Source organism: Lyngbya sp. CCY1209 (assembly GCF_055795065.1).
In genome coordinates this window covers 1-57,671 of record NZ_JAYFER010000538.1, presented here as the reverse complement: position 1 = coordinate 57,671, position 57,671 = coordinate 1, and the positions used below count along the sequence as shown (strand labels likewise).

The 57,671-nt window shown below is 55.3% G+C and carries 48 protein-coding genes, 2 tRNA genes and 1 riboswitch; of the genes, 32 read left to right on the top strand and 18 right to left on the bottom strand.

The window, feature by feature from the left end:
• Positions 1-36 precede the first annotated feature (36 nt).
• Positions 37-606: a tetratricopeptide repeat protein gene (locus tag AC0QHF_RS18020; protein WP_324705617.1), complete on the bottom strand. Its 570-nt coding sequence runs from the start codon at positions 604-606 to the stop codon at positions 37-39.
• Between the two features lie 313 nt (positions 607-919).
• Here AC0QHF_RS18020 and AC0QHF_RS18015 point away from each other — a divergent pair, with 313 nt between their 5' ends.
• From AC0QHF_RS18015 to hisA, 9 genes are all read left to right on the top strand, one after another.
• A complete protein-coding gene (locus AC0QHF_RS18015) occupies positions 920-2,581 on the top strand; it encodes an efflux RND transporter periplasmic adaptor subunit (RefSeq protein ID WP_324705616.1) in 1,662 nt (553 codons plus the stop codon).
• Between the two features lie 26 nt (positions 2,582-2,607).
• Positions 2,608-3,324, top strand: coding sequence for a uridine kinase family protein (locus tag AC0QHF_RS18010; RefSeq protein WP_324705615.1), 717 nt, complete (start codon positions 2,608-2,610; stop codon positions 3,322-3,324).
• Between the two features lie 22 nt (positions 3,325-3,346).
• Positions 3,347-4,564, top strand: coding sequence for an ABC transporter permease (locus AC0QHF_RS18005; RefSeq protein ID WP_324705614.1), 1,218 nt, complete (start codon positions 3,347-3,349; stop codon positions 4,562-4,564).
• Positions 4,565-4,706: 142 nt separating this feature from the next.
• A complete protein-coding gene (locus AC0QHF_RS18000; RefSeq protein WP_324705613.1) occupies positions 4,707-6,254 on the top strand; it encodes a polysaccharide deacetylase family protein in 1,548 nt (515 codons plus the stop codon).
• Between the two features lie 375 nt (positions 6,255-6,629).
• Positions 6,630-6,932, top strand: a complete 303-nt coding sequence (locus AC0QHF_RS17995) for a hypothetical protein (protein WP_324705612.1) — start codon at positions 6,630-6,632, stop codon at positions 6,930-6,932.
• Between the two features lie 263 nt (positions 6,933-7,195).
• Entirely contained in the window at positions 7,196-7,576 is a 381-nt protein-coding gene (locus AC0QHF_RS17990) for a hypothetical protein (protein ID WP_324705611.1), read from the top strand.
• A gap of 107 nt (positions 7,577-7,683) precedes the next feature.
• A complete protein-coding gene (locus AC0QHF_RS17985; RefSeq protein ID WP_324705610.1) occupies positions 7,684-8,376 on the top strand; it encodes a TIGR02117 family protein in 693 nt (230 codons plus the stop codon).
• A gap of 94 nt (positions 8,377-8,470) precedes the next feature.
• Positions 8,471-11,038 (top strand): PAS domain S-box protein, encoded by a 2,568-nt coding sequence (locus tag AC0QHF_RS17980; RefSeq protein WP_324705609.1) that lies wholly within the window; start codon positions 8,471-8,473, stop codon positions 11,036-11,038.
• 171 nt (positions 11,039-11,209) lie between these two features.
• Positions 11,210-11,983 carry a 1-(5-phosphoribosyl)-5-[(5-phosphoribosylamino)methylideneamino]imidazole-4-carboxamide isomerase gene (gene hisA / locus AC0QHF_RS17975; RefSeq protein ID WP_324705608.1) on the top strand — a complete coding sequence of 258 codons (774 nt, stop codon included), beginning with the start codon at positions 11,210-11,212 and terminating at the stop codon, positions 11,981-11,983.
• Positions 11,984-12,202: 219 nt separating this feature from the next.
• On the opposite strand, the gene AC0QHF_RS17970 is transcribed toward hisA, so the two are convergent.
• Together AC0QHF_RS17970 and AC0QHF_RS17965 are read right to left on the bottom strand one after the other, a co-directional pair.
• Positions 12,203-13,327: a THUMP domain-containing class I SAM-dependent RNA methyltransferase gene (locus AC0QHF_RS17970; RefSeq protein WP_324705607.1), complete on the bottom strand. Its 1,125-nt coding sequence runs from the start codon at positions 13,325-13,327 to the stop codon at positions 12,203-12,205.
• Between the two features lie 538 nt (positions 13,328-13,865).
• Positions 13,866-14,771: an alpha/beta fold hydrolase gene (locus tag AC0QHF_RS17965; protein ID WP_324705606.1), complete on the bottom strand. Its 906-nt coding sequence runs from the start codon at positions 14,769-14,771 to the stop codon at positions 13,866-13,868.
• A gap of 305 nt (positions 14,772-15,076) precedes the next feature.
• Here AC0QHF_RS17965 and AC0QHF_RS17960 point away from each other — a divergent pair, with 305 nt between their 5' ends.
• A complete protein-coding gene (locus AC0QHF_RS17960; RefSeq protein ID WP_324705605.1) occupies positions 15,077-16,252 on the top strand; it encodes a CapA family protein in 1,176 nt (391 codons plus the stop codon).
• Positions 16,253-16,363: 111 nt separating this feature from the next.
• On the top strand, positions 16,364-16,837 hold the full coding sequence (locus AC0QHF_RS17955) for an MEKHLA domain-containing protein (protein WP_324705604.1): 474 nt from the start codon (positions 16,364-16,366) through the stop codon (positions 16,835-16,837).
• A gap of 389 nt (positions 16,838-17,226) precedes the next feature.
• Here the strand turns inward: AC0QHF_RS17955 and AC0QHF_RS17950 are convergent, their stop codons facing one another.
• Entirely contained in the window at positions 17,227-17,736 is a 510-nt protein-coding gene (locus AC0QHF_RS17950; RefSeq protein ID WP_324705603.1) for a hypothetical protein, read from the bottom strand.
• Between the two features lie 54 nt (positions 17,737-17,790).
• Between AC0QHF_RS17950 and AC0QHF_RS17945 the strand changes: the two genes are divergently transcribed.
• The 7 genes from AC0QHF_RS17945 (at position 17,791) to AC0QHF_RS17915 (ending at position 25,149) form a co-directional block, all read left to right on the top strand.
• Entirely contained in the window at positions 17,791-18,708 is a 918-nt protein-coding gene (locus tag AC0QHF_RS17945; RefSeq protein WP_324705602.1) for a histone deacetylase family protein, read from the top strand.
• 213 nt (positions 18,709-18,921) lie between these two features.
• Entirely contained in the window at positions 18,922-19,482 is a 561-nt protein-coding gene (locus AC0QHF_RS17940; RefSeq protein WP_324705601.1) for a DUF4126 domain-containing protein, read from the top strand.
• A 148-nt stretch (positions 19,483-19,630) separates the two neighbouring features.
• Positions 19,631-20,449 carry a cobyrinic acid a,c-diamide synthase gene (locus AC0QHF_RS17935; RefSeq protein WP_324705600.1) on the top strand — a complete coding sequence of 273 codons (819 nt, stop codon included), beginning with the start codon at positions 19,631-19,633 and terminating at the stop codon, positions 20,447-20,449.
• Between the two features lie 153 nt (positions 20,450-20,602).
• The gene (gene gshA, locus AC0QHF_RS17930; protein WP_324705599.1) at positions 20,603-21,739 is read left to right on the top strand and encodes a glutamate--cysteine ligase; all 1,137 of its coding nucleotides are present in this window, start codon (positions 20,603-20,605) and stop codon (positions 21,737-21,739) included.
• Positions 21,740-21,910: 171 nt separating this feature from the next.
• Complete coding sequence (locus AC0QHF_RS17925) at positions 21,911-22,378, top strand: tRNA (cytidine(34)-2'-O)-methyltransferase (protein ID WP_324705634.1); 468 nt, start codon at positions 21,911-21,913, stop codon at positions 22,376-22,378.
• Positions 22,379-23,023: 645 nt separating this feature from the next.
• On the top strand, positions 23,024-24,946 hold the full coding sequence (locus AC0QHF_RS17920; protein WP_375341440.1) for a peptidoglycan DD-metalloendopeptidase family protein: 1,923 nt from the start codon (positions 23,024-23,026) through the stop codon (positions 24,944-24,946).
• Between the two features lie 130 nt (positions 24,947-25,076).
• Positions 25,077-25,149 (top strand) — tRNA-Met (locus tag AC0QHF_RS17915).
• Between the two features lie 337 nt (positions 25,150-25,486).
• On the opposite strand, the gene AC0QHF_RS17910 is transcribed toward AC0QHF_RS17915, so the two are convergent.
• Positions 25,487-25,559, bottom strand: a tRNA-Phe gene (locus AC0QHF_RS17910).
• Between the two features lie 179 nt (positions 25,560-25,738).
• On the opposite strand from AC0QHF_RS17910, the gene AC0QHF_RS17905 reads away from it, so the two are divergent.
• Both AC0QHF_RS17905 and AC0QHF_RS17900 read left to right on the top strand, forming a co-directional pair.
• A complete protein-coding gene (locus AC0QHF_RS17905) occupies positions 25,739-28,168 on the top strand; it encodes a glycosyltransferase family 39 protein (protein ID WP_324705633.1) in 2,430 nt (809 codons plus the stop codon).
• A 54-nt stretch (positions 28,169-28,222) separates the two neighbouring features.
• Positions 28,223-28,627: a ribosomal maturation YjgA family protein gene (locus AC0QHF_RS17900; protein ID WP_324705597.1), complete on the top strand. Its 405-nt coding sequence runs from the start codon at positions 28,223-28,225 to the stop codon at positions 28,625-28,627.
• 133 nt (positions 28,628-28,760) lie between these two features.
• Here AC0QHF_RS17900 and AC0QHF_RS17895 read toward each other — a convergent pair whose 3' ends face one another.
• Complete coding sequence (locus AC0QHF_RS17895; protein WP_324705596.1) at positions 28,761-29,039, bottom strand: SDR family NAD(P)-dependent oxidoreductase; 279 nt, start codon at positions 29,037-29,039, stop codon at positions 28,761-28,763.
• 81 nt (positions 29,040-29,120) lie between these two features.
• Here AC0QHF_RS17895 and AC0QHF_RS17890 point away from each other — a divergent pair, with 81 nt between their 5' ends.
• Positions 29,121-30,044 carry a DMT family transporter gene (locus tag AC0QHF_RS17890; protein WP_324705595.1) on the top strand — a complete coding sequence of 308 codons (924 nt, stop codon included), beginning with the start codon at positions 29,121-29,123 and terminating at the stop codon, positions 30,042-30,044.
• A gap of 61 nt (positions 30,045-30,105) precedes the next feature.
• On the opposite strand, the gene AC0QHF_RS17885 is transcribed toward AC0QHF_RS17890, so the two are convergent.
• Entirely contained in the window at positions 30,106-30,729 is a 624-nt protein-coding gene (locus AC0QHF_RS17885) for a ParA family protein (protein WP_324705594.1), read from the bottom strand.
• Positions 30,730-30,999: 270 nt separating this feature from the next.
• On the opposite strand from AC0QHF_RS17885, the gene AC0QHF_RS17880 reads away from it, so the two are divergent.
• Positions 31,000-31,620 (top strand): Uma2 family endonuclease, encoded by a 621-nt coding sequence (locus tag AC0QHF_RS17880; RefSeq protein ID WP_324705593.1) that lies wholly within the window; start codon positions 31,000-31,002, stop codon positions 31,618-31,620.
• Between the two features lie 65 nt (positions 31,621-31,685).
• Positions 31,686-33,020, top strand: a complete 1,335-nt coding sequence (locus tag AC0QHF_RS17875) for a TIGR03279 family radical SAM protein (RefSeq protein ID WP_324705592.1) — start codon at positions 31,686-31,688, stop codon at positions 33,018-33,020.
• Positions 33,021-33,214: 194 nt separating this feature from the next.
• On the opposite strand, the gene AC0QHF_RS17870 is transcribed toward AC0QHF_RS17875, so the two are convergent.
• A complete protein-coding gene (locus AC0QHF_RS17870) occupies positions 33,215-35,038 on the bottom strand; it encodes an aspartate kinase (RefSeq protein ID WP_324705591.1) in 1,824 nt (607 codons plus the stop codon).
• Between the two features lie 319 nt (positions 35,039-35,357).
• Here AC0QHF_RS17870 and AC0QHF_RS17865 point away from each other — a divergent pair, with 319 nt between their 5' ends.
• Positions 35,358-37,139 (top strand): purple acid phosphatase family protein, encoded by a 1,782-nt coding sequence (locus AC0QHF_RS17865; RefSeq protein WP_324705590.1) that lies wholly within the window; start codon positions 35,358-35,360, stop codon positions 37,137-37,139.
• A gap of 150 nt (positions 37,140-37,289) precedes the next feature.
• On the opposite strand, the gene AC0QHF_RS17860 is transcribed toward AC0QHF_RS17865, so the two are convergent.
• A complete protein-coding gene (locus tag AC0QHF_RS17860; RefSeq protein WP_324705589.1) occupies positions 37,290-38,729 on the bottom strand; it encodes a mechanosensitive ion channel domain-containing protein in 1,440 nt (479 codons plus the stop codon).
• Positions 38,730-38,770: 41 nt separating this feature from the next.
• On the opposite strand from AC0QHF_RS17860, the gene AC0QHF_RS17855 reads away from it, so the two are divergent.
• Together AC0QHF_RS17855 and AC0QHF_RS17850 are read left to right on the top strand one after the other, a co-directional pair.
• On the top strand, positions 38,771-39,748 hold the full coding sequence (locus tag AC0QHF_RS17855; RefSeq protein WP_324705588.1) for an acetamidase/formamidase family protein: 978 nt from the start codon (positions 38,771-38,773) through the stop codon (positions 39,746-39,748).
• Positions 39,745-40,557, top strand: coding sequence for a sulfite exporter TauE/SafE family protein (locus AC0QHF_RS17850; protein ID WP_324705587.1), 813 nt, complete (start codon positions 39,745-39,747; stop codon positions 40,555-40,557). The genes AC0QHF_RS17855 and AC0QHF_RS17850 overlap by 4 nt, the downstream gene beginning before the upstream one ends.
• A gap of 439 nt (positions 40,558-40,996) precedes the next feature.
• Here AC0QHF_RS17850 and AC0QHF_RS17845 read toward each other — a convergent pair whose 3' ends face one another.
• Genes AC0QHF_RS17845 through AC0QHF_RS17835 form a run of 3 tightly spaced genes read right to left on the bottom strand, consistent with a single transcriptional unit; the run spans position 40,997 to position 42,964 of the window.
• Positions 40,997-41,563 carry a hypothetical protein gene (locus AC0QHF_RS17845; protein WP_324705586.1) on the bottom strand — a complete coding sequence of 189 codons (567 nt, stop codon included), beginning with the start codon at positions 41,561-41,563 and terminating at the stop codon, positions 40,997-40,999.
• Entirely contained in the window at positions 41,560-42,699 is a 1,140-nt protein-coding gene (gene ribD / locus AC0QHF_RS17840) for a bifunctional diaminohydroxyphosphoribosylaminopyrimidine deaminase/5-amino-6-(5-phosphoribosylamino)uracil reductase RibD (RefSeq protein ID WP_324705585.1), read from the bottom strand. The genes AC0QHF_RS17845 and ribD overlap by 4 nt, the downstream gene beginning before the upstream one ends.
• Positions 42,700-42,739: 40 nt before the next feature.
• Entirely contained in the window at positions 42,740-42,964 is a 225-nt protein-coding gene (locus AC0QHF_RS17835) for a hypothetical protein (protein ID WP_324705584.1), read from the bottom strand.
• 44 nt (positions 42,965-43,008) lie between these two features.
• Here AC0QHF_RS17835 and AC0QHF_RS17830 point away from each other — a divergent pair, with 44 nt between their 5' ends.
• From AC0QHF_RS17830 to AC0QHF_RS17810, 5 genes are all read left to right on the top strand, one after another.
• Positions 43,009-43,962 carry a (2Fe-2S) ferredoxin domain-containing protein gene (locus AC0QHF_RS17830; RefSeq protein ID WP_324705583.1) on the top strand — a complete coding sequence of 318 codons (954 nt, stop codon included), beginning with the start codon at positions 43,009-43,011 and terminating at the stop codon, positions 43,960-43,962.
• Positions 43,963-44,053: 91 nt separating this feature from the next.
• Positions 44,054-44,198: riboswitch (cobalamin riboswitch) on the top strand.
• Positions 44,199-44,654: 456 nt separating this feature from the next.
• Positions 44,655-45,653, top strand: coding sequence for a hypothetical protein (locus AC0QHF_RS17825; protein WP_324705582.1), 999 nt, complete (start codon positions 44,655-44,657; stop codon positions 45,651-45,653).
• Positions 45,654-45,679: 26 nt separating this feature from the next.
• A complete protein-coding gene (metE, locus tag AC0QHF_RS17820) occupies positions 45,680-47,947 on the top strand; it encodes a 5-methyltetrahydropteroyltriglutamate--homocysteine S-methyltransferase (protein WP_324705581.1) in 2,268 nt (755 codons plus the stop codon).
• 84 nt (positions 47,948-48,031) lie between these two features.
• Positions 48,032-48,505 carry a hypothetical protein gene (locus tag AC0QHF_RS17815; RefSeq protein ID WP_324705580.1) on the top strand — a complete coding sequence of 158 codons (474 nt, stop codon included), beginning with the start codon at positions 48,032-48,034 and terminating at the stop codon, positions 48,503-48,505.
• 14 nt (positions 48,506-48,519) lie between these two features.
• Positions 48,520-48,900 carry a DUF1636 domain-containing protein gene (locus tag AC0QHF_RS17810; RefSeq protein WP_324705579.1) on the top strand — a complete coding sequence of 127 codons (381 nt, stop codon included), beginning with the start codon at positions 48,520-48,522 and terminating at the stop codon, positions 48,898-48,900.
• Here the strand turns inward: AC0QHF_RS17810 and AC0QHF_RS17805 are convergent.
• From AC0QHF_RS17805 to AC0QHF_RS17790, 4 genes are all read right to left on the bottom strand, one after another.
• Entirely contained in the window at positions 48,897-49,133 is a 237-nt protein-coding gene (locus AC0QHF_RS17805) for a hypothetical protein (RefSeq protein ID WP_324705578.1), read from the bottom strand. The genes AC0QHF_RS17810 and AC0QHF_RS17805 overlap by 4 nt on opposite strands.
• Before the next feature lie 122 nt (positions 49,134-49,255).
• Entirely contained in the window at positions 49,256-49,450 is a 195-nt protein-coding gene (locus tag AC0QHF_RS17800) for a hypothetical protein (RefSeq protein WP_324705577.1), read from the bottom strand.
• 143 nt (positions 49,451-49,593) lie between these two features.
• Entirely contained in the window at positions 49,594-52,584 is a 2,991-nt protein-coding gene (locus AC0QHF_RS17795) for a plasmid replication protein, CyRepA1 family (RefSeq protein ID WP_324705576.1), read from the bottom strand.
• A gap of 198 nt (positions 52,585-52,782) precedes the next feature.
• Positions 52,783-54,411 (bottom strand): adenylate/guanylate cyclase domain-containing protein, encoded by a 1,629-nt coding sequence (locus tag AC0QHF_RS17790; protein ID WP_324705575.1) that lies wholly within the window; start codon positions 54,409-54,411, stop codon positions 52,783-52,785.
• A 342-nt stretch (positions 54,412-54,753) separates the two neighbouring features.
• Between AC0QHF_RS17790 and recF the strand changes: the two genes are divergently transcribed.
• The gene (gene recF / locus AC0QHF_RS17785; protein ID WP_324705574.1) at positions 54,754-55,902 is read left to right on the top strand and encodes a DNA replication/repair protein RecF; all 1,149 of its coding nucleotides are present in this window, start codon (positions 54,754-54,756) and stop codon (positions 55,900-55,902) included.
• Between the two features lie 101 nt (positions 55,903-56,003).
• Here recF and AC0QHF_RS17780 read toward each other — a convergent pair whose 3' ends face one another.
• Both AC0QHF_RS17780 and AC0QHF_RS17775 read right to left on the bottom strand, forming a co-directional pair.
• On the bottom strand, positions 56,004-56,189 hold the full coding sequence (locus AC0QHF_RS17780) for a hypothetical protein (protein ID WP_324705573.1): 186 nt from the start codon (positions 56,187-56,189) through the stop codon (positions 56,004-56,006).
• Between the two features lie 419 nt (positions 56,190-56,608).
• Positions 56,609-57,484 carry a lysophospholipid acyltransferase family protein gene (locus tag AC0QHF_RS17775; RefSeq protein ID WP_324705572.1) on the bottom strand — a complete coding sequence of 292 codons (876 nt, stop codon included), beginning with the start codon at positions 57,482-57,484 and terminating at the stop codon, positions 56,609-56,611.
• Positions 57,485-57,671 lie beyond the last annotated feature (187 nt).

Sequence of the window (57,671 nt, the reverse complement as noted above, 5' to 3'; positions counted from 1 at the left end):
TTGGGAGAGGGGCCGGGGGTGAGGGCAAGAAATCTTTTAACTGAATAAATTGCGGATGAATTGCACGAAACGGCGGTACAACTGGCGGAGTTTTTGCCAGGGGGTGAGAGGCGACGGCGGCGGCGTTTCCAATTGTTGGATGGCGACGTCGCACTCTTCGATTTTGTGTTCGAGTTGCAGTTGTTGATACAATTGGCGGGCGTTGCGGTAGGCACCAAGGGCGTCGGGAATACGATCGCATTTGGTGAGGGTTTTGCCGAAGTTATACCAGATTTCGGCTTGTCTCAGTGAGGATTGAATCTCATCGGCGATGGTTAAGGCTTGTTGATAGAAAGAAAGAGCTTGTTGATAGTCTTCTAAACCATCATAGGCTTCGCCCAAATTGTTTAAAGAATAGGCTTCCCCCCGTCTGTCGCCGATGTCCCGAAAGATTTCCAGAGATTGTTCGTAAAAGGCGATCGCTTCCGTGTGGCGTCCGAGGGAATAGTAAGCGTTGCCCAAATTGTTTAAAGAATAGGCTTCCCCCCGTCTGTCGCCGATGTCCCGTGCGATTTCCAGAGATTGTTTGTAAAAGGCGATCGCTTCCGTGTGGCGTCCGAGTCGCACCAGTAGGGTGCGTTAATGAAATTTCAACACCGCCTCAATAGTTGTTTGAATTTTGAATTTTGAATTTTGAATTTTTATGGTGGGTTACGGGGCCGATGAAATGTTGTGGGTTGTTCCGAAAGATTACGGCCGCGCCTAGCCCACCCGACTGGATTGTATCCTCGTTCCGGATCGTTCGGGAATCCGCCGGGGGGTTTGGTGTGTTGTTCGACCCGTTTTCTCGCGATGATTTAGGTAAAATTGATAGATAGCGGACGAGTCAAGTTGTGGCAAAAATCGCGATCGCGTCCGCAACGTGAATGGAGCAATCGATATGTTAACGGGTCCCAAAGGGGAGACGGAATCGCCGAACGGCGCCGTCAAACACGATTTTACAGCCGATACACCGAAACGATCGCCCCTGCGCCGACCGAAAACTTGGGCCGTCGCCGCGATCGCTGCCGGAGTCGTGGCCCTGCCCGTCGTCGGGTATCAGGTCTTCAATCGCAACTCCGGCCAACTCGAAACCGTGGAAACCCTGACGGTTCCGGTGGAGGCGAAGGACCTGACCGTGCGGATCTCGGCCAGTGGCGTGGTGCAGCCCGTGCGGCGGGTCAACCTGAGCCCGAAAACCCAGGGTCGCCTACAGGAATTATACGTCGAACAGGGCGATCGCGTGGCGGCGGGCCAGGTCATCGCCAGGATGGAAAGCAATGAAATCGAAGCCCAACTCCGCCAAGCCGAAGCCCGGTTGCAGCGGGCCGAAGCCAATTTAGATAAATTGCAAGCCGGAAGCCGTCCCGAGGAAATTGCGGCGGCGCGGGCACGGTTGGATCGGATGCGGGCGCGTCTGGACGAGTTGGAAGCCGGAACCCGCCGGGAGGAAGTCGCCGGAGCCCGGGCGCGACTGGAAGAGGCGGAAAGTCGCCTGTCGGACGCCCGAACCGGGAGTTTTCAGAACGAGATCGAACAGGCCCAGGCGCGACTGGAGGCGAATTTGGCCGAGTTGGAATTGGCCGAGGAACGGGTTCGGCGATACGAAAGTTTGAGGGCTCAGGGGGCGATCTCCGAGGATGCCCTGGACCAGTATCGGCGCGATCGCCGTCGCCTGGAAGCCCTGCAGGACGAGGCGGAACAGCGAATCGAACAGTTGCGGGAAAATCGGCGATCGCAGATCGACCAGTTGGAAGCCGCCGTGGAACAGGAACGCCAGAATTTGCGAAAATTGGAAAACGGCACCCGCCCGGAAGCGATCGCCCAGGCCGAGGCGGATGTGGCGGAGGCCCGCAGCCAGTTGGACGAACTGTTGAACGGAACTCGCCCCGAAGATATCGCCGCCGCCGAGGCGGATGTCCGGGAGGCGGAAGGCCAGGTTCGCTTCTATCAGGTGCAGGTGGAAGATAGCAACATCCGCGCCCCGTTCGCCGGCATTATCACCCAGCGCTATGCGGTGGAGGGGGCCTTTGTTACCCCTGCTACTTCGGCATCGGACGCGACGTCGGCGACCTCGACTTCGATTGTCGCCTTGGCGAAGGATTTGGAAGTTTTGGCGAAAATTCCCGAGGCGGATATTTCCCAACTTCGACCCGATCAAAAAGTGGAAATTGTGGCGGATGCGTACCCGGATCAAGTGTTTGAAGGGCGAGTGCATTTGATCGCGCCGGAAGCGGTGAAAGAGCGGGACGTGACCCTGTTCCAAGTCCGCATCGATATCCAGACGGGACAGGATCAATTGCAGTCGGGAATGAACGTGAATTTGCGGTTTGTGGGGGACACCCTCGACAATGCCCTGGTGGTTCCGACGGTGGCGATCGTCACCAATAAAGGAGAGACGGGGGTGCTGCTTCCCGACGAGAACGGGGAACCGGAATTTTACCCCGTGACCCTGGGATCGCAGATCGGAAATGAGATCCAAATTTTGGAGGGAATTACGACGGGCGATCGCGTGTTTATCGAGTTGCCAGAAGGGCAGAGTTTGGAAGAGATCGTCAAATAAATTAACCGATTTCAGCATAACGGAAAATGTCCGATATTCGCGATAGTATCAATTCGATTTTGCCAATCCGCGATCGCACTCCCAAAAGGCGCAGTATTTTGGTCGCCCTCAGCGGCATCGACGGCTGCGGGAAAGGCTACCTCACGGCTAAGATTATCGAGGGTTTGAAGGCGGCGGGGATGAATGCGATCGCCATCCACGGAGACGGCTGGCTGAACCTTCCCGAACGGCGGTTCAATTCTGACAATCCCGGCGAACATTTCTATCAAAATGCTTTCCGTTTCGAGGAGATGTTTTCCCAACTCGTTTTGCCATTGCGCGATGGGCGATCGATCCGCCTTGAAACCGACTTTTTAGAGGAGACGGACACCGCCTATCGCCGACACCTTTATCAATTTAAAAATGTGGATGTGATTGTACTGGAGGCGATTTATCTGATACAGCAAAAATTCATAAATAATTACGACTTTTCAATCTGGATCGACTGCGGTTTTCAAACTGCCCTGAAACGGGCGTTATCCAGAAATCAGGAAGGCTTGTCGGAGCGAGAGATAATCGATGCTTACCGCACCGTATTTTTCCCCGCCCAAATCATCCATTTTCAACGGGACGATCCGAAACGTCTGGCGGGTGCGATCGTCAACAACGATCCGGAAATAACCGAATTTAAAGACTATCCAAAATTGAACGAAAATCTCGTTGTTGGGCTTCAGCCCCACCGGGCGGTAAAGCGCTACAAATAACCCTTGAAAAAAACAACAAATAATGAATATATTTGAAAGCATAAAAATGTCGTCCACAACGCTGCTTGCCAACAAGATGCGAAGCAGCCTGACGATGCTGGGAATCATCATCGGAAATGCCTCCGTCATCGCCATGATCGGCATCGGGGAAGGGGCGCAAAGTTTTGTCAACAATCAGGTTAATTCTCTCGGTCCCAACGTCCTATTTATCGTCCCGGGAAGCCCAGAGGCGCAACGCCAGCCCGTCTATCCGCCCCAAAATTTAATTTGGGAAGATGCGGAAGCGATCGCGGAACAAGTCCCCTCCGTCGAGGCTGTAGCACCCTCCTTGAATGCCAGCGAATTGATGTCTTATCGGAGTAAAAATGCCACCGCTTCTCTGATCGGAACTACCCCCGAATATTTGCGAGTTCGGAACTTCGATGTCGCCCGGGGGCGGTTTATCACCGACTTGGATATCAAACGCAACGAACAGGTTGTCGCCCTGGGTTCTGAAATCGCCGAACAACTGTTCGGAAATGAAGATCCCATCGGCAAACAAGTCCGACTCAAAGACATCACATTACAAGTGATCGGAGTCATGCAGCCGAAGGGATCGACATTCGGCAGCAACCAAGATATGAACGCCTTCGTCCCCATCACCACCGTCGCCAACCGCATCGTCGGACGCACCTCACCCTACGGCTTGCAAGTGACGTTTATTTCCGTTTCGATTCAAAATGAAGATCAGATGCGGGCGGCACAATTTCAAATCGAAAATCTCCTGCGGCTGCGGCACAAAATTACCGACGAAGATGATTTTACTGTCCGCAACCAAAAAGACCTGATGAACACCCTCGGACAAATTACCGGAGCCCTGACATTGATGCTGGCGGCGACGGCTTCGATTTCCTTATTAGTTGGCGGAATTGGCATCATGAATATCATGCTGGTTTCCGTCACCGAAAGAACCCAAGAAATCGGTTTAAGGAAAGCAATTGGTGCGTCCCAAAATGACATTTTAATTCAGTTCATGATCGAAGCGGTGATCCTAGCCGCAGCGGGGGGCGCGATCGGCACCGGATTGGGAATTAGTGGCGTGTTAATTGTGGGGATGCTGACGCCTTTGGAAGCCGGAATTTCGACGGCTGCGATCGCGGTAGCGGTGGGCGTTTCCGGGGGTATCGGATTATTTTTCGGAGTCGTGCCCGCCCGACGCGCCGCCAAACTCGATCCGATCGTTGCCCTCCGCAGCAATTAGGACTTGGGGAAGGATAACGGAAAAACAATTTCGTCCCTCCCCCGATCGCCAGTTGTTACCGAAATTTTCCGGATTCAAACTATATTTGCGCTAAAAATTGTGATATAAACGGTGCGTTCCTTTTAGCGACAAAATTTAGGACGTGAAATCGATACAATTGTTGTCCCGCAGTTTGCTGGGATTGGGGTCTTTACTCTTGCTTTCCGGCTGTGGAAATTGGGGCGATCGCGCCGCAACCTCGAAACAGACCGTTTTCGGAACATCTCAGGAGGCGATCGCCACACCCGTCCAATTTGAACGAAAATCGGTCAACGACGGGGGTGGCTATTTCTGTTCGGACGGCCGGACGGCTTTGGGACCGTTCACCGAAAAAATGGTTCAAAAGTGCCTCGACTGGGGCGGCGGTTCGGCTTGCCGGTCCGATCGCTGGTCCGAGGATTTATTTTTAAACGCCTACGGAACAGGTCGATGTCCCGACGGTGCCCGCTTCAACCGCATCGCGAGTTACTGCGTGGAAGGAAAAAACGCCCTGGGGCCGTTTCCCGAGACGTTGATCGCCGCCTGTCAAAAACGGGGTGGGGGGACTTCCTGCCATTCAAATCGCTGGAATTCGCAGTTTTTATTCGGTCTGATGCGGGATGAAGGGTTAATTGACCTTCCCGAAGGCCGTCCGCCGCAATTCGTGTTGTTGGCTTTTGACGGATCGCGATCGCTCGACGCCTGGAATAAATCGCGGAATTTCGCCAAAGAAATGGAGGCGAAAGGGATACCCCTGCGGTTCACCTATTTTATCAGCGCGGTTTATTTTATCAACGATGGCGATCGCCAACTTTACGACGCTCCAGCCGGCAAGGGAGTCGGACGATCCGCGATCGGCTGGGGAGGGACAACCGAGGAAGTCAAACAGCGGTTAGATCAACTCAATTTTGCCTATCAAGAGGGTCACGAAATCGCCTCCCACGCCGTCGGACACTTCGACGGCAGTCGCTGGAGCGAGGCGGACTGGACGAAAGAATTTGACGCTTTCGATCGCTTGATTTTTGATTCCTACAAAATCAACAATTTGGACGGTTCTCTCGCCTTCGATCGCGCCGCAATTGAAGGCTTTCGCGCACCGGAATTGGGGCGAGGATCGGGATTGTACAAAACCCTGCAAAAGAAGGGATTTCGCTACGATACCAGCCAGGTCGCCCAAGCCGACTACTGGCCCCAAAAGCAAAATGGGGTTTGGAATTTTCCGCTGGCGAGTTTGAGGACGGCAAAAAGTGGCAAAAATGTCCTGTCGATGGACTACAATTTTTATTACGCCCACTCGAAAGCCCGACCCAATTCTGCCAATGCAAAATTCTACGAGGAGGACACCTATCAGACCTACATGAACTATTTCAAGGCCAACGACGAGGGCAATCGCGCCCCCGTCCACATCGGCCACCACTTTTCCGCCTGGAATAACGGGGCCTATTGGAATGCGATGTTCCGGTTCGCGGAGTCGGTTTGCGGACAGCCGGAAGTCCGGTGCATCACCTACGGCGAATTAGCCGATTTTATGGACTTGCTGACGCCCGAACAAATTGCCGCCTATCAAAAGGGAGAGTTTCCGAAAAGATCAGCCGAGGCGGAAGCGAATCCCCAGGCAGTCTCCCCATTTGAGGAACCCCAGAGAGAATCCGCAAATTTCTGTCAGATTTAGGGTAATTATTGCCCTTTGCGGTCGGGGCAATTTGCAATTCGCCCCGACGGTTGGATGCGATGACGGCGATCGCTCCGTAAAATTACGGAGTGATTTTGGGTCATTACCCGATCGCGACCTTCATTTTTCAGTAAATCCACTGTTGACTTCCCGTTTCAGAGCAGAAAAAATTAAAGGTAGGGGAATCGGTGTCGCACATATAGAGGAACGTTTTGGCGAGAGGAGTTTTTGTTGTTTCTGATACATCTTGAATCCGGGTGCAAATGGACTGAAGTGACGGCCTTTTGATTGGAGATGCATAAACCGGCGGACTCTCCCCTAAAGACAAATCGAGCAATCGAGTGTGCGTGCTTTCTAGATTTACAGAGTGTCCTCATGAATATGTCTTCTTTGGAAACCGTATGGTTTGAGTATCAGAATCTGGATCTTCTCGTCATCCAGGAACTTGATCGCCAACTGGCGACCCTACCCAAAGCGACCGTCAGTTCCATCGACAGAAATCAAGCCCTGGCTCGAGTCCAACAATTTTTGCCACCGGGGTGCGACACGGCTCTGAAAGAAGGCTACAAGGAACAAACCCGACAAGTGGGCCGGATGCTGCAAGAACTGATCGCCGACGCCGTTTCCCTGTCGCTGATCCGGTTGGTGTGTGCAGCTCCGCGAGTTGCCGCCAGTTGAGACGGTGTGGCCGTCGCCCGGACGGTTCGGAGCGGCGTTGAAAATCCCGAACCCTCCCGACGACGGGCTCTCAAGGGTTGCCGAAAGCCGATGGCCAGATCTCGACCTCGGGGCGACCGGGAAATCCTTCTGAACGGGGTTTCCGGGGGAATTCGAGTCGGCGAAAATGGCAATTTGCCGGATCGGATACATTCCAAAATTTCAAAACGGTGCTAACATGAGTAACCAATCTTTCCAAAGCACTCATATTACCACCGATAACCATGAAACAATTTGCAGCACTGGCATCTGTTCTGGCGATCGCCGGCGGAACCGTTTTCAGCACCGCCCCCGCCGCCGCCGGCCCCTGTCTGTTCAGCAGCAAAAACAAGGGAGTTGACTTCACTTCTACGACCTCCGAGGGCTCGTTCTGGAGTCAAATCAAACCCCTCAAATCCGATCTCCGCATCGCCCGGTTCGGCGCCGGTGCGGCCGGGTTGGCAGTGGCGGGCGGCGTGTTTTATGCCCGCCGTCGCACGGTTGGCGGTGGGGAGCATCCGGAAGCCCCCGGCGGCGACTTCGACCTCGGGGATGAAGCGGCGGTCGAAACTGCACCCGTGGAAGCAGAAGCTTCAGAAGAACGGGAAGCGATCGCGATCAAATAATCTCAATTTAACCCAATCATAGCATTCGACAATTGGGGCGTGAAAAATTCGCGCCCCTTTTCTTGTATATTCAAAACACAGGGGTGCGGCTCAAATTTTCCGAACCAATGAAATCTAAATTACTCTGGATACTACGTTGGGGGGGGATCGGCTTTCTTTCTCTATTCGTCGCCTTGTTGGGGGGGGCGCTGCTGCCCCGGCCGTGGCGGAGCGCGGATCAAAACGACTGCGCGATCGCCATTTACCTGAGTGCCAACCCATTTCACACCGATATTTTTGTGCCGGTCAAAACGTCGGTTTTCGATTGGAATCAGTTTCTCAATTTGGCGGAAATCGGGCGCAATCCCGACGCCGATTATCGATATCTCGCCCTGGGGTGGGGCGATCGCCAGGTGTACCTACAAGCCCCGACCCTGGCGGACTTGAAGCCGACCGTCGCCCTGCGGGCGTTGCTGAGTCCCACGGCTTCGGTGATGCGGGTGCAGGGATACGAAACCCTGCCCGACCGGGCCGAATCCAACTGCATCAAAATCAGTCGAAAAAATTATTTACAATTGGTCAAAATTCTGAAAAATTCCTTCGCGACGGATGCCGGTGGAGAACCGATCAAAATCCGCCCGGGCTACGGAGTAAGGGACAGTTTTTATGAAGCGGAAGATCGGTATTCGATCGCCCGAAATTGCAATACTTGGACGGCGGAGGCGCTGCGGTCGGCGCAAGTGCGGACGCCGATGTGGCCCACCCTCCCCGCCTCCATTTTGTGGCAGGCGAGAAGTAGCTGCGAGTGCGACAGAGTATAATTAATCAACTCAATTTCCCGGAGTCGGCGGGAAGGCGGAACGGTGTCGAGGGTGGTTTGGAGTGAGAGCAAAATATCGAACGAGCGAGGATGGAATGGTTGAAGCTGAAAGCGGGTCAAAATTTAATCGATATGCGATCGGGACCCAGAATTCATCGAGGGTCGGTTCCGAACCCTACGATTTGCGATCGGAAGAACCGATCGCATCCCTCCAACGGGAATTGCAAGAATTGCGCCATTCTGTCGCGTCGCTGCAACGGGAAAACCAAAACCTGAGAACGCAATTATCCCACCGGGAAAACTCGTCCCCGGAAGACTCCCACCGCCTGCTAGAGTTGGTGATGGATCACGTCCCCCAGGCGATTTTTTGGAAAGATTGCAACTCAGTCTATCTGGGATGCAACCGCCTGTTCGCCCTCGCCGCGGGAGTGCACCACCCTCGGGAAATCGTGGGAAAAACCGACGACGATTTATCCTGGACGAAGGAAGAAGCCGAAGAATACCGGGCCGGCGATCGCCAGGTGATCGCCAGCCAACGCCCCAAACTCCGCGTCCGGGGCACGCGACACCTGCCGACGGGGGAAGTGCGGATCGTCGAAACCAGCAAAATCCCCCTCCACGACCGCCACGGCAACGTGGTGGGGGTACTCGGACTGTTCGAGGACATCGGCGACCGCCTGCAGACGGCGGAATTGCTGCAACAGCGGCTCGCGGCGATCGAAGGCAGCAGCGACGGCATTGCCATTCAAAATCACCAGCAGGAATTCACCTATGTGAACCGCGCCTATCTGAAAATGTTCGGCTATTCCGAACCCGGGGAACTGCTGGGGAAAACCTGGCGGGAACTCTACGAACCGGAGGAGATCGAACGCATGGAGCGGGACATCGTTCCCCAGATCCAAGCCGAACGTCAGTGGCAGGGGGAAGTCCAGAGCCGACGCCGGGACGGTACGTCCTTCATGCAAGAGGTGTCCCTGACGCTGACGGAGGCGGGGATGGTGTGCATCTGCCGCGACGTGACGGAACGCAAGCAGATCGAAGCCACGTTGATGCTGTACAAGCAGGCGGTCGAATGTTCCAGCGACGCCATCGGCATCGCCGACGCCCAAGGCCATCACTTTTATCAAAATCCGGCATTTTCGCGGATGTTCGATTGCGAAACGGCGGAAGAATTCAACGAATTTGGAGGCATACCCGCCACCTTCATCGACCCCACCATCGTACCCGAAATCTTTGCCGCCCTCAACCGGGGAGAGAGTTGGATCGGCGAAGTCGAACAGCGCTCCAAAAACGATCGCCGCCAACAAATTCTCCTGCGGGCCAATGCCATTAAAGACGGTGAGGGCAACGTGATCGGGGCGATCGCATCTCACACCGACATCACTGATCGCAAACAAGCCGAAGCGGCCCTGCAGCGCACCACCCAGGCCCTCAAGGAAGCCCAAGAATTAGCCCATATCGGTAATTGGGAATACGATGCCTGCAACAACACGATTATCTGGTCCGACGAGGTCTTCCGGATTTTCAACCGCGATCGCGATTGGGGTCCCCCCGGCATCCCCGAATCCCTGGAATATTACCACCCCGACGACCGCGATCGGATTCAGACCGCCCTCGGGAAGACGGTCACGGATGGAACCCCGGCGGAGGTGGAGGCGCGACTTTCCTGCGACCCCCCCCGCCACGTCCACATCAAGGTGAAAGCGGTACGGGACGGGGGCGGTCCGGTCGTCGGACTGTTCGGGACGATCATGGACGTCACCGAACTCAAACGGGCCGAAACTCACCTGCAACAAAAAACCCGAGAACTCGAGAGCACCCTGCAAGAACTCAAACGCGCCCAAACGCAATTAATTCAGAGCGAGAAAATGTCCGGCCTGGGGCAACTCGTTGCCGGAGTCGCCCACGAAGTCAACAACCCTGTCGGGTTTATTTTGGGGAATGTCGCCCACCTGCGGGGATATGTCGGCGACCTGCTGTTGTTGATCGAAACCTATCAGAAACACAACGCACAATCGCCGGAAATCGAGAAATTGATCGAGGAAATCGACCTGGATTTCTTGACCTACGACCTGCCCCAATTGATGAATTCCGTCGAGACGGGGGCGAGACGCATCCAAGCTATCGTCCAGTCCTTGAAGAATTTTTCCCGCCTGAACGAGGCGGAAATGAAAGAGGCGGACATCCACCAAGGACTCGACAGCAGCCTGACGATTCTCAACGGCCGCCTGCAACTGTCCCCCGGCGGCCCGGAAATTGCGATCGCCAAAAATTACGGCGATCTGCCCAAAATCGAATGCTATCCGGGACAGCTCAACCAGGTGTTTTTTAACATCATCAGCAACGCGATCGACGCCTTACAATGTTTGGGGGACGAAGGGACTCACCAACCCCCGCAAATTACGATTACCACGGCGATCGCGGACGACAATCGGGCGGTGATCCGCATCGCGGACAACGGAGAAGGGATGACTCAAGAGGTGCGATCGCGCATTTTCGACCCCTTTTTCACCACCAAACCGGTGGGGATGGGAACCGGATTGGGATTGTCCGTCAGCTACCAAATTATCGTCGATCGCCACAAGGGAGAGTTGGACTGCACCTCCGAGAAGGGCAAGGGTTCGGAGTTTCGGATCGAAATTCCCATCCGGCAAAGTCGTTGAAGGGTGGGAGTCGGGAGTCGGGAGTCGGGAGTCGGGAATTTTAGATTTTAGATTTTAGATTTTAGATTTTAGATTCTCCCCTGCCCCCCCTGCCTCCTCCGCCTCCTCCGCCTCCGGTCGCCTCCTCCGCGTAGCGCTATAATTGCTGTCGTTTATCTGCCCGAATTATCCATGAACGTAATACCCGCGATCGACCTGTTGGAGGGGCGCTGCGTGCGTCTGTACCAGGGAGACTACGATCGCTCCGAGACTTTCAACGAAGATCCCGTCGCCGTGGCCCGCGAGTGGGTCGCCCAGGGTGCCACCCGCCTCCACTTGGTCGATCTCGACGGGGCCAAGCGGGGGGAACCCACCAACCACGAGGCGATCGGCGCGATCGCCCGGGCCGTGGAGGTTCCGGTGCAGGTGGGGGGCGGACTGCGATCGCGCGAAACCGTCGCCGCCCTGTTCGATTTGGGCGTGGAACGGGCCATTTTGGGGACGGTGGCCGTGGAAAATCCCCAATTAGTCGCCGAATTGTGCCGGGAGTTTCCCGGACGCATCGCCGTGGGTATCGACGCCCGCAACGGCAAAGTTGCCACCAAGGGATGGCTGGAAACCTCCGAGGTGGAAGCCACCGATCTCGCCCACCGGATGGCACAGTTGGGCGTCGCGGCCATTATCTACACCGACATCCACCGGGACGGGACCCTGCAAGGCCCCAACAAAGACGCCCTGCGAGAAGTGGCGGAAATCGTCTCAATTCCGATAATCGCTTCGGGCGGCGTCAGTTCCATTACCGATTTGTTGGGGTTATTGGCATTGGAACCCCTCGGCGTTACGGGTGTAATTGTCGGTCGGGCACTGTACACTGGAGACGTGATTTTAAAAGAGGCAATTCAGGCGATCGGCCAGGGACGTTGGCAAGACGTTCCCCCGGATTTTGGCAATTCCACATTCGCTTGATCGCGGTTAAATTTTATCTTCAAAAATCCCCTTAGAAAGGGAGACTGGGAAAGGGAAATTCTCCCCCCTTACCAAGGGGGGCTGGGGGGGATGAGGGGGGGCGGGTAAATAACCGGATCTGATATCAATCGTCAAAAATCCCCTTAGAAAGGGAGACTGGGAAAGGGAAATTCTCCCCCCTTTCAAAGGGGGGCTGGGGGGGATGGGGGCTGGGGGGGGTCAATATAATTCATATTTCAATAGCGTACAAGGCAGCGCCCCATTGTACAGAGGAATGCGTTTCGACGTCCTCAAACCGATCCGCTTCGAGAGTTCCTTATTTCCCGTAAAAATATATGCCGTCCAGCCCTTAAACCGCTGCTTGAGAAGATCCCCCAAAAGCTGATATAATTCCCCCAACTCCTCGACATTTCCCAACCGTTCGCCGTAGGGGGGGTTGCAAACAATGATCCCTCCATCCGCCGGGGGTTCCACCTCCGACAATTCCGATCGCACCAACTGCAGGCGATCGCCCACCCCGCACTGTCGGGCGTTATACTCGGCTTGGGCGAGTACCTCCGGATCTCGATCGCACCCCACAATTGAAACCCCCAATTCTTCGCGTCGGCTATCCTCCGCATCCCGGCGGATCTGTTGCCACAGCGACGCATCGAAATCCGGCCATTTCATGAACCCGAAGCTGTCCCGAAACAGTCCGGGGGCGACGTTCAACGCCTTCAAACTCGCCTCCAAAGGCAACGTTCCCGAACCGCACAAGGGGTCCAAAAACGGGCGATCGCAGTCCCACTCCGCAAACTCCAACAACGCCGCCGCCAAACTTTCCTTCAGGGGGGCTTTCCCGACGGCGGGGCGGTATCCCCGGCGGTGGAGACTGGTCCCGGAACTGTCGAGGCTGAGAATGCCCCGATCGCGGTGGATATGGAGGTTAATTTGCAAGTCCGGATCGCTGAGATCTACTGTTGATCGTCGCCCAAATTGTCGCCGCTGCCGGTCCACGATCGCATTTTTGACCTGCAAGGCGGTAAAGTGGGTATGGTTGAGCTTCGTATTGCTTCCCGTGCAGTGAACGGCCAAAGTTTGGTCGGGGTGAAGGTACTGTTCCCAATCAATTTTCTGCACTTCTCGATAGAGGCGATCGGCATCCGGACAGGGGAATTTGGCGATCGGAACCAGGACGCGAAAAATCGTTCTCGCCCACAAATTAACCCGATAAAGTAGGGCGCGATCGCCGCTAAAATTGACCCCGGCAAACTCCGCTTCAACCCCGGCCGCCCCCAGCCGTTTTAACTCCTTTGCCGCCATCGGTTCCAACCCGCGAGCCACGGTTGCAAAATACTCAGACATTTGACTAAACTTCCGGGCTCGAACCGGACAACTTCTCGGTGCAAAAATTCCGGCCCAATTGTAAAATAAACATTAAATTAATCGTTTTTTGTCCTTTTCTGTGCAATTGAACTCGCCCCGGGGCGATCGTCGCGCCCAAACCGAAACGTCCCAAATCCATCAATTTGAGTTTATGGAAGTTGCAACAACTAAAGCGGCCAGAACATCTGACCGCCAGATATCATCCTCACACCACACACAGGAATGACACGTATTAAACAGAGACATTATTTTCCTTTTTTTCAGAAAGGACACCGACGACTGGCCGTGTTTCGTCTCGGTGCCCTCGCTGGTTCGCTCCTCACACGCTAGTAACTCTAGCCAACCCCCCATCAGTTTGTCAACACTTTTGAAGAAAAAAATTCTTCCGATCGCCGAAAACCCTTAAAAATCCAGTGATATTTAACCCTCTCCACACACCGACGAATGAGACATTTGCTCGGGTCCATTTCCGGGGCGATCGGGGGGTGAGACCCACCTCTGAGTCACCGTCCGCGCCTCACACCGACGTGTCAATCGTTCTCAACCAATTCAAAATCAGCGGGTTCACCACGGTTGGCCGTTCGTCGTGGGGACAGTGGCCCGTTTTGGGAATGGAAACAAACTCGACGGGGGCGCCGGTTGCCGCCAAATCCCGATAAATCTGGGCGCCCTTGATGGGAGTCCAGGGGTCATCCTCTCCCCAGATTACTAATAAAGGACGCTCCAGGCGGGGCAGAAGTTCCGACGGATGGGGGCCGGCCGGGGCCGTCAAAATCGACGCGAACACCTGCTGCGCTCCCGCGTCGTTGGAAGGTTCGTAGAGCAAATCGACCAATTCATCCGTCACCGCCTCCCGGTTGCCGTAAACTTGGCGCAGGGTGTTGCGGATGCGACGTTTCTGGCGGACTTGGTTGAACACGAACGGTCCGATCGCCGGAGAGCTCACCAACTTGGTAAAGGTCCCCATAATCACCCGCAGGGGAAAATTCAACTCCTCCGGACGGTGGTTGAGTCCCCCGGCACAATTCAACAAAACCGCCCCACGGCAGATCTCCGGGTGGTCCACCGCCACCATCAGACTCAGCAGGGCCCCGATGGAGTTGCCGACAAAGACCGCCGGTTCGCCGATGTGTTCGGCCCAGAAGTCCCGCAGCAGTTCTTCCCACAGGTCCAAACTGTAATCGACGGCGGGTTTTTCAGAGGCCCCGAACCCCAGCAAATCCAGGGCAAACACCCGGTATCCCCCCTCGGCCAAAACGGGGATATTGTGCCGCCAGTGGCCGATGGAGGCGCCGAAGCCGTGGATCAAAATCAGGGGCCGGCCGGTTCCCCGGACGGTGTAGCGGATCGCGCGATCGCGCCACGTCCAGGACTCGAACTCGAAATCGCGGGAAATACTCGGAGAGGATTGGGTCGCCGTCATCTTAATGAACTTTTGTAAACTATCTTTTACGATCATATAGCGCTTTGCGGGAAGAAACCGGGTTTCTACCGGCCACTCGGGGGGGAAATTGCAGTTTCTCTGAGAAACCCGATTTCTAGAGTTATCGGTGGGGAGGAAGAAACCGGGTTTCTACCCGGCACTCGGGTTGAGATTCGAGATCTTCTGAGAAACCCGGTTTCTAGAGCGATCGGTGGGGGGGAAGAAACCGGGTTTCTACCCGGCACTCGGGTTGAGATTCGAGATCTTCTGAGAAACCCGGTTTCTAGATCAGTCAAGGTAAGAAAATGGATAAAAACGATAAATTCAGAAAACTGAGGATATTTTTAAATGTTGTATTGGGGGCGATCGTCGCCTTCGGCAGTCCGGCGAAATCGGCCGCAGAAGCGGTGCCGCTCGATCGCACTTCGGCGCCGGAATTTTTGGACGTGCGGGGGGTGGGCGATACGGGGATGGCGGTTTCCCACCAGCAACCTTTGCCATTGACTGAAATGCTGCCGGCGAATTACTATCCGGAAGGGGTGGAAGCGGATTTTGGCAAGGCGTTGGATCGCTTCGATCCGACGGGGAAATCCTATCGCGGCGACCTCTCGTTTATCAACTGGGAAACGACGGTGGGAACCGAATGCAGCGAATTCTGGAAACCGAAGCAGGAAAATGTCTATGCGTTCGTCTCCCATCCCGACAATTTGTTAGCGGCTTATCGGCGGGGATTCAATTTAATTGGTTTGGCGAATAATCACATCCGCGATTGTATCGTCGGCGAGGGGATGGACGGGGCGCTGATGTCGGCGCGGCATTTGGAACGGTTGGGATTGCGGTTGAAAATTCGCTGGGCTTGGCACGGTGTGGGGTCTGAAAAAAACGCCTACATCAAAACGATAAAAGTCGGGAAGCGGCGGGTGCGGGTGGCGTTCGCGAGTTGGTATGTGGGGGGCGGGGATTGCACCTACGTCGCCTGTATTTCCGACAGAGAAACGGTGATGCGATCGCTCCGGGATGCCGATGCGGATCTGCGGATTCTTTCCATCCACAGTTGGAACGAAGAAACCCAGAAAATACTGGTCGAAACGGGGCGACAATTTATCCGCGAGTTTGAGGGCGATATCGTCTTCGGACACGGCTCCCACAAGTGGGAGGCGGTGCAAATTGTGGAGTCCCTTTCGGGAAAGCGGGGGGTGCTGTTCGAGAGTTTGGGGAATTTCATCCACCCCTATTTGAAACCCAGGCCGGAACAGGCGATCGCGCGGGTTTTGTTCGATTTAAAGACATTGCAACTGCGACAAATCCAGGTGATTCCCATCGCCTTGGACGGGGTTCATGCCTCTTTCGAGGGTGCGATCGCGCCGACTCAGTTGCCGGCGAATTTCACCTGGACAGTGGTGGATAGTGCCACCTGGCAAAGCGGTGTCGGCGAGGCAGTTCGCGGCGGATATGCGAATATTCAACAGTTGAAATATTGACCGCGATCGTACTCTTTCGCTATGCTATAGTAAAATCAGGGCGCCAGCCTTGCGCCCCGACAACGCCCCGGACTCTACACTCTTTTTCTCATCGCTATCTATTGATTTAATATGAACGAAATTCAGCCCTGGAAACAAGAAAGCGTCATCCTCAACAGCAAACTCATTATCGACAACTTCCAACACTGGATGGGGAAACCCTTACTGGAAATAACCGGAACGCCGGAAGAAATGGCGAAGGCATTATTTGAAGCCCCCCATCCCGTCTTTTGTCACGGCACGGAAGCCGACCCCATTTATAATTACGGGAACCGGAAAGCGATGGAATTGTGGGAAGTGAGTTGGGAAGAATTGACCCAAATGCCCTCCCGATATTCCGCCCCGCCGATGGATCAAGAAGAACGCTTGCAACTCCTCAAAACAGTCACAGAAAATGGATATATCAAACAAGGGAAAGGCATCCGCATTTCGCGGACGGGGCAGCGGTTTCTCATTTCCGATTTTATCGTCTGGAATCTGTTTGGCGATCGCGAAAACTATTGCGGACAAGCTGCCACATTCTCCCAATGGGAAAAAATCGATTAAATTAAAAAATATAACGGTAAAAAATTTTGTGAAATACGAACAATGTCTCCGTGTCCTCCGTGCCTCTGTGGTGAAATCTTCCAACTGTTATCCAATCCGATTGAATGATCGGAACAAAACGGGTTGGATATCAAAACCGCTTGGGAATCAATTCCCCGAGGGCGCAAGCCAGGGGTCCCAACCCGATCAAATCATCGGTCGATGATTGGGGAGGTTGAGGAGGGGATAACCGGATTTGATATGATCCGGCCAACTCAAACGGTAAAAGCTGTTGCACTTTCCGTTGACTTTTGCCCCCCACCATAGCCAGTGTCAAGTTGGCGAGGTGAATTAGCAAATGATAAAGTCCCCCTTTTTAAGGGGGATTTAGGGGGATCATCGGTCTCTCATCACAGCAACTTTTCTTTCAACTGCTGCAACTTTTCGGGGGAAAGCGTTATCTTAATATCCACCAATTGCTCCTTATCCCGGAACAACAACAGCAGACCATTCTTGCCCACCGCCATATGGGGATCGTGAATTTCCACCGTCTCGTACCGCACCTCCGGGATGGTAACTCGAACCACCACTTGCTGTTGAGATTGGGGGTAAATATAAAGCTGCTGGTGGCGGGTGTCGAGTTCCAACTTGGCGGGGGTCATGTTGCGTTCGTCGGTACTGTCCGGCTTGTACCAATAGAGCGTAATTCCCCGCATTTCCGGGTTGACGATCGCGAAGGTTTCGTCGAACTTCTGGGGTTCCCAATTTAACTGGTGGGGGTTGGCATCTTGGGGCAACAACCGCTGCTGCCAGTCCACCTTAATTCCCTTGAGATTGCCCCACCACTCCCGGATCGCCTCCAGGTTGTCGGCATTGTCCGGGTTGTTGCTACCATACTGCCAAACCGTTGTTTGATCCATGTTGACTCCCTCGCGTTTTCCCATTAACTTCTAATTTAACTTCACGGCTGCCCGATGGATTTACCGATTATTTTTCATCCCGATTACGTCGCCCCCCTCCCCCCCGGCCACCGTTTCCCGATGCAAAAGTTCGGGTTACTCTGCGAGATGTTACTCCGGGAACGAGTCATCGTGCGATCGCAACTTCACCAACCGGAACTCCCCCCCGACGAGTGGATCGAACTCGTCCACCACCCCGATTATGTCCAGGCCTACTGCGGGGGAACCCTGGACCCGAAGGCCCAGCGGCGCATCGGCCTCCCCTGGACTCCGGCGTTGGCGAACCGGACCCGCATCGCGGTGGGGGGGGCGATCTTGACGGCGAAATTGGCCCTGTCAAAGGGGTTGGCCTGCAACACGGCGGGGGGCACCCACCACGCCTTCCCGGGGTACGGGTCGGGATTTTGCATTTTCAACGATATCGCGATCGCGGCGAAGGTGGTGCGGCATCTGGGGCTGGCCGAAAAAATCCTGATCGTCGATCTCGACGTCCACCAGGGGGACGCGACGGCGGTGATTTTCCAAGACGAGCCCAACGTGTTCACCTTCGACCTGCACTGTCAGGGGAACTTCCCCGCCAGAAAACAGAGCGGCGATCGCGACGTCCCCCTGCCCGTGGGGATGGAAGACGACGAATATTTGCAAACCCTGGCCGAATATTTACCGGATTTGCTTGCGGAATTCCGCCCCGACCTGGTGATCTATGATGCAGGGGTCGATCCCCACATCGACGACCGCCTGGGAAAACTCGCCCTCACCGACTCGGGGTTGTGGCGCCGGGAAATGCAGGTGTTATCAACGTGCGTCGGCATGGGGTATCCCGTGGCCGGAATCATCGGCGGCGGCTACTGCGACGACATGGAATCCCTGGTTTACCGCCACTCTCTCCTGCACCGCGCCGCCTCGGAAGTTTACTGTCAGTACCGGCTCTGATGGTAGTAAAATGAGAGGCAGTCAACCGATGGTGTATGCAAACAAGGGTGGTGTGAGGAGTTTTTTTTCAACCGAGAGTCGGAGGCGCGGTGCGAACCCCGGTGGTTGAATGGGATCATCCCCCGGGAAATCGGCACGAGACATTTGGTCTTCCCAGCCTTCTGTATTGTTTTCGTTCCCGATTTGTCGCCCTTCTGCTGCGCGTAATTTGTTATGAGCCATTGGTTAGGAATTCTTTGTGCGATCGGCCTGAGTGCGGCCTGCGGGTTTCGGGTTTTCGTCCCGCCCCTGATTTTGAGTACGGCGGCCATCTACGGCTCATTTGAACTGCCCCCGAACCTGGCAATTTTGGGAACCGAAATGGGGTTGATAGCGACGGGGGCGGCCCTGGCGGTCGAAGCCTTCGTGTACTTCATCCCCGGCCTCGACAACACCCTCGACGTCCTGGAAACCCCGGCAGCGATCGCGATCGCCAGCCTGATGGTCGCCGCATTTCTGCCCCCGATGGACCCCCAGTGGATGTGGGCGATATCGATTATTTTGGGCGGCGTCACGGCCGGCATCATCGAGATTTTGACCGGCATCACCCGGGTCGCCTCGACGATGGCGACGGGGGGTCTGGCCAATCCCCTGCTGTCCACGATGGAGTTGTTGGCCGCGGTGATTTTATCGGTTTTGGCGATTTCCCTGCCGATTCTGGGGGGAATTGTCGCTGCGATCGTGCTAATTTTGGCCCTTCGGAAAATTGTCCGCCGTCGCTGGAAGGATTCGTGAAATGGATCGGAATTTGACGGAATTCCGGACGGCGATCGCGCCCCGGCCATCAAACTGTCAATCCCGCGACATTTGACGGGTCGGGGCGACCCACTATAATGCCGGTAAGCTAAAATAAACCGTAGGACTTCAGTTCCAGAAACTTGCCATGCAACCCGAGCCGAGTGCCGATCTTTTAACTCCCCTCAAAAATAATGTTTTGTTTGAACAGCTTCCCCCGGAAGTGCAACATTGGGCGGAAAGCTTGCCTTGGAATCAGCGGCGCTACGTCCTGTCTCTCTGCTACATTATTTGCGCCTCACCGCCGGAAAAACAGGCTGAATTTTTAGATGATTACACCGCCGACGGTCTCGTTTCCAAATTGCTCGAAGATATCGATTCTATCAATCGAATTCGGCGCTATTTCAAATGGTTCAAAATATCGACCCCCCTCACCGAAGCGGTGCTGAGAAAATATATCCGGCAATTCTACATCCACTCCGCCCAAGATGCCCGCTGCCAGCCCGACATCTATTTGGAGTCGGCTCTGAAGTTGGTTTTGAGTCCCGACGAGAAAGATCGGGTGTTCAATTACATCGTCGGATTTGAACTCATCAAACTGATCTTTAAGATGAGTTGGCTGCAACACGAGCGCCTGTCCCGCCTGCAAAAAAGTCAGGATGAATTCATCAAAAAATATATCAAACCGATCCAACACGCCCACCGCATCAACGGACTGATCGTCCCCAAAGATGAAAAAGTGTTCTTCGCCAAACGGGATTACTACGTCCAACAGCCGGACATCGGCCCCCAAAAACTTTTGGCTTTAATTATGGCGACGTTTACCAGCGATCGCATCGTCCACTGCGGCTTTTCCGTCACCCGCCACATCCACGCCCTCGAATTCGATTATGACTATATCTTTAATGCCTCCGAACCCGAGAGTATTTTTCCGTGGGAATCCGGATCTGTGCTAGGATCTGGCTGAAGTCTCGGCTGTTGACCGGCGATGAAGTCGAGCCGGGGAACCCCGGAAAAGCGGCGGGCCGACGGGCGATCGCGGCGGGGTCGAATCAAAATCCCCGACGGCGCCGAGATCTTCGATGTCCAGTCTAATGAAACCTGAGCGTGAGGGGCCGACGTGCTACTGCCAAAAGGCTTTGAAGTTGAAATGTATACCGGCACACCGGCAGGTGAGATTGTCGGCTTCTCGGATCGGATCGTCAAACATCTCGATGGCTTCGTCCGAGAGCCGGACAGTCGCAACGTGGAATATATCACGGCGCCGATTTGCAGCTACGATCGCTCCCTGTGCGCCCTGCTGCGGCCCCGCCAAAATTTGCGAAAATATTTAAAACAACTCGGAGACTACACGATCGTACCGGGGAGCACGTTATCCCTGGGGGACAGCCAGCGCTTCTACCGGTCTGACCCGAACAACCCCTACCACGCCTACATTGAGGAAACCTACGGTACGACCGTGGTGACGGCCAGCATCCACATCAATATCGGCATCGAAGACCCCGAAGAACTGATGCGGGCCGTGCGGCTGGTGCGGGTGGAGGCGCCGCTGTACTTGGCCCTGAGCGCGTCTTCGCCCTTTTTGGACGGGGAGGCGACGGGCTACCACTCCACCCGCTGGCACCTGTTCCCCAAGACTCCCCCCCACGTCCCCCTGTTCGAGAGCCACGCCCACTACATCCGCTGGACCGAGGAACAGTTGGAGGCGGGGACGATGAAAAATGTCCGCCACCTGTGGTGTTCGGTGCGGCCCAACGGCGATCGCCGTCCCTACAGCCTCAACCGTTTGGAGTTGAGAATTTGTGACCTAATCGTGAATCCGATCGCCCTGCTGGGGGTCACCGCTCTGCTGGAAGCGCGGCTGTGGCAGATGATGGAAACGCCCGGTTTAGATCCCCTTCTCCTGAGCGCCGCCCCGGAAGACCTGGTGGCCCTGACGGACGCCAACGAGGAAGCGGTTGCAGCCCGGAGCCTCGACGCCGAACTCAAACACTGGAAAGATGGCAGCAGCATCGTCGCCCGGGACTGGGTCGAGGAGCTGTACGAAGAGGTCTGGCCCGTGGCGAAACGGCTCGGGTTTAGCTGTTTCCTGTCCCCCCTGAAAAAGATTCTGCGGGAGGGGAACACGGCGCAACAGTGGTTGCGGCAGCGGGAGGCGGGGGCGGATGTCCGACAAATTCTCCGGGAGGCGATCGCACAGACGAACCGCCAAGAACGGGATCTCGAAGATAAGATTTGCCAGCTCCTGGCGGGCTGACGGGTCGGTGCAAAGAACCTATCAATATATCTTATGCTTGGTTTTCCGTTCAAAAGATAAAGAAAAACTATAAATCTACAGGCCGGCCGGGGAAATTCCGGAAACAATGGAACCGATGTGCCCGGATTGATGTCTCCCGGGTTCCGAACCAGCCCGCGATCGCGATCGACCATGCCCCAACTCGTCCTCATCCACCCCCAAATCCCCCAAAATACCGGCAACATCGCCCGCACCTGCGCCGCGACCCAGACGGAACTGCACCTAGTCGGTCCGTTGGGGTTTGAAATCAGCGATCGCTACCTGAAACGGGCCGGGCTCGACTACTGGCCCAACGTCCCCCTCAAGTACCATCCCCAACTGCGAGAGTTTCAAACCGCCCACCGGCAACGGGGGGGGCGGTGGCTCGGATTCAGCACCCGGGGAAAACACAACTACGCCCGCTTCCAGTTTCGGGACGACGACTGGCTGCTGTTCGGCAGCGAAACCGCCGGACTCCCCCCGGAGGTTCTCGACATTTGCGATGCGACGCTCTACATCCCGATGGTCGCGGGGAAAGTCCGCAGCCTCAACCTCTCGGTCAGCGCGGCAGTGGGCCTGTTCGAGGCCCGCAGACAGCTCGGGTATCTTGATGAAAATTAGGAGGTGACAAGAATTGACCATTGACCATTGACCATTGACAATGAATTAGCATTCCCCGACTCCCCACCCCCACGAGCTGGCGCTATAACTTTTTTTTATAAATACCCGGATGGGCGGGCCATCGGACAGTGATAGATTTTAGTCATCTGACAAGGGGTGATTTTTCGCGGCGTTTGAGTGGGGTGAACGGTTGACCGGTCGGGCGATCGCCCCTCGGAACCACCGGTTCGAGTCCCCGAAGGAACCCGCGACTCTCGGCGCCGTCCGGTTGCGGGCGAGTTGTGTTTTTTGAGGGATTTGGTGTAGAGTCTCATCGGGATCGAACGGTTGCCATCTGCCTTTTCCAGAGGCGATCTCAAAGCGATCGCGGGGGAGAAATCCGACAATTCTCAAAAGTCGATCTGAAGCCCTTTGTCGGCAATCTGTTCGGATAGCTTGTCGAAAAGAGAAAACCAAGGTAATCTGACGTAAGCAACATTGCTGTCAGTGATTTAGATCGCACATCAGCGTGATTTATCTCACTGATTCAAGTTCCTTGAGTGGTTCAAGGACAGTCTTAAGCGCTTCTCCATAGGAGGTCGTTCTTTGAAAGGAACAGTTCCACACAACGATCAACCTGTTGTCACGGGTCCCGTCAATACTCATATGAATGTGGAAACTTCACAACAGGTCACAGTCCCGGGCACAAGCAAGGTGAAAACCTCTGCCGCCTTCTTGGGTTTGGCGATTGCATCAGGTCTTCTGTTTCCCGAAGGGGGTAGTGCGGCCACTGAACCGACAACCCTCGATCCGACCCGAGCGACGCCGCCCATTTCCGGCGACGTCGCCGGCAGCGAAACGGAAAACTCGCTGTCGGAGAGTTCGGATTGGCAACCGTCAATTTTGAGAAACCTGACGGAATCCAACGCCGGGCCGATGTCCCGGGCGGACGAAACGCCACCCTCCGTGGCCACGGAGGGCGGGGAAACCGAGATCGAGGTTGACGAGCCGGCGAACCCGGGGACTGTTATTGTCCCGGAGCCGTCTGTGTCAAAATCTGAAGACAAATCTTTCTCCTTCGATTCCCATTCGGCGGCGAGTGATCGCACCGAAGAAGCAGAAGTCGGCGCGAGCCCCGTTCAAACGGTACCGGATTCGGAGCCGAGAGTGCCGGGGCCGTTGGTGATCGACTCCGATCTCAACCCGTCCGTTTCCGTGGTCTATCAGGTGGGTTCGGGGGACACCCTCGATCGCATCGCCCGCACCCACGGGGTGGCAGTGACCGAAATTCTCAAGGCTAACAATCTGACCGACCCGAACTTCATCAAGGTCAACCAAGAACTCAAGATTCCCAAACGCCTGAGCAATTATTTAGACCGCCAAAAAGAGGGCGCTCGGGCCGATACTCAGAAGTGGGAGGGCCTCCAACTCGACGGGGAAAAAACGGTGTCCCGCCTCCCCTCCTCGGGCGACTCCGAGAGCGATTTGGGCGGGTTCTCCGTGCGGTCTCGGTTGAGTCAGACCGTGATCCCCTCCGTGATTCCGTCCGAAATTCAGGGGAATTTGAACAAGCCCGTCGGACTCAAATTGAATTTAGCCGGCGGTTCCTTCGACACCGGCAGCGATCGCCTGGCCCAACTCGGAAAAGACTTCACCCCCATCTCTCCCGACTCTGCCAAAGATCCGCAGGCGGGCGAGTCCAAAGATTTATCCTCCCGCGAGTCCGATGCGGCCCCCCGCAAGTTGGCATCTCTTGACAATCGACCCACCACGAAGCTCTACACCGATCGCCTGAGATCCGAAATCGAGCGACTGCGGGCGGAGTACCGCGCCGAACAATTTGATCGCACCTATTCGTACCAGGCCGTCAGTCTCTCTCAAGACCCGGAAGGCGCGATCGAAGAACCCGCTCAAATCGTCGCCGCCCCATCCCCCGAACTCCCTCCCCACCGCATCAATCCCGAATTCAACCCGAACGCCTACGACCCCCGAAAAGACGCGGAGAACGGGCAGGCGAGTGCGCCGGAACCCCGGGAAGTCGCCCGCCGCCCGGAGGGCGATGAGGATCGGGATGCGGTGCTCGCCACGGCTCCCCTCGGCGCCGATGCCTACGACCCCCTGCAAAATCCGGCCCTCGGTCGTATCGTCTCCCCCCATTTGCCCCCCCTTCCCGGTCCGGATACTTACCTGCCGGGGGGATCGATGCGCTTCAACGGCTACATCTGGCCGTCCGAAGGCATTTTGACCTCGGGCTACGGCTGGCGCTGGGGGCGGATGCACCGGGGAATTGACATCGCCGGTCCCATCGGGACTCCCATCGTGGCGGCAGCCCCCGGAGTCGTCACCTACGCCGGTTGGAACAGCGGCGGTTACGGGAACCTGGTGGAGTTGGAGCACCCCGACGGCAGCCTGACCCTCTACGCCCACAACCACCGCATTCTGGTCAACAAAGGTCAAAAAGTGACCCAGGGACAGCAAATTGCGGAGATGGGGAGCACCGGGCGCAGCACCGGACCCCACCTGCACTTCGAGATTCACCCCTCCGGACAAGGGGCCGTCAACCCGATGGCGCTCTTGCCCCGAGAATAAGCCCGCAGGGCTTGTCGGGGACGGACGGGGGACTTTCTCCCGCTTCCGTTCCCCTCCCGAAATTTTTTTGCCGCGATCGCTTGCATGATTTTTTGCGATCGTGCTATATTTAAAAACTGTTGACAAACGTGGCTCTGTAGCTCAGTGGTTAGAGCAGGGGACTCATAAGCCCAAGGTCGCAGGTTCAAATCCCGCCAGAGCCATTTAACATTAAACCCTTGTTCTACAAGACTTTCAGCGTACAACCGAAGTCTTTTGTCCCGGTGGAGGGGGGATGTAGCCAAAAAATAAGGGGCGATCGCCGCCCTTCCCTACTGTTCGATCGAATCACCTGATCTGACCTGGGATAGGAGACAAGGCGATCGCGTATTCTGAACCACCATGCATGGTTTTTCCATGCATCGAGAAAAGAAATATGAGCTCAAGCCCGGGGTAGGGGCAAAAGTGTATCACCCTGTACCCGTTACCCGTATTTCGTAAGTGGCTATAGAGCTTTGAGTCAAGCGCTGTAATCATTCCAGGATAAGGAATTAAAAAAGATGCCAGGAGGCGGACTTGAACCGCCGACACGAGGATTTTCAGTCCTCTGCTCTACCGACTGAGCTATCCCGGCTTATTTCCACGATTATCTATCGTATCAACGAAGCTTCGATTTGTCAACCCCCCAGAAAAATATTTTTTGCTGGACGCTCAAACCCCGACTATCGTAGCATTTGAGAAGTCCGATCGCATCAGGAGGCCAGTCCCATCGCCCGACCCGAGAACAGATGGAACCCGACGATCGCCCTCGGCATCATTTGGCTGCTGGGGGCGATCGGCGATCGCATTTGGTTCGCCCGCGATCGCTCCGTCCCCGCCTGGGACCCCGCCGACTACCTCACCGGAAGCCTCACCTATTGGCGAGCCCTGCAGGACCCCCGATGGCTGTCCGGGGACTGGTGGACCCATCTCTGGACCCTTTCCCCCAAAGTCCCCCCCCTGACTTACCTCCTCAGCGTCCCGTTTCAAAACCTGTTCGGAACCGGCCCCGAGAGTGCCAATTTGGTACATTTACTGTTCAGTGCGATACTGCTGGGGTCAGTCTACGCGATCGCGGCCCGATTGTTCGATCGCCGGGTCGGGTTGTGGGCAGCGGGACTGTGCCTGTTGATGCCGGCCCTGTACCAATATCGCCTCGGGTATCTCCTCGACTATCCCCTCACGGCAATGGTCGCCCTCAGTTTTGGCGGTTTGACGATGTGGAAGGAGGCGGAAAAACCGCGATCGCAATGGCTTTGGGCGATCGCGTTCGGGCTGTTTTTCGGACTGGCAATATTGGTCAAACAGACGGCCCTATTTTTCCTGTTCGTCCCCCTCCTGTGGCTGACAATTGGCCTTCTCAAACGGCGGGATTGGCGGCGGCTATTTCAACTGGCGATTGGCCTATTTGTATCCGTCTTAATTTTCGGCCCCTGGGCGAAAGCCAACTGGCTGTTAATGCTGACCTCCGGAAAGCGGGCGACGGTAGATTCCGCGATCGCGGAGGGCGACCCGTCCCTCACCAGCCCCGACGCCTGGACCTATTATTTCAAACTCCTGCCCCTGCACGTTTCCTGGCCGCTATTATTGGTTCCCATCGTCGGATTTTCACTCTATTTCATTCGGAAACAATCCCTTCCCCTCCACCCGAAAAAATCCGCCCTCACCTGGTTATTTGTCTATTTAATTGGCGGCTATTTTATCTGTTCCCTCAACCCCAATAAAGACTTCCGCTACGGCTTCCCCCTGCTGCCGATCTTGTCGATATTTTTAGCTTGGGGACTGACGTTGTGGCCGAGACGGTGGGGGGCGACGGTTCGCTGGGGGACCGTCGCCGTGGCGGTGGGGTTGATGCTGCTGACGCTGTGGCCGTTCGGGGGCGTTCCGGGGCAGACGTTGCGAAGTTGGCTGAGTCCGGGAAATACCCGCCACGCCCAAATTAACATCCACTGGCCCCACCAAGAAGCGATCGCGGAAGTTTTGGCGGCCGAACCCCATTTAGAAAACAATATCGGCGTGCTTCCTTCCACTCCGAATCTCAACCAACATAATATCAATTATTACGGCGCACTGCAAGATTTTCAAATCTACGGGCGGCAGGTGGGGACGGCGGTCGAACGGGTTCCCCAGGACGCGCGATCGCTGTGTTGGTTTATTACAAAAACGGGCGCTCAGGGTTCGGTCGATCGCATCGGCGAAGCCCAAGCCATGATGGTGAGCGCGATCGTCAACGGCCCCCCTTTTCAACTGCAAAAATCCTGGCCGTTGCCCGACGGCAGCAGGTTCGACCTGTATCGCTGCACCCCCGCCCCGGTGGAAGTTTCCCCCCTTCCCGCATCGGAAATATCGCCGAAAGTCAAATTAGATGCAGTTATCCTTCCCGAAAAAACGCCCCCGGGGGTTCCCGTTCCCGTCAGCTATTATTGGTCGGGTTCAAAAGAGGAATTGGAGTCCGGTTTGGTCGTGTTGACGTGGACGGACGGCCAGGGTTCGCGATGGATACACGATCGCGCGATCGCCTCCGGACGCCTGCATTTTGGCGAGACAGAAGGGGGATTTCAAGTTGTCGAACGGATGGCGATGCTTCCCCCGCCCGATGCGGCTCCCGGAATTTATCGCCTGGAAGCCACCTATTTGAACCAGGAAACGGGGGAAAATTACGCGATCGCCTCCCCCCCCGTGACGCTGGAAATCGACCCCGCCGCGGCTCCCTCGCCCGCCCCGGAACTGGATTTAGTCACCCAACTGCGGCAACTCGCCCTCTACCTTCCCGAAGGCATCGAAGGGTTGGAATTAATCTTCGATGAAATCGGCCGTATCAACCAATACGACCCCATCCAAGATTATACAATTCAAGCCCAAAAAACCTTAGAATATCGTTTGACCCGAGAACCGGACAATTTAAACTGGGCTTACGGGTTGGCATTGTCCGCCGTTTTGCGGCAGGATGTAGAAAGTGCGATCGCGGCTTTGGAACGGGTGAAAACTCTCGATCCCGAGAATCCCTTCGCCCACGCCTATCTCGCCTTCGTCCACCTGTATAATTTCGATCCCGAGGCAGCGGAAACCGCCCTCAAACCCGCCTTAGAATTGAGTCCGAATCAACCGGAATTTTTGGTATTGCGGGGCACCGCCAACCTCCTCCGAGGTCGCATCTTCCGAGCCCGCCAAGATTTACAAGCATTAAATCGGCTATCCTTATAATCGGTAGCACAGGCATCCTGCCTGTAACCAGCTAGAAGCTTATTTTACGCGACAATGAAACGCTATCAACTGGTAATTTTTATCGCCATCATCATTATCGTCCCCCTCGGATTCGCGAGTAAATTTTATCGCGGGCCCCTGGATGACTGGTTCAACAACTCCCTCGGCGGGGTACTTTACGAAATGTTTTGGGTGTGGCTGGCAGTATTAATCTGGCCCCACCTATCCCCCATCTGGACGGCAGTTTGGGTGTTTATCATCACCTCTATTTTAGAAATCCTGCAACTGTGGAATCCCCCCATTTTGGCAATGATGCGATCGCACATCGTCGGCAGATTGCTGCTGGGCACCACATTCTCCTGGTGGGATTTTGTCTATTATATCATCGGCTGTGTCTTGGCGGCGTGGCTATTAATCCTCGCCAAAAAGAAAGTCTGGACTCACAAATCCGAGACCTAATCAAACCCTCTCTGTGTCCTCCGTGTCTCTGTGGTTAATTCTTATCGAGAACCTTGAAAATTGATCATCGCAAATTCGACCAACTGGGGAAATAAACGATAGGCTTCCGTCGCCAAACTCGTCGGCCCGACAACTACCTCAGACAGATGCCGGCGTTGTTCACCAAAACGTCAATATTGCCGTAAAATTCCAGGGCTTTTTGCACCAGATATTCCACCCGGCTGGGATTGCCCACGTCCGTCCCCATTGCCAGGGCGGAAACGCCGAGCGATCGCACTTCATTCGCCACTTTTGCCAAGCGATCGACATTTCGCGCCGTCAGTACGATATCATAGCCTTTGCGGGCAAATAACAGCGCCGTCGCCCGACCGGTTCCTTGGGATGCGCCGGTAATTAAAACGGTTTTCGTCATAATAAGTTTGATTTAAACCACAACGTTAAAAATTGCGAAACTGAAGTCAATAATCATCAACTTACAGTATAAAGAATCCCCATGAAAATTTCAACTCAATCTCCCCCTTGGGCGGTGGCAATTGTGGTTTGTGTCGGAGTTTTCGCCATCTCGACGGGTTCGATTTTTGTCCGCTTGGCGATCGACGCGGCGGGTATGCGGGGGGTGGGATTCAGTTTGGTGATCTCCGCTTCTCGATTATCTATCGCCGCCCTATTGTTGGCATCTACCTGGCGGAATATTGCTTGGCGATCGCTCCAACCGGGCGCGGTTCTCCATGGGGTGGGGGCGGGAATCTGTCTGGCTTTTCACTTCGCCACCTGGATCACTTCCCTATCTTACACCTCCATCGCCGCCTCGACAACCATCGTCACCACCAGCCCCATTTGGGTGGCGATTTTGGCGTGGTTTTGGCTGCGGGAAAAACCCTCAAAATTGACGCTTTTCGGCATCGCGATCGCCCTTTCCGGGGGCCTCATCATCGGCTTGGGGGAGGGCGCGTCGGCGGATATTTCCAGCCATCCGATTTTGGGAAATAGTTTGGCGTTGATCGGCGCCTGGGCGGTCGCATTTTATCTGATGTTGGGACGGGAAGCCCAGCAGCGGGGCTTAAAAATTGGCGGCTATGCGGCGATCGCCTATACCGTGGCGGCACTCGTTTTACTACCCCTTCCGTTTCTATTTGGGGTGGGTTATACGGGTTATCCAAATATTGTTTATGTTTACTTGATCTTGATGGCAATTCTGCCCCAACTGATCGGACATACCAGCTTCAACTGGGCTGTCAACCGCACCTCACCGACATTGGTGACACTCGCCATTTTACTCGAACCCGTCGGCGCGAGTATTTTCGCCTATTTTCTATTCGGAGAAATCCCGGCGATTCCCGTTTTATTGGGTGCGATTGTTATGATCGTCGGGGTGGCGATCGCAACCGTCGGCAAGAATAATACAGGTGACTTGTAGGGGCGAATGGCATTCGCCCTGCCCCGGCATTCGCCCTGCAACTATTCTAATTTAAAAAAAATCAACGCAAATACCTCAATAATTCCCCCACAACCCGCCGATAATCCGAAGCGGCTTCCCGGGCATTTTTGCTTCTGGCGTTGACAATTGGAACCCCTTCCAAGGGACAGCGTTCGTGGGCTTTGTAGCCGCGAATGAAGTTTTCAAAAACCGGAATTCCCGCCTCCCGGAGCGATCGCTGGGCTTCGTAAGCGTCCCCCACGCTGCGGGGATCGACTTTGGTGAGCAACACTTGATACTCGATATTTAACGGTGCGATCGCCTCCCTCACCGTCGCCATCAACGCCACCAAATCCATCGGGGCGGGTTGACTCGGGACGATCAAATAATCGGCAACCTGCACCACCGCTTCGAGAGCACTCGATTGCAAAGCGGGGGGCGTGTCCACCACAATTAATTCCACCTCTCGAACCTTTTTCAACTGTTTCAAAACCGCCGGATCGGTTTCCGAAGACAGATCGAAGGGCATCTCTCCCCGCTCAACCCACCAACTGGCAGAACCTTGGGGATCGGTATCCACCAACAGGGTTGAGAAATGAGTGGAAAGAATGGCAGCCAGATTGACGGCGGTTGTCGTTTTGCCGACTCCACCCTTTCCATTGGCGATCGCGAGAATTTTGGGCATTTGATCTGCTGGGATAACTCACAGTGAAATAACAGTATAGTTCATCGCGCGATCGGATCATAGGATCGGAGCCGAAAATCCTTCGACGAGGGCGGGATGCGATCGCGCCCCAACAAAAACCCGACTCTCACTTTATACAATACAAAATCTGCGACAATTGATTTTTTATCGTCTATAATATATCCATCGATCGGACTAGAACCGAAGGCGGGCGATCGCCCCCCGTTTCCGAGTCCGACAATCTGAGGACGAATCGGAGAACCGACAGCCATGACAACTGTACTCAGTGCCCCCACTGAAACCCCCTCGGACATCATGTCCTTGGAGGAGTTTCTCAATTTTGATGATGGAACCGATGCCCGTTATGAATTAGAAGATGGGAGACTTCTGTTTATGCCGAGTGAAAGCGATCTCAACCAACGCATTGCTTCTTTTCTGTTTGCCTATTTTATCCAACTTGGAATCCCATTTTATCGGTTGAGAATCGGGATAGAAATCGCCATGATGGGAAGTCGGGCAACGGTGCGCCTTCCCGATTTAACCGTCTTATCGGAAGAACTCGCCCAGGCGATGCAGGGCGCCAGCCGTTCTCTCGTAACCCTCGAAATGCCGCCGCCGCAGTTCGTTGTAGAAGTGGTGAGTCCGGGGCGGGAAAATGAGGATCGCGATTACCGTTACAAGCGATCGCAATACCAAGCCCGAGGCATCGATGAATATTGGATTATCGATCCGATGCAACAACAAGTTACCGTCTTTACCCTCTCAACCGGACTCTACGAAGAGGCAATTTTTAAAGGAGATAGCGCGATCGCATCTCCCCTCCTATCGCAATTCAATCAACCGTCCGCTTTGACAGCCGAAAAAATCTTTCAAGTCGGAGTCAACGAATAAAATTCAACCCTCGATGATTCCCAAAAACCTTGACTTTTTGAAGGGATTCAATTAAACTATCTTCTATGAGCGTTTCTTCCATCCGTCCCGCCCGAATCACCAACGTCCTCCCGGACTCCATCGCCGCCGAGGTGGGGTTTGAACCGGGGGATGCGATCGTGTCGATCAACGGAACCCGCCCCCGGGATCTGATCGACTACCAATTTCTCTGTGCCGATGAAATCCTGGAACTGGAAGTGATCGATGGCAAGGGAAAAACCCACCACGTCGAACTGGAAAAAGACTACGACGACGACTTGGGTTTGGAGTTTGAAACGGCACTCTTTGACGGGTTGATACAGTGCAACAACCGCTGTCCGTTTTGCTTCATCGATCAGCAACCGCCGGGAAAACGGGAGACACTCTACTTAAAAGATGACGACTACCGCCTCAGCTTTTTATACGGTTCTTATTTAACCTTAACCAATTTATCTCAAAAAGAGTGGGATCGCATCGCCCAGATGCGGCTGTCTCCCCTGTATGTCTCCGTACACGCGACGGAACCGGAAGTCAGAAATCATTTACTCAAAAATAATCGCGCCGGACAGATTTTAGACCAGTTGAAATGGTTCCGGGAAAACCGCCTGCAAATTCACGCCCAGGTTGTGGTTTGTCCGGGAATTAATGATGGCGCCCACCTGGAACGGACGATACTGGATTTGGCGGAATTTCACAAGGGAGAAATCCCCGCCGTCGCGTCGGTGGCGGTGGTTCCGGTGGGGTTAACGCGGTTCCGTCCCCCGGATGACGAGTTGGTGCCGGTGACGCCGGAAAAAGCCCGAGAAGTTATCCGTCAAGTCCAGGATTTACAAGATAAATTTCTGCACCAGTTGGGTTCAACCTGCGTCTGGCTGGCGGACGAGTGGTTTTTGATCGCCCGCCGGGAATTGCCACCGGAATCCCACTACGAAGATTATCCCCAAATTGGCAACGGCGTGGGCTCGATTCGCAAGTTTTTGCGGGAGTTTGAAACGACTTTCGAGGCGATGAAAATTGAACGGTTATCGACTCCCCGCCGTTGGACTTGGATTGTCGGAAATGCGGTGGAAGTGGCGTTCCAACCGATTATCGACAAATTGAATGAAGTGGAAGGGTTGACGGTGGAAATGGTGGCGTTGGCGAGCGATTATTGGGGGCAGGAAATCACGGTGACGGGACTGCTGACGGGAGAGGATTTGATCGCGGGATTGAAAGGGCGAGATTTGGGGGACGGAGTGTTGTTGCCCTCCCTGATGTTGAAAGCCGGGGATACCCGCTTTTTGGACGATCGCACCGTGGCGGAGGTGGCGGAGATATTGCAAACCAAAATAATCCCGGTGACGGGGGCCGAAGAATTGATCGCGATCGCCTGCGGAAATTGAGCGCTTCGCGCAGGTAATAGGGAATAGGGAATAGGGAATAGGGAATAGGGAATAGGGAATAGGGAATAGGGAATAGGGGTTCCATCCCCTTGTTAAAACCAAATTTCTCCCCTCTCCCAGAATTGGGAGAGGGGTCGGGGGTGAGGGCCAATCTCCCAGTTTTGGGAGAGGGGTCGGGGGTGAGGGCAAAAAGCCTAAGAAACGGTCGCCGGAGAGGGGATAATCACGGCCTCATCGCCCGACAAACCGAAGGCTTCGTGGACCACCTGGAGGGCTTTCACGGCATCTTTTTCATCGACCACACAACTGATTTTAATTTCCGAAGTGGCGATCATGGAGATGTTGATATTTTCCGCCGCCAAAGCCTCGAACATCCGCGCCGCGACGCCCGGACTGTCCACCATCCCGGCGCCGACAGCACTGACTTTGGCGATCGCCGGATTGACGAACAATTCCCCACATTCCCAAGTGGCGATCGCAGCTTCGAGCACCTTTTGGGCCTCCGCCGCGTCCGCCTGGGAGACGGTGAAGGCGATGTCGCGGGTGAGGATGCCGTCGATTTGCTGGCATCGCTGGGACTGGATGATCATGTCAACGCTGATATTGCTGTCGGCCAGAAGGGCGAACAGCGTGGCCGCCATCCCCGGGCGATCGGGGACGTAGCGGATGGCCAAGCGGGCCTGGTTGCGGTCGAGGGCGACGCCGCGGACGGGGGGAGAGTCCGACCGGTCCGCGGCTTCGGCGGTTTCGGGCGATCGCTGTCTGACATCGAACGCCCCACACAGGGCCTCCACAGCGCGATCGCAATCCGCCGCGTCGATAACACAACTGACTTTGACTTCAGATGTCGAAATCATTTGGATGTTGATCCCCGCCTCCGCCAGGGTGCGGAACATCTGCGACGCCACCTTCGGACGCCCGATCATCCCCGCCCCCACGATACTGACTTTGGCGATGGGGGCCTCGTAGCCGCGGACTTCCGGTTCTCCCAACTCGGGGTCGTCGTTGCGGCCGAGGGTGGGCAAAATCGCGTCGGCGACGGCGATCGCCCGGTTGTAGCAATTTTGCGTCACGGTAAACGTGATGTCGTTAATATTGGCTTCGTGGATGGACTGGATAATTAAATCCACATTCAATTTCTGGAGGGCGATGCCGCCGAACAACCGGGCCGCGATGCCGGGGCGATCGGGAATTCGCAGCATGGACACCGCCGCCTGGTCCGCGTCGAATTCCACCCCGTCCACCGGACGCACCAATTCCAACCCCTCCAGGGGTCGCGGTTCCGGTTTGGGGGAGGTGACGCGGGTGCCCGGGTCGTCGGTCCAACTCGATCGCACCACCAGGGGAATGCCGTAGTTGCGGGCAATTTCCACCGCCCGGGGGTGCAGGACTTTCGCCCCCAAACTCGCCAACTCCAGCATTTCGTCGCAGGTGATCTCATCCATCAATTTGGCTTTGGGGACGATGCGGGGGTCCGTGGTCAAAATGCCGGGGACGTCGGTGTAAATTTCGCACTGGTCAGCCCCCAGGGCCGCCGCCAGGGCCACCGCCGAGGTGTCGGAGCCCCCGCGTCCCAGGGTGGTGATTTCTAACTGTTCGCGATCGCTGATCCCCTGGAACCCCGCCACCACAATGACTTTGCCCTCGTTCAGGTGGCGTTCCATCCGTTCGGTTTGGATGTGCAAAATGCGGGCCCGGGTGTGTTCGGCTTCGGTGACGATGCCCACCTGGGCGCCGGTCATGGAAAGGGCCGGCTGTCCCAATTCCTGCAGGGCCATACTCATCAGGGCGATCGTCACCTGTTCCCCGGTCGAGAGTAGCATATCCATTTCGCGGCGGGAGGGGTTGCCGGAAATTTCCTCGGCCATTTTCACCAACCCGTCCGTCGTTTTTCCCATCGCCGAGACGACGACCACCACGGAATGATCTCGGGCTGTTTTGGCGACGCGGCGGGCCACCGTCTGAATGCGATCGACGGACCCGACAGATGTACCACCGTATTTTTGGACAATCAGCATAGCAATTTGAAACTGGGGAGAATGGACAACAAACCGGAAGCCCTGCCCCATATCGGGGAACCGGCGGGGCGACATCCCCCGTATTTTATCGGATGGAGTGGGGAATGATCCGCAGATTTCACAGATTTCACAGATTATGAGAATTTTAAAATTTAATTGGATTTGGGGATTGTAGGGGCGAATGGCATTCGCCCTCTCCCCTCCTGACGGGAAAATTATCTTTTCGTTCCGCCGCGGATTTAGAATAATGGAGGAGATCGATCATCCACTCCCCCTACTCCCTATTCCCTATTCCCTACTCCCTTATCCTGTGACACCGATGTTGGTTCCGACTGGCGATCGCACCTCTCCCGGTTCCCCCCGCAACCTGTGGATTTTTGGGGTGTTGCTGTTTGTTGTTATCGCGATTTTGATTATGATTTCTCAGGTGTATCGACCCCGACTTCTCAGCGACCCGTTTTTGCAGTTTCCCACCGAAAATTCGGTGCGGGTGGTTTGGTTTACCGAGTTTCCGGGTGTCAGACATACGGTTCATTATGGATCGGATTTGGAACGGGTGGCGATCGCTTCTACCACCCAGTTGAGTCGGACTCGGGAAGACCAAAAATCTCGGGTGGGAAATCAAACCGATGGCAATTCAGTTTACAGCAAACCCACGCCGCGATCGGTCTGGCGCCACGAGGCGGAAATTACCGGACTGACTCCGGGGGTGCGCGTTCCTTACCGGGTGAATAGTATCAAAAATAATGATATCACTGTTGGCAGCGAAGTCTTTACCCTGGCGCCGACACCGCCGCCGACAACGCCCTTAAAAATACTCCTCACCTCCGACCACCAACTCAAACCGATGACCGCCGCAAACCTGCAAAAGGTGGCGGAAACTGCGGATATCGACGCGGTTTTTATCGCCGGAGATTTGGTCGATTTTCCCGATCGCGCCTCGGAGTGGTTCGACGATAACCGGGGCGGCGCGTTCTTTCCCGGCTTGCAAGGGAAGGCGAGTTATGTATTGAAAAAAAATGGCACGAAGACGACCTATCGGGGCGGGCAGTTGATTCAAAATGCGCCGTTATTTCCCGCGATCGGAAATCACGAAATTATGGGAAGATTTTCGACCGAAAAAGATTTGAACGCCCAGTTCAACGATGCCTATCCCCGCTTCGCAGCCGAACAGCTTTATCAACAAAATGCGGAAACCATCAACCCTCAAAACAACCCGAAAATCAAAGCCGAATGGATAAAAAATAACTCCTTCAACTCCGACACTTACGACGAAATATTCAGCCTCCCCAACCGCGATAAAAATTACTATGCCGTCACATTCGGGGATGTTCGCTTAGTCGTTTTATATGCCACGAACATTTGGCGGGTTCCCCGCTTGGATGCAGACGCGAGGGGACGGTATCGGGAACGGGAAGCCGATTTTAACCGCCCGGAAAATTGGGGTTACGGACAGCATATTTTTGAACCGATTTCGGAGGGAAGCGAACAGTATCGCTGGCTGCAACAAGAATTGCAAAGCCCGGAATTTCAACAAGCAAAATATAAAGTGGTGATGTTCCACCATCCCCCTCACAGCCTCGGGGATAATATCGTTCCCGCCTACACCAATCCGGTACAAATCAAAGAAAGCGATAATTCCGGCAATCTCACCATGATTCGCTACGAATATCCCAAAAACCAAGATTATCTGATCCGGGATATCATTCCTCTTTTAGAAAATGCGGGCGTCCAACTGGTTTATTACGGACATTCCCACCTCTGGAATCGCTTCGTCGGCGGCAACGGCATCAATTTTTTAGAATCTTCCAATGTGGGAAATAGTTACGGTGCATTTCTGGGCGAAAAACGCCGTTTTGTCCCCCCCGCCTTCACCGAAACCTACACCGCATCGGGCGATCCAAACGGACTCGAACCCGTCACGCCAACCCTGTATCCGTTCCTCGGAGAAGATGGGAAACCCCAGCCCTATATCGCCAGCAACGATATCACCGTTTTCAGTATTTTAGATACCGAAAATGGAACCGTCAGCAGCTACTATTTTGACACGCGCAAACCCAAAAGTCAAGTCATAAAATTCGACGAATTCGCCCTCAAATAATCAGATGGCATTTTTCGATCCTCAATCCAAGTGGAGATCCCCCCCCGCCCCCATCCCCCCCTACCCCCCTTTGTAAGGGGGGAGATAAGGGGGAGCCATTGCCATTCAAAGTCCCCCTTTTTAAGGGGGATAATGGGGGATCTTACCCCGTCAAATACCAAACAAGGCTTTCATCCGCTTTTTGATCCAAATCAAAGGATTTTGTTCCAAATCTTCATCTCCCAAAATACCCATTTCTCTCAACATTTTCTGCCGCTGCACCAACTCCTCTTTCCGTTCCGCCAACTTCTCGGCAATTTGATCCGACAGCGACGGATAACTACTCAAAAACCGCTGGAAGACATCGCGACTCACCACAAATAAAATGGTGGTTTCTTTGGTTCGGACTGCCGCCGTCCGGGGGATTCCCATGATTAATGCCAACTCCCCGAAAAAATCGCCCGCCGTCAGGTCGCGGATGTGTTTGTTCGCCGTCTCCGCCAAAATTTCCACCGTACCTGATAAGATAATATGAAAGGCATCTCCGCGATCGCCCTCGTGGAAAATAAATTGATGGGGGGGGACGGCTTCCCGGTATCCCATCTCGATCAATCCCAACAATTCCAAATCGGTGAATCCTTGAAAATATAGGACTTTTCGCAATAGGGATTGCAAGGTCAGATTTTGATTGTCAATTTCGCCCGATTCAATTGGGGGCGGCTGGGGAGATGAATGGGGATAAAAGGTCTGTCTGAGTTGGTCGATATTTCTGATCCACAAATCCCGCTGGGCGACGGGAATGTTGATGTTATTCTGATATAATTTATTTTGGACGATATAATTTAATGAACTCTGAATCGGCAGTCTGGCTTTGGGCAAATCGATCCAAACCAACAGGTCGAAATTGACGGAGTTTTCGCCGAAATCTGTCAGCCAAACTTGGGGTTTGGGATGAGAGAGAACCCGCGACTCTTGGCGGGCGGCAGACAGCAAAACTTCCGTCACCAAAACGGGGTCGCTGCCGTAGGCGACGCGGACGGGGATGTGGATACGGCTGACGATATTTCCGTGACTCCAGTTGATAATTTTATTGTTGACCAAAATTTGATTGGGGACAATAATTGAGATACCATCATTGGTGACGATAATTGTGGAACGAATGGAAATTTTGCGGATGGTTCCTTCCAAGTTGTCCAGTTCGATATAATCTCCGACTTTGACGGGGCGTTCGAGGAGTAAAATTAGGCCGCTGACAAAGTTTTGGGCGAGCCCTTGAAATCCGAACCCCAACCCGATGCCCAAACCGCCGGCGAGGAAGCTGAAAGACCTCATATCGAGTCCCACCGCCTGGGGGATGAGCAGACAGCCGACGGTGATGGTAAAATAGCGGAAAATGGTCGCGATCGCCTCCCGGGACCCCTCGTCAAATTTCAACTTGACCAAAATTTTATCCCGGAGCAAATTGCTCAAAAAATTGGAAATGAAAACGAACGCGATAAAGGCGAAAAAGAGCGTGACAATCAGTTGCACGGAAATGGACATTTCGCCGATCCGGATCGGCTGGGTGAACGCATCCCACAAAAGCTGTATAATATTTTGAATCGCGTCCATGTTAGCAATAAAATAATTACGTTTTTTCGATCGCCAGAGATATGGTCAACCACCGCCTGAAGGCCACCGCCGCCACCACCCATTTGGGGGGCTTTTCCGATCGCCTCCCACCCGCCCTGTCCGTCAAATCCGGCGATCGCATCGAGGTCGAAACCTACACCGGATATTATCTCTATGATGGTGCCCCGGAAGGGTTCCTGACGCCAGAATTCGTGCAACTGTGCCAAACCCTGTCCCGCGATCGCATCGTCGGACCCGGGCCCCACCTCCTCACCGGGCCGATTGTCGTCGAAACCGCCCAACCCGGAGACGTTTTGGAAGTCCGCCTGGAGTCCATTTCCCCCCGCCTCGCCGTCGGCTTCAACGCCATCCGGACCGGCTGGGGCGCCCTGCCGGAGCGATTTTCCGACCCCAAACTGCGGTTTATCGACCTCGATCTTAACCGCAACGTCACCGAATTTCCCCCCGGAAGCGGCGTCGAAATCCCCCTCCGCCCCTTTTTCGGCATTTTGGGCGTGGCCACCGCAGAACGCGATCGCTCCTCCATCCCCCCCGGCATCTACGGCGGCAATATTGACAACCCGGAATTGCAACCCGGTTCCCGCATTTTCCTCCCCGTTTTCGTCCCCGGTGCCCTATTTTCCATCGGGGACGGACACGCCGCCCAGGGGGCCGGGGAGGTGAACACGACGGCGATCGAAACCTCCATGAACGGGACAATCCAACTGATTTTGCACAAAAATTGGACCCTGGACGCACCCCTAGCAGAAACGTCAACTGATATCATCACGATGGGTTTCGGCGAGACGCTGGACGAAGCCTTCGAGTCCGCTTTGAACGGGACGATCGCCCTTTTGGAGCGATCGCTCAATATCACCCCAGAAGATGCCTACGTCCTCTGTTCTTTAGCGGTCGATTTCCGCATCACCCAGGTCGTCAATAGCCCCCAAAAAGGCGTCCACGGTGCGATCGCCAAATCCATGCTTCCCGACACATTTCAACTCCTCCCCAACCGATGAATTTCGACTTATTTTCCCCCCTCCAACTCCTCATCCTCGCCGGCGCCGGACTCTTCGCGGGAATCCTCGCCGGATTTTTGGGAATTGGCGGGGGAACCGTCCTCGTGCCCCTGCTTTTAACCCTCGGCAACACCCCCATCCAATCCGTCGCCACCAGCACTTTATCGATCGTCATCACCGCCATTTCCGGCAGCGTCCAAAACTGGCGGATGGGCGTCCTCAGCCCGGATCGGGTTCTCGGCATCGGATTTCCCGCCCTCATCACCGCCCAAATCGGCGCCTATTTCGCCGACTTATTACCCGCCTTTTGGCTATTGGTCGCTTTCGGATGTTTGCTGCTGCTAAATATCTATTTGGTACAAGTCCGCAAACAAGTCACCGCCAAACGGCGACTCCGGGAAGAACAAAACGAGGATATCGCCCCCGAAACCAATTCGATGAACCCAACTTTCGCCCGCATTGTAACCGGCAGTCTCGCCGGACTCCTCGCCGGATTGTTCGGCGTCGGCGGCGGCGTGATCATGGTGCCCCTGCAAATTTTACTATTGGGAGAAACGATAAAAGTCGCGATCCAAACCAGCCTCGGCGTGATTGTCATTACCGCCATTTCCGCCTGTTTCGGGCACGCTTTGCGGGGAAACGTCCTCTGGATTCCCGGAATTCTCCTGGGTTTGGGAGGTTTGGTGGGCGCCCAAATCAGCACCCGATTTTTACCCAAACTACCCGATCGCGTCGTCAGTTTGGCATTCCGAACCTTGCTGGCGTTGCTATCAGTTTATGTGTTCTGGAGGGCGTGGGGAACCATGTAGCACGGGCATCTTGCCGGTGAGGAGGAGCGATCGTTGAAAATGCCTGATGTTGTAGCCGATTTTATTCTTGTTCTTTTAAATTAACCACAGAGGCACAGAGGACACAGAGAGATTAACTGTAAAAAGGAAATGGTGGGTTACTATAAAAGGGAGTAGGGAGTCGAGAGATTGATCATTCCCGGCGTGTTACCACGCCAGCGATCGTTGCTATATTACCCATTAATTTAAGCAATAATAGATCACGGGGAACGCACCCCACAACGAACCCAAATCTGTGTTATCTGTATAATCGGTGAATAAAATCAACTAAAATCTGCGTAATCTGCGTAATCTGTGGACTTAAAATCACTCAAATCTCAGCTATTATCAACCCCCTATTTCAGAGTAAGAAAAGAAAATAGGGAATCAAAAAATTTCCCGACTCCCTACTCCCTATTCCCTACTCCCTCTCTTCCATTGGGGGAAGCCGCGGCACATCCTGGGGGATGCGGTTGAGGGTACTCGAAACCAAAGCGTATCCCAAATAGGCCGGGAGGACGATCGCCACCAAAAACGCGAACCCCGCCAGCCAAGCGGTGGGGTCGAAACCGGAGCCGTAAGAACAGCGGTAGGGGTCGATGGGGGGAGGGGTTTCCGAGGGCAATTGAGAGTCCGTCGGGCGGCGGAACCGCACCCGGCGATCGTCGAGTTTTTCCACCATCACCCAACCCGCGATCGCCTCTTCTTTGCACAGTTGCTCGAAAATCTTCGGGTTGCGAAATAAGTCCCGCTGGGCGCGGACAATTTTATATTCCCACTCCGGGTTACTGGGGGAATGGCCGTTGGGTTGAGACGATCGCGCGGTCTTCGTCTGGGGATTTTCCGAATCGTAGCGGGTCAAAATGTCCTCCTCCTCTTCCTGTTCTCGTTCCGCTTCGGCTTGTGTGGCGCAGATCCAGCTTCCCGCCAGAACGGCTTCCAAGCCCAGGCTGCTGACCATCAAGCTGTAAATAATAACCTCGTTCATGGCATCTCAAGGTCGATGTTCGAGCCGCCGCGATCGCCCAAATAGCCCTCGATCAGGTAATCCGGGCCGAGCGATCGCAGCGTCACCCGTTCCAAGGCTAGGGCCTCAGTCATCCGGGTCAGGCCCAAATCCCCGACGGGGGAAGGTGCCGTCCGTCCACCAATAATTTTAGGGGCAATAAACGCCCAAATTTTGTGAACCGCGCCCCGGGCGATCGCTTCGGCGGCCAACCGCCCCCCGCATTCCCACAAGACCGACAAAAATTGACGCTCATAGAAATATGCCATAACTTGGGCGGGGGTGAGCGGCGAAAACTCCACCACCTCTACCCCCTGTTTCTCCAGGTGCGCCCGAAAATCCGGACGGCGTCCCGCCTCGGCAAACACCACCGTGGGGGCTTCCGAAGTGTCCCACAGCCGCGCCTCCCACGGCAAATCCAAAGTCCGACTCATCACCGCCCGCAGGGGATTCGGTTCCCCCTGGCCGTGGGTAGTTAAATGAGGATTATCCCGCCGCACCGTATTTCCCCCCACCACCACCGCATCGCAGGCGACCCGCAGGCGGTGCACTTCCCGGCGGGCGTCCGGCCCCGTCACCCAAGCGCTGTGTCCCGTATCGGTCGCGATTTTACCATCCAAGGTCATGGCGTATTTGAGGATGCCGAAGGGCTCGCGGTGCAGAATCCGGTGGATGAAAGCCTCGTTGAGTTGTCGGCAGTCCTCCTCTTCCACCCCCGCCACCACCTCGATACCCGCCCCCCGCAGCCGTTCGATGCCGCGTCCGGCCACCAGGGGATTGGGATCGACCATCCCCGCCACCACCTTGGCGACTCCCGCCTCGATCAGAGCCTCCGTACAGGGGGGGGTGCGCCCGTAATGGTTGCAGGGTTCCAGGTTGACGTAAACCGTCGCGCCCCGGGCCCGTTCTCCGGCCTCCCGGAGGGCGAAGACTTCGGCGTGGGGTTGTCCGGCGCCGGGGTGAAATCCCTCGCCGACGATTTCATCTTCATCGACAATGACACAGCCCACCAGGGGATTGGGGGCGGTTTTGCCCAGGCCGCGGCGGGCCAGGTCCAGAGAGTGCCGCATCATCCGGCGATCGCGGTCTGGGAAATCGGGAAGATTCGTTTGGGTCATCTTAATAATTAATTATTAATTGTTAATTATTAATTATTAATTATCGGGCGACGGGGTTCGAGACGGTCCAGTGGGGCCCCCGCAGGGTGGTTTGCAACTGCCAAGCGCCGACGAGGGGATTGTTCACCTTCAGGATGCCATCGTAGACCGCCAAATTGATATAGGGACTCTCCAGAACCGGCCAGTCGGCGAGGCTGCGCCGTTCCCCGTTACTTGAATTCTGGGGGGCGGTGCGGGCTGGGACGGGATGGGTTTCATCCGCCAATATAGGGCGATTCGGGCCGATCGCGACACTGCTGTAAGATCGAGATGCAACGAGTGAGGATCTATCAAAAGGTGCACATCCAGACCCAGAGCTTTGTCCGAGCCTGGCGATCGCTCGCCGACGGTCGCCCGATCCCCTTTTCCCTGTTAGCCGTCGGTGCGGCCAGTAACGCCATCTATCCCCACGTCCCCCTGGTGGCGTTTGCGGCCATGAGCGGGGTGATGTTGACCCGCCAGAGGGCGATCGCAGTTGCCGGGGCAATTTGGTTGATCAACCAGGCGATCGGCTTCGGATGGCGCGGGTATCCCCTCACGGGTGTTGCCTTCACCTGGGGGGCGCTGATGGGTGTCGGAACGCTATTGGTGGTACTGTTGGCGAGTTGGCGACCCCCCTTCAGCCAGTCCACCTGGGTCGGACATGGGCTGTGGAGCGCGATCGCCCTGGTGGGGGGGTTTCTCCTCTATCAAGGACTGATTTTATTCGCCTATTTTTTCATCAGCGATGGGCATTTTATGGAGCCGACGCTCGTTTTGCGGCTGTTCGTGAAGCCAATTATTTGGGGTGGAGCGATCGCGATCGGGTACAATTTCTGTCTCTGGCGCACCTACACCGCCACCCTGTCTAAAAAGCTGAGTTTGTACGAAGAATTACGCCAGATTTATGTGTTGGGCGATCGCCCCATCCCCTACGATCGCAACCCTCTTAAACGTCCTTATATTTCCGTGTGTCGGTCGAGTCGCTGCTATCCTTCTCGCCGATGGCAACCGATTTATGATGCCCTTCAAAAAGCAGTGGAAGAAACCGAAGCCGATGTGACAGTAATGAGTGCCGGTTGTTTGGAAGTGTGCAAACTCGGCCCGGTAGTATTCTACTCCGGCGATCGCACTTGGTACACCCGCGTCACCCCAGAAGTGGCCGGGGAAATTGTCCGAGAACACCTGATCGGCGGTAAAAAAGTCACCCGCCATCTCTATCCGCCTGTCGATGCCCAAGGTTGATATGGCGCCGCGAGTAGGGTACAGGGACGGAGGGGCGATCGAAGATTCTACTCCCTATTTTTCAAACTGACCGATCGCGCATTTTTGTGGTATGCTAGGCAGAACTATCGGTTCTGGCGGGGATCAGCCGCCAGAGGAAACGGGGAAAGTGCAGTGAGAATCTGCCGCTGTCCCGCAACTGTGAAGGAGGTTTCGCACCTCCAAGTCAGGATGCCCGCCGATGGAAAGTCCATGTTCTGCAACATCTGCGAGGTACGGATGATGGTCCATTCAGTCTGTTCAAAATCCAAATCTAAGGGGCGAGTCCTCGACGAAACTCCCGCGCCAATTTTCTACGAACCCGACGGGGGAGACTTTGAGCCTGAGAATTGAAAGACAAAACTCGGGTGCGATCCGTGACAGTGTAGCGATAGCCTATAGCAGTGTGAAATGATTCGTGAAATTTGTCGGCTCAGAGCCCCCAGAATTGGGGGTTTGGGGGCTAGATATTTTTCCAATGCTTTCACAGGGCTGTAGATAGGTTGATGGGGCGAGTATCGCACTTTTAATTAATCGCCAAAAATGCGGGTTGGTGTGATGCCAGTCTGACATTTGCTGCGGTCACAATACGGGTGACTTCCTGACGAGTCATATTGATCGGCTCGTGGGGTGATTTCGTGCTGAAAAAAAATTCAGATCAACAAAGACCAAACATGAGCAATCTCATCATCGGGACGGCGGCAAACGATACGCTTGTCGGTTCCCAGGAATCGGACACTATCAAAGGAAATCAGGGTAACGACTCGATCGCAGGCCTTGGAGGCAATGATATTCTGCACGGAGGCAGTGGAAATGACATCATTTCCGGCGACTTCGGCAATGACGTTCTCTATGGAGACTTGGGCAGTGATACCTTAACGGGCGGTGCGGGGCAAGACCGATTTGTCATCGGACGCCGGAGTGCCACCGTGACGACGGGAGGGCGTTCGGAATCCGATGCCGACACCATCGCCGACTTTACCCCCGGTGAAGATGTCATCACCCTGGAACCCGGTCTGAACTTCGGAGAACTATTCGTCAGTCAAGGCCGGGAAGAATTGGCCGACAGCACCATTATCAGTGATTTGCTCACCGGCCATTTTCTGGCAATTTTGCCCGGTATCGACGCCGACGATTTATCCTTCAGCAATTTCACCACCGCGATCGAACCGCTGGAAATCTATTCCGGATCGACCGAAGATCCCGGAAAAATTGATTCGGCTATCCCCGGATTTACGGGCTCCGACGGGGCGGGAAAAGTCACCCCCAACAATACCCTCAACCCGATTTTTGTCGGCTGGGCAACCGGAGTGGAAAATTATCAGCCCGCCCCCGGTGTCGAAGCCCGATGGCAAACCCCAGAAAACGCCCTGGGGCCGGTTACAGGCGAGTCGGTCAACATCGTCTCCCTCGGCGATCTTGACAGCGATCGAATCGATGCCGGAATACCTCCGGGTGAAATTACCTTTTCCTTCGATTCGGGAATTCGCAATGGTGCCGGAGCCGATTTTGCCGTGTTTGAAAATGGCTTCAATAACCGGGGCGGCATCTTCGGCGAACTCGCCTATGTGGACGTTTCCAGCGACGGGGTAAACTTTGCCCGATTTGAGAGTGACTTTGAACCCGGTTCCAGAAGGTGGAAATTCCACCCAGTTTTTTATTGCCAACTTTGACGTTATTAAATTAGGAGAAATTGACCGTGACGATTCAAACAGAAACCTTGGGCTATCCCCGGATCGGAAAAAAACGGGAAGTTAAAAAAGCCCTGGAAGCCTTTTGGGGCGGAAAATCCGACGAGGAAACCCTGCTGCAAATCCTGCGGGAAGTGGAAACCTCGAACTGGAAAACCCAGTTGGAAGCCGGAATCGATCGCATCGGCATCGGCGACGGCAGCCTCTACGACCTGGTGTTAGATTGGAGCGTGCGGCTGGGCATCATTCCCGATCGCTTCCGCCACTTATCCGGCATCGATCGCTACTTTGCGATGGCCCGGGGCAAAGACGGGATTCCGGCCCTGGAGATGACCAAGTGGTTCGACACCAACTATCACTACCTCGTCCCGGAACTGGACGGAACCCTGCACACCCAAGACTTCAGCGACTTTTTAGCGACCGTGGAACGCGCCCAAACCGTACTCGGCGATCGCGCCGTGCCGATCGTGTTGGGGCCGCTGACCCTGCTGCGTTTGAGTCGCGTGGATCTCGGCTTCGATGATGCCGTCGGCCAACTGCGCGATCGCTATGTCACCTTACTCGAAGAACTGAAAAACGCGGGGGTTTCCGAAGTTCAAATCCACGAACCCGCCCTGGTGTTCGGAGATGCGGAAACCTTCAAAACCGCCACCGCCTCCACCTACGCCGCCTTCGCTGCCGTGGGATTGCCCATTCACTTGGTCACTTATTTCGACGACTTGGGAACCACCTATTCCTGGGTGACGCAACTGCCGGTTTCTGCCATCAGCCTCGACTTCACCAGGGGGCGGAATTTGGATTGGCTCAAACAGCACGGTTTCCCGGCAGACAAACGCCTGGGGGTGGGAATTGTCGATGCCCGCAACATTTGGAAATTGCGGTTGGAAACGACCCTTTCCACCTTGGAAACCATTCAAAGTGTCACGTCGAATTTCAGCTTGCACCCCTCGGCATCCCTGCAATTTGTCCCCTACGATGCAGCTCTGGAAAAGGAACTGCCCGAACCCCTGCGAAATGTCCTCAGCTTTGCCGAACAAAAGCTGGATGAAGTGGCACTTTTGGCCCGTTCTCTTGCCGAGGACGACGCCCGCCACCGTCACTTGAACGATTCTCAAAAACTGTGGGCGATTTTCGAGGAATTCAACCCCATCAATTCTGGTGTGTGGGAACAATTGAATAGCCTGACAGAATCTGATTTTCAGCGATCGCCCTCCTATTCCCTGCGACTGTCCAAACAGGTGCAACTGCCCCCCCTGCCCACCACCACCATCGGCTCATTTCCCCAAACCCAGGAGGTGCGACAACTGCGGGTGAAGTACAAGCGGGGCGAGTTGAGCGAAACCGAGTACCGGGCCGCGATCGACGCCCAGATCGCCGAGTGCATCAAAATCCAGGAGGCGATCGGGCTGGATGTCCTGGTACACGGGGAATTCGAGCGCACCGACATGGTGGAATATTTCGGGCAGCAACTCGAAGGGTTCGCCTTCACCGTGCATGGCTGGGTGCAAAGTTACGGCAGCCGCTGCGTGCGTCCCCCCATCATTTACGGGGATGTCTCGCGCCCCCACCCGATGACCGTGCGGGAATACAAAGTCGCCCAATCCCTGACTGAAAAGCCGATGAAGGGGATGCTCACCGGGCCGGTGACAATCATCAACTGGTCCTTCCCCCGCGCCGATATTTCCCGGCGGGATCAGGCGTTTCAGATCGCCCTGGCGTTGCGGGAAGAAGTGGCCGATTTGGAAGCTGCGGGGGCCCAGATCGTCCAGGTGGACGAACCCGCCCTGCGGGAAGGATTGCCCCTGAAGACGGAACGCTGGAGCGAGTATCTGACCTGGGCGGTGGATGCTTTTCGCCTGTCAACGGCGATCGCCCGACCCCAAACCCAGGTTCACACCCATATGTGCTATAGCGAATTTGGCGACATTATCCGCGACATCGAGAATCTGGATGCGGACGTGATTTCCATCGAAAATAGTCGCAGCAATAACCGCACGTTAAAAGAGGTGACGGAAGCGGGCTATTCCCATCAAATTGGCAACGGAGTTTACGACGTTCATTCTCCCATAGTTCCCCCGACTGAGCAGGTGGTGCAACAGTTGAAATCTGGCATCGCCAACCTCCCCACGGAGCAAATTTGGGTGAATCCCGATTGCGGGTTGAAAACTCGCCACTGGGAAGAAGTGATTCCGGCTTTGAAAAATATGGTGGAAGCGACCCGAATTCTCCGCCAAGAATTGTCATCTGAGACGGATTCACCGTCTCAAGATTCCTAATTTCATCGTCCGCAACTGGGGCAGGATTCCCGTGGGAACTGCCCCACCCGTCGAGACTCGAAAGCAGATCGAAAAGAAATTAAAATGACAATATCTGAATTCCGAGAAAACTGGCGACAAGCCTTCGTGGAAACCAATCTTTTGATCATCGGTTATAACGCCTGGGTCGGCTATCTAGCTGGAGAGCAGGGAGCCGTAGTGTGCAGCCTCAACCATCCCCGTTTGGGAATGACGGGGGAAACGTTTCGGGCGAATTATGTGCCGCGATCGCGCATGGCACCTTTTTTGAATGCTTGGCTGGTCGTCCCCGACACGGCGATCCTCCAGCACCACCACATCAATTCTCACATTTTGCAGGCGATCGATGTTTACAATCCCGAAACCGACGCGATTTTGCTGTTAGAATCCGGGCAGATGGTGACGTTTCTCTACCTGCGAAATCTGCCGATCGCGCCCCCAAAAGGCTACGAGATGGTCTGCAAGTGCTGGGAGGAATTTTATATCTCAGATGCCGACCTCTCCCAGATGAAAATTTTTCAAATTGACCTGATCTGCTAAGGAGTGATACAATCATGGAAAAAGCCACTTTATTTGTCTGTTCCCTCTGCCGATTTTCTGAGACTGAAAACAGCCGGGACGGTTTGTCCGGCGGACAGCATTTAATCGATCGCCTGGAAGGGGAATTGGAGGCAAAAAACTTGTCCGATGCCATTCACCTGCAACCCGTGCGGTGCATGGCGGCTTGCGGCCGTTCCTGCAATACAACCCTGGCGGCACCGGGTAAGCTGACATTCATATTCAGCAACCTTTCCCCCACCGACTCGGCGGCGGAATTGTCGGAGTTTTGTCAGCAATATGTTGCCCGTCCGGATGGAAAAGTCCCCCAGGTCGAACGCGCTTCCAGCATTCGTCAAGCCACGGCGTTTATTCTCCCTCCATTGCCGAGGAATTAAATGAACGTGAGTTCGACGAGAACAGTATGGTGCGATCGGTGCGCGATGGCGCGAAGGGCATCGGCAAAGCCGATCGCACGAAGGGCGGTAGCCGGGGCAATCACCTCCTCGCCCCGTCCGGCCACCAGGGGATTGGGGGCGGTTTTGCCCAGGCCGCGGCGGGCTAGGTCCAGAGAGTGTCGCATCATCCGGCGATCGCGGTCTGGGGGTTCGGAGGGGTTCGGTACGTTCATCCCAATAATTAACAATTAACAATTAATACAGTAATTTTCAAGTCAATGAGGTACACTTTCTAATTCAAAGTCCCCGTACAAATTTCTCGCGTTGCCACAATGGCTCCCCCCTTACTCCCCCCTTACAAATCGGTATTCCAGCCCCGATCATCAATTTTCGTCCGGTCCAGTCCCTTTTTCAACTTCGCCAGGGTGGGATAGTCTTCGAGTTGGGCAACATCGGTAATCCAGGCGGTTTTGACGCCGTGGGCGACCAGGGCTTGGTAATCTTCGTATTTGTCGGAAACGGGGGTTTGCAATTCGACGCGATCGCCCAAGGGGCGGGCGACGAGCCAGATATTTTCGATTTTCCAAATGTACCAGTCCCCGTGGCGTTCGGGGGGGCGCGAGGGGGGGGGCGGCGGGGAGGGCCAGCCAAGCGTGTTTTTCGTTCATCCTCGCCGCGACTTCCGGATCTCCCCTACACTGACAACCGGAGCTGGGTGTATTCGGACTCCGCCGCCGCAGAACTCGCCGCCGCTTCCCCGTCCGCCGTTCGTCGCCCCGGACACTGCCCTTCCCACTGCAACCACTGTTGGAATACCCCCTCCCGGCCGTCATCGGGGGTAACGAGATGGTAAACGCGATATCGCTTTTTCCGGTAACTTTCCAAGCGATCGCACTTCAACCCATAGCCAATTTGATCCAGAAATCGCCGCAAAACCATAATCGGCGTCGATCGCGCCGCCAACCCGATCCCCGTAATCGACTTGATCCCGGCGCGATCGCTCAATGCCATCGTCGCCATCTTCTGTAGATCGGGATCAATATTTTTCAACTCCCGACGTTCATCCCGCAACAAAACCGGAATCCCCAATAACTCCATCGTTCCCACGATCGCCCCCAACTGCGATCGGTTAAAATCCGGGCTAAACAGACCCCCCCCGCCCCGATCCAACAACTGGCGGGCGATCGCGGCATCCCGACCCGCCAAAAACGGGCGCCCGACCGTGAGAAAATAGTGCAGTCGCAACTGGTCGTACCAGCCGCGATCGTCTTTCATCACCAGATCCGCCGTCACCGAAACGCCGTAACGCAACTGTAGCTCAAATTTTCGCAATTCCCGCCGTTCACCCGGGGTTTTCAGCATCTGTTTTTGCAAAAGCTGGTATTCGCGATCGCCGATCTCCCGGGCCAATGCGATCGCCCAACAGTCCTTCCGATAGTTGCGATCGCGCACCGCCGCAATCAGTTCCCCCAAACTCGGTTTCGCCGCCCCCTGCAAGTCCCCTTCCTCCCCGGTGGGAGACACCGCCGCCAATCGGTGGCCCTCCGCAGCCAATCCCGCCAACACCGACTCCCGGTAGCGGATCATCCCCGCATTGAACCGCACCGCCATTTTCCCCCAACACAGCAGGGACTCGGCCTGAAACCCCACTTCCAAATCGTCCAAACCCTCGAAATCCGACTGCTGCAACAAACGCACATTCAACCGCGTCAGGCGATTTCCACAAGTCAACAGGGAGGCGACGGACAGCGCCCCATTCCCCACCTGATTAAACCCGTGGGAAGCCACCCACAGATAACGGGGCAGATTCTCCCGCACCCGCCCCAAGGCCTGACGGACGGAGTTTTCCGCCTGGATGCCCTGGGCGATGCCCCAAACTGAGGTAAAATGTCCCCGCAAATCGATACTGACCCCCGTTTCGATGCAAGGGGAAGCCAAAACGATATCGTAATCTCCCAAAACCTCCTCTGGGCGATCCATGCAACCCCGGGCGGGATGGGTGGAGTCGGCCAAAGATTCCGAGTCGATACGGAGAATTTTGCGATCGGGAAATTGGGCGTTCAGATAGGTTTCCAGGGTGCGAGTCCCCCACTGACTCGCCAACTTTTGGGCGGACAGGCAGACGAACGGACGCCCCCCGGCGGCGATGTGGCGTTCCAAATCCTTGACCAGTTGTTTAGGGGTGTGACCTTCGTAGTGACGGACCGTCCAGGCGTCCTCTGCTTCGGGCTTCCAGTGGTTTTCGACAATAAACGGTGTCAGGGGAACCCCCGATAATGCTTTGATATAGTCGATCGCGGTATCGCTGAGATCGGCGTCGGCGACCACCACCCGGCCGGTTCCTCCCAGTACATTTTGGATCAGGGTTTTGAGCGATCGCAGGATCGCCACCCGCGATTTCTGGCAGGTTTCGGAGTTCAACCCGTGCCAAAACACCTGTTCCACTTCGTCGAAAATAACCAAACCGTCGGACCAGCGATCGGGGTCGAAGCGGACCGCCGATCCGGGGTGCAGGGAGTCGATGCACAACCCATATCCCTCGCCGGGAGAAATCACCGTTCCGACATCTGATTTCATGTAAGTTAAACCGAACCGCCGACACAGGGACTCCACCAACCGGACGCGGTGGCCCACCACCAGCACCCGTTGAGAGCGATCGCGGGCCCGTCTGACGATCGCCTCCAAGAAACGGGTTTTTCCCGTCCCCTTGGGGGATTTGATGCCCACCAACTGGGCGGTTTCGGGAATCGTCAGGTCATCGGGGAGATAGCGGCTTTCGATGTGGATATCGGCGGGGTGGGTCAGGCGGGAATAGGACATCGCCCGCCAGTTTGACCAGGGGAGGGCGCTTTGGTAGGCTTGTTCTAAAGCCGATACCCCGCAGTTGGCGATCAGGTCGTCCACCCCTTTGCCCAAACTGGGATTCCAGGTGGCTACCTTGACCGCACATCCGGCCCGGTTCAGGAGGGAGCCCATCTGAGCGATCGCCCCATCGACGGCTTTGACGGTGGCGGGTTTGGTATCGCGATCGAAGATAATGCACATTTCCCGTCCGGGAACCGCCAATTTCTGCAATTCGGGAATTAAACGGGATTTGCCCGTCCGGTTGCCCCAGCCATCCCGGGGGGTGCGATAACCGCCGTGGATGCCGGCCAGGGCGATGGCGGCGTATCCGGCACTCAGCAGGGCTCCGGCCTTTTTCGCCCCTTCCGTGACGCACAGGGGGACTTCGGGATGGTTGACAACCCACTCCCAGAACCCCAAATCCGGGCGATCGCTTTGAATGTCTTCCGGGGAAAGACTCAACCCGTGGCGGCCCGCGATCGCCCTCCAGATGTCCTCAGATACCCGCAGGGCGAAGATTCCCGTGGGGGTTTGGGGGGGATGTTCGTATTTGATCGGTTTGTTGCGATCGCGGCTGATGCGGGGGTCAGCGGGTTTAAAACAGCCCCAGAGATCCTCGTGTCCGGTCAAAACATTCACCCCGGAACACCACCAACCCCCCTGATTGACGTGGCTGTAGCGGTTGAGGATGCGATCGCACACCCGGCCGTCATTGCGGCGGGGGAGGCTATCGGCGTACAGCAGATAATCCAGGGGGCGATCGCCCTCCAGGGGAATGACGTTGAGTCGGGTGAGCTGTTCGTCAACGCAGCTCGCGTTCCATTCGATCAAGTGATTCACGGCGTCTCCATCAACACGGGGTTTACCAAGATAACGCCAGATGTGCCGTTTGTGCGAACCAATTTTGCACCCGCCCCCCAGATGTGGGGTCGCCTCCCCCGAAAAATTGCGCTGGGGAGGCGGAGGAGGCGGAGGGAGAGGGGGAGGAAAGAAAGCGATTTTTCCGATCAAATCTGAAACACTCTCGCTTGTCAATTATTAATTGTTAATTGTTAATTTCGTCGTGTGCACCTCTTCCCAGTGCAGGCGGTAGAGTTGCAAAGGTTCATCTTTTCCCTTCACCCGGACGGGGGGCAGTTTTTCCAGGGGCAAACTGCGATCGCTCAATCGGTCGTAGGTACTTTGAGAAATCATAATTTCTTCGGCTTTGGCGGCGCTGCAAATGCGGCTGGCGACATTCATGGTGTCGCCGATGTGGGCGTATTGAATCAGGGTGTCGGAACCGATATTTCCCGCCGCCACCTGTCCGGTATTCAAGCCGATGTGAATTTGCAGCGGTTCCGAATACTCCATCATCCAGCGTTGGTTCATGCGGCGGACAGCCCACTGCATATCGATGGCGGCGCGGACGGCGCGATCGACGTCATCATTGCGGGCGTAGGGGGCCCCCCAAACGGCCACCAACGCATCTCCGATATATTTTTCCAAGGTTCCTTCGTAGGGAAAAACAATGTCTTCCACCATGACTCTAAAATATTCGTTGAGCATGGAAATCACCTGGCGGGGTTCCATGCGGGAAGACATCTGGGTGAAGCGGGTGATGTCGGAAAATAGGGCCGTCACTTCCGCCTCGATAATTTCCAGCCGCCCGACTTCCCGCAGTTTCCGGCTGACGGCGGGGGCGAAAAATCGCTCCAGCTTGTCCCGCATCACCGCTTCTTCTTGCATTTTGTGGCGCAGTTCCGCATTGTCGATCGCGATGGCGGCCTGGGCTGCCAACGTACTCAAAAACTCGACATCTTCATTAGAATAAACGTCGGACATTGACAAGTTATCTACGTACAAAACCCCGATCACTTTTTCCCGGGGTTTGAGGGGAACGCAAATCGAGGCGTGGATGGCTTGGCAGAGGATGGACTCGGAATCCTGGAACCGCTCATCGACGTGGGCATCGGAAGTGAGGATGGCGTCGCCCGATTTGAACACGGTGTTGGTAATTCGCTTGCTGTAAAAATGTTCGTCGGCTAAAACGTCCGAGCGATAGCGAACGGCCTTTTGTTCGAGGGTGTCATCCTGGGGATTGACCAATAAAATTGCGGCGCGATCGACGCGCATAATTTTAAACAGCAAATCCAGAATTTTATCGAGGAGTTTGTCGGTCGTTTCCGGGGAGGACAATTGTTTGCTGACATCCAGCAGAATTTTCAGCTTGTCCACCGCCCGCAGGTGGATGTCTTCCTGGCGGAGGTTGAGGACGGAGTGGTTCCCCCGATCCGGTTCGAGCAACTCCTGCATTTCGACGATTTCGGACTGGGGAGAAAACTGGGTGACGACGGCCGCGGGAGAATGCTTTGCCGCCGAGATATTGCTGGAGGTGTTGGAAGAAACCGTAAATTTAAACACCACCCTCCCGCAACGGATCATGTCCCCATCCTGCAACTCAGAACGGTGGATTTGCACGTCGTTGACAAAGGTGTGGTTGCTGCTGTTGCGATCGGTCAGAATTGCCCCGTTTCCTGTCACTTCGATCGTGGCGTGTTTGCGCGACAAACTCACGTCGGTGATACAGATACTATTATCCCGACTGCGCCCGATGGTATTTACACCGCGCTTCAATTCATAGGTGATGGGATGGGATTGATCGGGATCGTGGATTAAATATGGCACGTTCTCATGCAGTTTGCCGAAAATCAGTGAATCTCAAGTCTTCCGCTTTTTGGAGTCAACTCGGCGAGACGGTTTTGGGGACTGTTGCCGAAGAATGAAAGGACTCGGGCATCGATCGCCAGAGCGGGTTTTTAAGGTGGGTTTGGGCGGGCGGAAACCTCAAAAGTGATGTCAAGAATTCCCATACCTTCAGTGCCGACAGAACGTCACCCCTAAGATAGCACGGCACAGTTTTTCTGGACTCGGGGGCAGGAGCGGGGGAGCCAATGGTCAATTGTCAATTATCCCCACACCCTGATTTATGACACAATGGGGGGTCGGGTCTTTTTTTCGTCTTTCCCTATGTACCTGAAAACGCTACATCTCCGGCAGTTTCGCAACTACGAAGCTCAAGACGTGGCGTTCGATGCTCCCAAGACCATTTTAGTCGGCGACAACGCCCAAGGAAAATCGAATCTGCTCGAAGCGGTGGAATTGCTCTCCACCCTCCGCTCTCACCGGGTGAGCCGCGATCGCGACCTGATTTCGGACGATGGCGCGATCGCCCAGGTGACGGCGATCCTGGCCCGAGACAGCGGACAGTTTGACCTCTCCCTCACCCTGCGGAGCCGGGGTCGCCGGACGGTGGCCCTCAACGGCCAAACCCTGAGACGGCAACTGGACTTCCTCAGCATCCTCAACGTGGTGCAGTTTTCGAGCCTCGATCTGGAATTGGTGCGCGGCGGACCCCAGGAGCGCCGAAATTGGCTCGATCGCCTCCTGATCCAGCTCGAACCCGTCTACGCTTACATCCTCCAGCAGTACCATCAGGTGTTGAAGCAGCGGAACGCCCTGTTGAAGCGGGGACGGGGCGGGGAAAGGCCCCCGGAAGAGTTGGCGGTTTGGGACGCTCAACTGGCGGTGACGGGCTCCCGGGTGGTGCGGCGGCGCGATCGCGTCTTGGAACGGCTCGTCCCCCTGGCTCGGAAGTGGCACCACGCCATCAGCGGCAGCACGGAAACCCTGGATATTACTTATTGTCCCAATATTTGCTCCCGGGATATTCCGGACCCTGAATTTTCCCGCTGGCAACCCGAACGGGTGCGGCAGGAGTTTCTGAAAAAAATCGCCGATCGCGCGATCGCCGAACGGCACCAGGGGATCACCCTTGTCGGCCCCCACCGGGACGATGTGGCGTTTACCATCAACAAAACCCCGGCCCGCCAATACGGCTCGGCGGGCCAGCAGCGGACGTTGGTTTTGGCCCTCAAGTTGGCGGAACTGGAACTCATCGAAGCCGTCGTCGGCGAACCCCCGCTGTTGCTGTTGGATGACGTTTTGGCCGAACTGGACCCCAACCGCCAAAACCAACTCCTCGAAGCCATCCAAGAACGATTTCAAACCCTGATCACCACCACCCACCTGGGCTCTTTCGATCCCCAGTGGTTGCAACACAGTCAAATCCTCAGCGTCAAAGCTGGAAAAATAAAACAATTAACAATTAACAATTGAAGGTCCCGATTCGCTTTTTAAGGGGTCGGGAAGAACTGACCATTAATAACGATCAATTGTCGGTTGCCAATTCCCAATTGCCCATCGCAAATTATTAATGATTAATGATTAATTAATTCCCGGGCATAAATGCCGGGGGCGTAGGCTTCGACGACTTTGCCGGTGTTGGAGCAAGTCACCATGAGATAATCGCAGGTGTGACATTGGGTGTGAATGAGTCGATTGTCGTAACACCGTTCGGCATGAGAACCGCAGTTGGGGCAGCGAATGATTTGTTTGGTAGACATTTTAAATTCTTTTTTTTAACGATGTTAATTCGGGGCAATTTACCCCCACCCGGGCTGTCGCAACAACTTAATGTTTGGCAACATGATCGGGGGAAATGTCACCGATAGTGGTTGTCAAGAATAGGATCTCTATTTTGAGCGTTCCCACCCCAACAATTATGTCAGGATTTGATGGGAGTTGCAATCTCTCCCGGGGGGTAAGGCGTTGATCCCCGGGGTGAAAGCGCAGCGATCCGGTGATTTCAGATCGGTAAAAAGCCTTTTGTAAGGGAATTTCAGCCCCAATTGTAAAGTTTTATTGGCATCTTTCTTGCCCGGACTGGCTCCGAATTTTAATAAAGATTTAACGATTTGAATCTTCTCGGAGATAGAGATTTCCCATTCTCTAACGGGCAACCGGGGACGGTTGCCCCCACATCCTACACGGAGTGAGTGGCGCTAACGGCGGAGACGAGGCGATCGAGGGCTTGCTGCATCTGGGTTTTGACCTGTCGGTAACAGGACTCGACGTAATCGCGATCGCGGGCGGCGTCGCGGCCGTAGCGGTCGAACCGGATGGGGGGACAGACGCGGGTGCGGATGGGCGCCGGCAGGGGAAAATTGGGCAGGGGGCCGAGGCTCAGTCCCCAAGGCAGCCCCAAATAAATGGGGAACACTTCGGGATCGAGGTCGAGCAACCAGGGCATCCCCCGCTCGTGCAACCATTTCGCCTGTTCGTAACAGTCGGTGAGGACGATGAGGGTGTCGTGGGCACCGCAGGAAATCACCGGGACGATGGGGGAGCCGGTCCGCAGGGCGAGTTTGATGAATCCCCGCCGCCCCGCAAAGCAAATCTGATTCCTCATCACGTGGGGGCGGAAAACGTCCTCGCCGCCGCCGGGGTACACCAGAACCGGGAAATCCCGCTCCAAGGCCGCGATCGCGATCCGGGGGTGGGCTTGAATGGCTCCGCACTTGACCGCCGGGTGGGCAACGGAAGACGAGATTTTCCAAATGGTGGGGTGCATCAGGCCGTAGATGGGGCGATCGCTGCCGTAGCGGCGCACCCAGTCGTACATACACATATGGGTATCCGGCGCGGCTAACCCGCCATTGTGGGAGCCGACGATCAACATCCGCCCGGAGTCGGGGACGTTCTCCCACCCGTCCGTTTGGACGTGAAAGTAATTGTCGTAAAACCACCCCAGGACGGGCTGGAGGGAACGGATAAATTCTGGATCTCGCCCGTCCAAAGACCAGCCATCTAAATCTGTGGTGTCGGGTGAGGTGCGATCGGGGTCAATTAACGAATTCAACGCTGTCGGCTCCCGGACTCAAATCGGACCTTTGCCAAGATACTCCGATTTTCTCATTCTGACAACTGTTGAGAAGGGGTCGATAACAGAGTTAAGGTATATGAATTAAGTCCGCAGATTTCGCAGATGACGCAGATTTCTGATTTTTTATGTGGGTCGCAGGTGATGGGGCTTTTGTGAATTATGG

What these genes read in the sequence shown, in the direction of transcription:
- AC0QHF_RS18015 (WP_324705616.1), top strand. Translation starts at nt 920, where the DNA reads ATGTTAACGGGTCCCAAAGGGGAGACGGAATCGCCGAACGGCGCCGTC.
- AC0QHF_RS18010 (WP_324705615.1), top strand. Translation starts at nt 2,608, where the DNA reads ATGTCCGATATTCGCGATAGTATCAATTCGATTTTGCCAATCCGCGAT.
- AC0QHF_RS18005 (WP_324705614.1), top strand. Translation starts at nt 3,347, where the DNA reads ATGAATATATTTGAAAGCATAAAAATGTCGTCCACAACGCTGCTTGCC.
- AC0QHF_RS17995 (WP_324705612.1), top strand. Translation starts at nt 6,630, where the DNA reads ATGAATATGTCTTCTTTGGAAACCGTATGGTTTGAGTATCAGAATCTG.
- AC0QHF_RS17990 (WP_324705611.1), top strand. Translation starts at nt 7,196, where the DNA reads ATGAAACAATTTGCAGCACTGGCATCTGTTCTGGCGATCGCCGGCGGA.
- AC0QHF_RS17985 (WP_324705610.1), top strand. Translation starts at nt 7,684, where the DNA reads ATGAAATCTAAATTACTCTGGATACTACGTTGGGGGGGGATCGGCTTT.
- AC0QHF_RS17980 (WP_324705609.1), top strand. Translation starts at nt 8,471, where the DNA reads ATGGTTGAAGCTGAAAGCGGGTCAAAATTTAATCGATATGCGATCGGG.
- hisA (WP_324705608.1), top strand. Translation starts at nt 11,210, where the DNA reads ATGAACGTAATACCCGCGATCGACCTGTTGGAGGGGCGCTGCGTGCGT.
- AC0QHF_RS17970 (WP_324705607.1), bottom strand. Translation starts at nt 13,327, where the DNA reads ATGTCTGAGTATTTTGCAACCGTGGCTCGCGGGTTGGAACCGATGGCG.
- AC0QHF_RS17965 (WP_324705606.1), bottom strand. Translation starts at nt 14,771, where the DNA reads ATGACGGCGACCCAATCCTCTCCGAGTATTTCCCGCGATTTCGAGTTC.
- AC0QHF_RS17960 (WP_324705605.1), top strand. Translation starts at nt 15,077, where the DNA reads ATGGATAAAAACGATAAATTCAGAAAACTGAGGATATTTTTAAATGTT.
- AC0QHF_RS17955 (WP_324705604.1), top strand. Translation starts at nt 16,364, where the DNA reads ATGAACGAAATTCAGCCCTGGAAACAAGAAAGCGTCATCCTCAACAGC.
- AC0QHF_RS17950 (WP_324705603.1), bottom strand. Translation starts at nt 17,736, where the DNA reads ATGGATCAAACAACGGTTTGGCAGTATGGTAGCAACAACCCGGACAAT.
- AC0QHF_RS17945 (WP_324705602.1), top strand. Translation starts at nt 17,791, where the DNA reads ATGGATTTACCGATTATTTTTCATCCCGATTACGTCGCCCCCCTCCCC.
- AC0QHF_RS17940 (WP_324705601.1), top strand. Translation starts at nt 18,922, where the DNA reads ATGAGCCATTGGTTAGGAATTCTTTGTGCGATCGGCCTGAGTGCGGCC.
- AC0QHF_RS17935 (WP_324705600.1), top strand. Translation starts at nt 19,631, where the DNA reads ATGCAACCCGAGCCGAGTGCCGATCTTTTAACTCCCCTCAAAAATAAT.
- AC0QHF_RS17925 (WP_324705634.1), top strand. Translation starts at nt 21,911, where the DNA reads ATGCCCCAACTCGTCCTCATCCACCCCCAAATCCCCCAAAATACCGGC.
- AC0QHF_RS17920 (WP_375341440.1), top strand. Translation starts at nt 23,024, where the DNA reads ATGAATGTGGAAACTTCACAACAGGTCACAGTCCCGGGCACAAGCAAG.
- AC0QHF_RS17900 (WP_324705597.1), top strand. Translation starts at nt 28,223, where the DNA reads ATGAAACGCTATCAACTGGTAATTTTTATCGCCATCATCATTATCGTC.
- AC0QHF_RS17895 (WP_324705596.1), bottom strand. Translation starts at nt 29,039, where the DNA reads ATGACGAAAACCGTTTTAATTACCGGCGCATCCCAAGGAACCGGTCGG.
- AC0QHF_RS17890 (WP_324705595.1), top strand. Translation starts at nt 29,121, where the DNA reads ATGAAAATTTCAACTCAATCTCCCCCTTGGGCGGTGGCAATTGTGGTT.
- AC0QHF_RS17885 (WP_324705594.1), bottom strand. Translation starts at nt 30,729, where the DNA reads ATGCCCAAAATTCTCGCGATCGCCAATGGAAAGGGTGGAGTCGGCAAA.
- AC0QHF_RS17880 (WP_324705593.1), top strand. Translation starts at nt 31,000, where the DNA reads ATGACAACTGTACTCAGTGCCCCCACTGAAACCCCCTCGGACATCATG.
- AC0QHF_RS17875 (WP_324705592.1), top strand. Translation starts at nt 31,686, where the DNA reads ATGAGCGTTTCTTCCATCCGTCCCGCCCGAATCACCAACGTCCTCCCG.
- AC0QHF_RS17870 (WP_324705591.1), bottom strand. Translation starts at nt 35,038, where the DNA reads ATGCTGATTGTCCAAAAATACGGTGGTACATCTGTCGGGTCCGTCGAT.
- AC0QHF_RS17865 (WP_324705590.1), top strand. Translation starts at nt 35,358, where the DNA reads ATGTTGGTTCCGACTGGCGATCGCACCTCTCCCGGTTCCCCCCGCAAC.
- AC0QHF_RS17860 (WP_324705589.1), bottom strand. Translation starts at nt 38,729, where the DNA reads ATGGACGCGATTCAAAATATTATACAGCTTTTGTGGGATGCGTTCACC.
- AC0QHF_RS17855 (WP_324705588.1), top strand. Translation starts at nt 38,771, where the DNA reads ATGGTCAACCACCGCCTGAAGGCCACCGCCGCCACCACCCATTTGGGG.
- AC0QHF_RS17850 (WP_324705587.1), top strand. Translation starts at nt 39,745, where the DNA reads ATGAATTTCGACTTATTTTCCCCCCTCCAACTCCTCATCCTCGCCGGC.
- AC0QHF_RS17845 (WP_324705586.1), bottom strand. Translation starts at nt 41,563, where the DNA reads ATGAACGAGGTTATTATTTACAGCTTGATGGTCAGCAGCCTGGGCTTG.
- ribD (WP_324705585.1), bottom strand. Translation starts at nt 42,699, where the DNA reads ATGACCCAAACGAATCTTCCCGATTTCCCAGACCGCGATCGCCGGATG.
- AC0QHF_RS17830 (WP_324705583.1), top strand. Translation starts at nt 43,009, where the DNA reads ATGCAACGAGTGAGGATCTATCAAAAGGTGCACATCCAGACCCAGAGC.
- AC0QHF_RS17825 (WP_324705582.1), top strand. Translation starts at nt 44,655, where the DNA reads ATGAGCAATCTCATCATCGGGACGGCGGCAAACGATACGCTTGTCGGT.
- AC0QHF_RS17815 (WP_324705580.1), top strand. Translation starts at nt 48,032, where the DNA reads ATGACAATATCTGAATTCCGAGAAAACTGGCGACAAGCCTTCGTGGAA.
- AC0QHF_RS17810 (WP_324705579.1), top strand. Translation starts at nt 48,520, where the DNA reads ATGGAAAAAGCCACTTTATTTGTCTGTTCCCTCTGCCGATTTTCTGAG.
- AC0QHF_RS17805 (WP_324705578.1), bottom strand. Translation starts at nt 49,133, where the DNA reads ATGAACGTACCGAACCCCTCCGAACCCCCAGACCGCGATCGCCGGATG.
- recF (WP_324705574.1), top strand. Translation starts at nt 54,754, where the DNA reads ATGTACCTGAAAACGCTACATCTCCGGCAGTTTCGCAACTACGAAGCT.
- AC0QHF_RS17780 (WP_324705573.1), bottom strand. Translation starts at nt 56,189, where the DNA reads ATGTCTACCAAACAAATCATTCGCTGCCCCAACTGCGGTTCTCATGCC.